At 59.8% G+C, this 52913-nt stretch carries 46 protein-coding genes, 1 tRNA gene and 1 pseudogene (1 of these 48 cut by a window edge); 19 read left to right on the top strand and 29 right to left on the bottom strand.

All coding sequences use genetic code 11. The features are described from left to right. Positions 1-161 (bottom strand): annotated as a pseudogene (locus CKW15_RS18740) (IS256 family transposase); the annotation flags it as partial. A 459-nt stretch (positions 162-620) separates the two neighbouring features. On the opposite strand from CKW15_RS18740, the gene CKW15_RS18735 reads away from it, so the two are divergent. Further along, complete coding sequence (locus CKW15_RS18735) at positions 621-971, top strand: DUF6124 family protein (protein WP_095057495.1); 351 nt, start codon at positions 621-623, stop codon at positions 969-971. Between the two features lie 127 nt (positions 972-1098). On the opposite strand, the gene CKW15_RS18730 is transcribed toward CKW15_RS18735, so the two are convergent. The 8 genes from CKW15_RS18730 to CKW15_RS18695 form a co-directional block, all read right to left on the bottom strand. Continuing rightward, complete coding sequence (locus CKW15_RS18730; RefSeq protein WP_095057496.1) at positions 1099-1728, bottom strand: glutathione S-transferase; 630 nt, start codon at positions 1726-1728, stop codon at positions 1099-1101. A gap of 56 nt (positions 1729-1784) precedes the next feature. After that, positions 1785-1964, bottom strand: coding sequence for a hypothetical protein (locus CKW15_RS18725; RefSeq protein ID WP_095057497.1), 180 nt, complete (start codon positions 1962-1964; stop codon positions 1785-1787). Further along, positions 1961-3091, bottom strand: a complete 1131-nt coding sequence (locus CKW15_RS18720; RefSeq protein WP_095057505.1) for a PepSY domain-containing protein — start codon at positions 3089-3091, stop codon at positions 1961-1963. Before CKW15_RS18720 ends, CKW15_RS18725 begins: the two co-directional genes overlap by 4 nt. A 72-nt stretch (positions 3092-3163) precedes the next feature. Continuing rightward, positions 3164-5599, bottom strand: a complete 2436-nt coding sequence (locus CKW15_RS18715) for a TonB-dependent siderophore receptor (protein ID WP_095057498.1) — start codon at positions 5597-5599, stop codon at positions 3164-3166. Positions 5600-5858: 259 nt separating this feature from the next. Further along, positions 5859-6830: a FecR domain-containing protein gene (locus tag CKW15_RS18710; RefSeq protein ID WP_095057499.1), complete on the bottom strand. Its 972-nt coding sequence runs from the start codon at positions 6828-6830 to the stop codon at positions 5859-5861. Then, complete coding sequence (locus CKW15_RS18705) at positions 6827-7345, bottom strand: RNA polymerase sigma factor (RefSeq protein WP_095057500.1); 519 nt, start codon at positions 7343-7345, stop codon at positions 6827-6829. The genes CKW15_RS18710 and CKW15_RS18705 overlap by 4 nt, the downstream gene beginning before the upstream one ends. Before the next feature lie 268 nt (positions 7346-7613). After that, positions 7614-8321: a PolC-type DNA polymerase III gene (locus tag CKW15_RS18700; RefSeq protein WP_095057501.1), complete on the bottom strand. Its 708-nt coding sequence runs from the start codon at positions 8319-8321 to the stop codon at positions 7614-7616. Beyond that, positions 8318-10258 carry a putative nucleotidyltransferase substrate binding domain-containing protein gene (locus tag CKW15_RS18695; protein ID WP_177408790.1) on the bottom strand — a complete coding sequence of 647 codons (1941 nt, stop codon included), beginning with the start codon at positions 10256-10258 and terminating at the stop codon, positions 8318-8320. The genes CKW15_RS18700 and CKW15_RS18695 overlap by 4 nt, the downstream gene beginning before the upstream one ends. Positions 10259-10512: 254 nt before the next feature. Between CKW15_RS18695 and CKW15_RS18690 the strand changes: the two genes are divergently transcribed. Next, positions 10513-10974 carry a response regulator gene (locus CKW15_RS18690; protein ID WP_095057502.1) on the top strand — a complete coding sequence of 154 codons (462 nt, stop codon included), beginning with the start codon at positions 10513-10515 and terminating at the stop codon, positions 10972-10974. Between the two features lie 227 nt (positions 10975-11201). On the opposite strand, the gene CKW15_RS18685 is transcribed toward CKW15_RS18690, so the two are convergent. Further along, positions 11202-13379, bottom strand: a complete 2178-nt coding sequence (locus tag CKW15_RS18685; protein WP_095060398.1) for a malate synthase G — start codon at positions 13377-13379, stop codon at positions 11202-11204. Between the two features lie 546 nt (positions 13380-13925). Between CKW15_RS18685 and CKW15_RS18680 the strand changes: the two genes are divergently transcribed. Next, complete coding sequence (locus CKW15_RS18680; RefSeq protein WP_095060396.1) at positions 13926-14444, top strand: glycine cleavage system protein R; 519 nt, start codon at positions 13926-13928, stop codon at positions 14442-14444. Positions 14445-14659: 215 nt separating this feature from the next. Here CKW15_RS18680 and rarD read toward each other — a convergent pair whose 3' ends face one another. The 5 genes from rarD to CKW15_RS18655 all read right to left on the bottom strand — a co-directional run bounded on the left by rarD (position 14660) and on the right by CKW15_RS18655 (position 20388). Continuing rightward, positions 14660-15547, bottom strand: coding sequence for an EamA family transporter RarD (gene rarD / locus CKW15_RS18675; protein WP_095060394.1), 888 nt, complete (start codon positions 15545-15547; stop codon positions 14660-14662). A gap of 152 nt (positions 15548-15699) precedes the next feature. Further along, positions 15700-16674, bottom strand: coding sequence for a serine/threonine protein kinase (locus tag CKW15_RS18670; RefSeq protein WP_095060392.1), 975 nt, complete (start codon positions 16672-16674; stop codon positions 15700-15702). A 178-nt stretch (positions 16675-16852) separates the two neighbouring features. Continuing rightward, a complete protein-coding gene (locus CKW15_RS18665; protein WP_095060390.1) occupies positions 16853-18754 on the bottom strand; it encodes a PhoX family phosphatase in 1902 nt (633 codons plus the stop codon). 65 nt (positions 18755-18819) lie between these two features. Beyond that, positions 18820-19584, bottom strand: coding sequence for a TOBE domain-containing protein (locus CKW15_RS18660; RefSeq protein WP_095060388.1), 765 nt, complete (start codon positions 19582-19584; stop codon positions 18820-18822). Between the two features lie 63 nt (positions 19585-19647). Further along, positions 19648-20388 (bottom strand): ComF family protein, encoded by a 741-nt coding sequence (locus CKW15_RS18655; RefSeq protein WP_095060386.1) that lies wholly within the window; start codon positions 20386-20388, stop codon positions 19648-19650. Positions 20389-20479: 91 nt separating this feature from the next. On the opposite strand from CKW15_RS18655, the gene bioB reads away from it, so the two are divergent. The 10 genes from bioB (at position 20480) to CKW15_RS18605 (ending at position 32917) form a co-directional block, all read left to right on the top strand. Next, positions 20480-21535 carry a biotin synthase BioB gene (gene bioB / locus CKW15_RS18650; RefSeq protein ID WP_095060384.1) on the top strand — a complete coding sequence of 352 codons (1056 nt, stop codon included), beginning with the start codon at positions 20480-20482 and terminating at the stop codon, positions 21533-21535. Between the two features lie 152 nt (positions 21536-21687). Beyond that, the gene (bioF, locus tag CKW15_RS18645) at positions 21688-22866 is read left to right on the top strand and encodes an 8-amino-7-oxononanoate synthase (protein WP_095060382.1); all 1179 of its coding nucleotides are present in this window, start codon (positions 21688-21690) and stop codon (positions 22864-22866) included. Continuing rightward, complete coding sequence (locus tag CKW15_RS18640; protein ID WP_095060381.1) at positions 22859-23590, top strand: alpha/beta fold hydrolase; 732 nt, start codon at positions 22859-22861, stop codon at positions 23588-23590. The genes bioF and CKW15_RS18640 overlap by 8 nt, the downstream gene beginning before the upstream one ends. Beyond that, positions 23583-24395, top strand: coding sequence for a malonyl-ACP O-methyltransferase BioC (gene bioC, locus CKW15_RS18635; RefSeq protein WP_095060380.1), 813 nt, complete (start codon positions 23583-23585; stop codon positions 24393-24395). The genes CKW15_RS18640 and bioC overlap by 8 nt, the downstream gene beginning before the upstream one ends. Then, entirely contained in the window at positions 24392-25072 is a 681-nt protein-coding gene (gene bioD / locus CKW15_RS18630) for a dethiobiotin synthase (RefSeq protein WP_095060379.1), read from the top strand. Before bioC ends, bioD begins: the two co-directional genes overlap by 4 nt. Positions 25073-25178: 106 nt before the next feature. Beyond that, entirely contained in the window at positions 25179-25475 is a 297-nt protein-coding gene (locus CKW15_RS18625) for a pyrroloquinoline quinone biosynthesis protein PqqE (protein ID WP_095152562.1), read from the top strand. Between the two features lie 276 nt (positions 25476-25751). Then, the gene (locus CKW15_RS18620; RefSeq protein ID WP_095060377.1) at positions 25752-27557 is read left to right on the top strand and encodes a phenylacyl-CoA dehydrogenase; all 1806 of its coding nucleotides are present in this window, start codon (positions 25752-25754) and stop codon (positions 27555-27557) included. 198 nt (positions 27558-27755) lie between these two features. Continuing rightward, positions 27756-29045 carry a GGDEF domain-containing protein gene (locus CKW15_RS18615; RefSeq protein ID WP_095060376.1) on the top strand — a complete coding sequence of 430 codons (1290 nt, stop codon included), beginning with the start codon at positions 27756-27758 and terminating at the stop codon, positions 29043-29045. Between the two features lie 85 nt (positions 29046-29130). Further along, positions 29131-30927: an acyl-CoA dehydrogenase C-terminal domain-containing protein gene (locus tag CKW15_RS18610; protein WP_095060375.1), complete on the top strand. Its 1797-nt coding sequence runs from the start codon at positions 29131-29133 to the stop codon at positions 30925-30927. 211 nt (positions 30928-31138) lie between these two features. Further along, entirely contained in the window at positions 31139-32917 is a 1779-nt protein-coding gene (locus CKW15_RS18605; RefSeq protein WP_095060374.1) for an acyl-CoA dehydrogenase C-terminal domain-containing protein, read from the top strand. Between the two features lie 228 nt (positions 32918-33145). On the opposite strand, the gene CKW15_RS18600 is transcribed toward CKW15_RS18605, so the two are convergent. Next, complete coding sequence (locus tag CKW15_RS18600; protein WP_095060373.1) at positions 33146-34075, bottom strand: LysR family transcriptional regulator; 930 nt, start codon at positions 34073-34075, stop codon at positions 33146-33148. 169 nt (positions 34076-34244) lie between these two features. On the opposite strand from CKW15_RS18600, the gene CKW15_RS18595 reads away from it, so the two are divergent. The 4 genes from CKW15_RS18595 to CKW15_RS18580 all read left to right on the top strand — a co-directional run bounded on the left by CKW15_RS18595 (position 34245) and on the right by CKW15_RS18580 (position 36615). Beyond that, complete coding sequence (locus CKW15_RS18595; protein WP_095060372.1) at positions 34245-35450, top strand: aspartate aminotransferase family protein; 1206 nt, start codon at positions 34245-34247, stop codon at positions 35448-35450. A gap of 252 nt (positions 35451-35702) precedes the next feature. Next, entirely contained in the window at positions 35703-36059 is a 357-nt protein-coding gene (locus CKW15_RS18590; RefSeq protein WP_095060371.1) for a type II toxin-antitoxin system RelE/ParE family toxin, read from the top strand. Further along, positions 36052-36372, top strand: coding sequence for a DNA-binding transcriptional regulator (locus CKW15_RS18585; RefSeq protein ID WP_095060370.1), 321 nt, complete (start codon positions 36052-36054; stop codon positions 36370-36372). Before CKW15_RS18590 ends, CKW15_RS18585 begins: the two co-directional genes overlap by 8 nt. Positions 36373-36456: 84 nt before the next feature. Further along, entirely contained in the window at positions 36457-36615 is a 159-nt protein-coding gene (locus tag CKW15_RS18580; protein ID WP_003228885.1) for a YqaE/Pmp3 family membrane protein, read from the top strand. Positions 36616-36771: 156 nt separating this feature from the next. Here CKW15_RS18580 and CKW15_RS18575 read toward each other — a convergent pair whose 3' ends face one another. The 10 genes from CKW15_RS18575 to CKW15_RS18530 all read right to left on the bottom strand — a co-directional run bounded on the left by CKW15_RS18575 (position 36772) and on the right by CKW15_RS18530 (position 47790). Next, entirely contained in the window at positions 36772-38598 is a 1827-nt protein-coding gene (locus CKW15_RS18575; protein ID WP_095152561.1) for a S9 family peptidase, read from the bottom strand. Continuing rightward, positions 38564-39700, bottom strand: coding sequence for a pyrroloquinoline quinone biosynthesis protein PqqE (gene pqqE / locus CKW15_RS18570; protein ID WP_371856309.1), 1137 nt, complete (start codon positions 39698-39700; stop codon positions 38564-38566). The genes CKW15_RS18575 and pqqE overlap by 35 nt, the downstream gene beginning before the upstream one ends. 7 nt (positions 39701-39707) lie before the next feature. Next, complete coding sequence (gene pqqD, locus CKW15_RS18565; RefSeq protein ID WP_095060365.1) at positions 39708-39983, bottom strand: pyrroloquinoline quinone biosynthesis peptide chaperone PqqD; 276 nt, start codon at positions 39981-39983, stop codon at positions 39708-39710. Continuing rightward, positions 39980-40732: a pyrroloquinoline-quinone synthase PqqC gene (gene pqqC, locus CKW15_RS18560; protein WP_095060363.1), complete on the bottom strand. Its 753-nt coding sequence runs from the start codon at positions 40730-40732 to the stop codon at positions 39980-39982. The genes pqqD and pqqC overlap by 4 nt, the downstream gene beginning before the upstream one ends. A gap of 116 nt (positions 40733-40848) precedes the next feature. Then, positions 40849-41760: a pyrroloquinoline quinone biosynthesis protein PqqB gene (pqqB, locus tag CKW15_RS18555; protein WP_095060362.1), complete on the bottom strand. Its 912-nt coding sequence runs from the start codon at positions 41758-41760 to the stop codon at positions 40849-40851. 81 nt (positions 41761-41841) lie between these two features. Then, a complete protein-coding gene (gene pqqA, locus CKW15_RS18550) occupies positions 41842-41916 on the bottom strand; it encodes a pyrroloquinoline quinone precursor peptide PqqA (protein ID WP_003444522.1) in 75 nt (24 codons plus the stop codon). 158 nt (positions 41917-42074) lie between these two features. Next, positions 42075-44504: a pyrroloquinoline quinone biosynthesis protein PqqF gene (gene pqqF, locus CKW15_RS18545; protein WP_095060361.1), complete on the bottom strand. Its 2430-nt coding sequence runs from the start codon at positions 44502-44504 to the stop codon at positions 42075-42077. A 48-nt stretch (positions 44505-44552) separates the two neighbouring features. Beyond that, positions 44553-45347, bottom strand: a complete 795-nt coding sequence (locus CKW15_RS18540) for a carbon-nitrogen hydrolase family protein (protein WP_095060360.1) — start codon at positions 45345-45347, stop codon at positions 44553-44555. 12 nt (positions 45348-45359) lie between these two features. Continuing rightward, positions 45360-47042: an NAD(P)/FAD-dependent oxidoreductase gene (locus tag CKW15_RS18535; RefSeq protein ID WP_095060358.1), complete on the bottom strand. Its 1683-nt coding sequence runs from the start codon at positions 47040-47042 to the stop codon at positions 45360-45362. A gap of 286 nt (positions 47043-47328) precedes the next feature. Continuing rightward, positions 47329-47790: an Lrp/AsnC family transcriptional regulator gene (locus CKW15_RS18530; RefSeq protein ID WP_046039454.1), complete on the bottom strand. Its 462-nt coding sequence runs from the start codon at positions 47788-47790 to the stop codon at positions 47329-47331. Positions 47791-47975: 185 nt separating this feature from the next. Between CKW15_RS18530 and CKW15_RS18525 the strand changes: the two genes are divergently transcribed. Continuing rightward, on the top strand, positions 47976-50327 hold the full coding sequence (locus CKW15_RS18525; RefSeq protein WP_095152560.1) for a glucose/quinate/shikimate family membrane-bound PQQ-dependent dehydrogenase: 2352 nt from the start codon (positions 47976-47978) through the stop codon (positions 50325-50327). Between the two features lie 158 nt (positions 50328-50485). Continuing rightward, positions 50486-51118, top strand: a complete 633-nt coding sequence (locus tag CKW15_RS18520; protein WP_095060404.1) for a peptidase M41 — start codon at positions 50486-50488, stop codon at positions 51116-51118. Positions 51119-51213: 95 nt separating this feature from the next. Here the strand turns inward: CKW15_RS18520 and CKW15_RS18515 are convergent, their stop codons facing one another. The 3 genes from CKW15_RS18515 to CKW15_RS18505 form a co-directional block, all read right to left on the bottom strand. Then, the gene (locus CKW15_RS18515; RefSeq protein WP_095060354.1) at positions 51214-51522 is read right to left on the bottom strand and encodes a DUF3077 domain-containing protein; all 309 of its coding nucleotides are present in this window, start codon (positions 51520-51522) and stop codon (positions 51214-51216) included. A gap of 403 nt (positions 51523-51925) precedes the next feature. After that, positions 51926-52002, bottom strand: a tRNA-Ile gene (locus CKW15_RS18510). 15 nt (positions 52003-52017) lie between these two features. Beyond that, positions 52018-52913: the 3' end of a bifunctional diguanylate cyclase/phosphodiesterase gene (locus CKW15_RS18505; protein WP_095060351.1), read on the bottom strand. The gene runs 2851 nt beyond the window's last position; 896 of the gene's 3747 nt are visible here — the last part of the coding sequence; its start codon lies off the right edge, out of view — the gene reads right to left on this strand; its stop codon occupies positions 52018-52020.

Raw genomic sequence — 52913 nt, 5'->3', positions numbered from 1 at the left:
CCAAGCTCAGCACTGAGGGCTCGCTCGATCAAAGCCTTCTTGAACGCCGCAGAGGCGTCCTCAATGGCTTCAGCGGTCATCGGTCCATCGGTGAATTGCTCGAGCAGCTCTTTCGGGATTTTCGGTAGTTCTCGCAACGCGGGTTTCTTTTTGGTTGGCATACATGCACCTCTTACTCATGTTATGCCCGAACACAAAATTTCTGACACCCCCCGGCGGCCCTCTGTTCACGGCTGAAGTGGAGGGGCCGCACAGGTAACTTCGCTCGTCGAAAGTAAGTTTTCCCACAGAAAAAACTCGCCTCCTACAGAGCCAATCCCTTCCTTTTGCAGGACGCTTCCTAGATTATTTCGCACGCTTGCGCCGACAGATTTGCGTGCCTAGTCTTCGTCCGTCACTGCTCATCAGTGATCGGGTTTAGTAGCCCGCATCAATAGGCGCAAAGCGTTTCATGCTCATGCCCGGCAACTTTGCCGGTACTGAATATGGCGGCTGTGCGTGGGGCATCTTCGGGTGCACCGGGTTTCCTATTGACCGGCCTACTAACCTGCGCACAGCTGCCACCTATCGTTTAGTAGGCGAGAAGTGTCCGCTCCTACGCAGCAATAGGAGAAACACCGATGAAACGGCCAGTCCCCGATCCACCTTCCCATTCAACCGAAAACGACGAACTGTGCAGAGACCGCTCCGCACTCTACCGGGCAATCGATTTCTACCTGACCGGCGAACAACCCTCGGCACCGGATGAACTCCGGTTCTACAACGTCAGCAATGACGTGAGCTTCGAAGACACCCAACTCTACGTCGCCGACCTCCTGCGCTGCGCCTCGGTCACGGCCTATCAGTGCGGCGACCACCTCAAAGGCGCAGACAGGGCCATGGTATTTTCTATCTGGCATTTGCTGGAAATCGCCAAGGCCATGGTTGATCGGTCGATTGATTGCTTGGGGATGAAGCAAACGCGGGACTGATTCGATGAGTTGGTTTTCTTTGATAGTGCTTGTGGATGGCTGAACTCCGTTCAAGGTCCGGATGGCAGGACCTTGAGCATCGGAGTTTTTTCAGCGCTTGCCTACTATCAGAACTGCTAGGGTCGCTTCAAACTTTCGGCATCGTCGCGATCATCGATGGCCGCTGACTGACCTCGAAATACCAGGCCGCCAGCTGCGGATTCGCCGTGCGCCAGTCCAGATCCGGATGGCGCAGGTCTACGTAACCCAGGGCACACGCCACGCTGATGGCGGCCACGTCGAAGTGGCTGGTCAGCTCGGCAATCGCGTCTTTTTCCAGCAACGCCAGGGCGCGGCGGATTTTGTCGCGCTGGCCGTCGAGGTACGCGTCCCAGTGTTTTTCCGGGGCGCGCAGGACGACTTCGTAGCGCACCAGCACGGCGGCATCCATGATCCCGTCGGCCAGGGAGGCCAGGTTAAGACGGCGCCAGCGGGCCGAACCTTCGCGGGGGATCAGCGGGTTGCCGACGTGCTGATGGTCGAGGTAATCGAGGATCACCCGGCTGTCGTGAATGATGTTGCCATCGGCCAGACGCAGCGCGGGGATTTTGCTCAGCGGGTTGTCATTGATCAGCGTCAGGTCCGGATCGACCGGCGTGAGCACGCAGTTCTGCAACGCCACGCGGTCCTGTTGACCGGTCTCGTGCAGCATCACCATGACTTTGCGGACGAAGGGGGAAAGGGGGTTGTGGTACAGGGTCATGCTCGGGGCGGACATGGCAGCGTCTCGATCGGTGGGCATTGTCGGGCAGCATAGCGCGTTCCTACAAAAAATCAGCGGCGTTGCAGGAGGCCGCGCAGGCCCAGGATGGCCGGGATGCCAAGCCCCACCCAGCTCAGCGCATCCCACACACCATCGCCCAACAATGCGGCAAACAACCCCGCCGCGCTGAACAGGGCGATGACAGTGGGGGTGGCGAAGACCTTCCAGAAATTTGACTGCCGGCGCTTCATGCCACGCTCTCCGCTTTTTCCAGCACCGGTTTCGTGGCCCTGCGGCGCACCACCCACAGGTAAACCCCGCTGCCGAGCACGATGATGGTCAGCACATCGAGGGTCGCCCAGAGTATCTGCATCGGCATGCCGCCGTAGTCACCGAAGTGCAACGGCTGCGACATGCCCATGACGTCCATGTACCACGGGCGCTCGACCACGGCGGTGACTTGCAGGGTGCTGGCATCGATCAGTACCGGCGTCAGCAGGTGCGAGGTCAGGTGCGTGCTGCCCTTCATGAACACCGCGTAATGGTGCTCGCTGGAAAAACGCGTGCCGGGGAAGGCGATGAAGTCCGGCTGCATACCCGGCGCGACTTCCCTGGCGATGTCGAGCAAACGGGTGGCGGGCGCCAGTTCTGTGAGCGGCGGTGCATCGCGATAGGGCGCGATCATCGCGGTCAGTGTGTCGTTGCGCCATGCGGCAATCAGCAAGTCCGCGCAGGCACTGACGACACCGGTCACGCCGACCACCAGCGCCCACGTCAGCGTCACGACACCGATCAGGTTGTGCAGATCGAGCCAGCGCAGGCGGGTGGATTTGTCCTGCCGCACGGTGGCGAATTTCAAGCGGCGCATGAACGGCAGGTACAGCACGGTGCCGGAGACAATCGCGACGACGAACAGAATCCCCATGAACGCCAGCAGCAACTTGCCCGGCAATCCGGCGAACATGTCCACGTGCAGACGCAGCATCACCATCATGAAGCCGCCGTTGGCCGAGGGCATCTCCAGCGCTTCGCCGGTACGGGCGTCGAGCATGAAGGTGTGGGACGAATTCGGTTCGGTACCCGCGGTGGGTGCCATGATTGCGATGGCGGCGTTGGGTTCGTCCTTTTCATAACCGAAGTACTGCACGACTTCGCCAGGACGATGTTTTTCCGCAGCCTGCACCAATTGCTGCAGGTTCAACTGCGGGGTGTCTGCCGGCATGACTTTCAACTCGGCGGCATCGCCCAGCAAATGGTCGATCTCGTGGTGGAAGATCAACGGCAGGCCGGTCAATGCCAGCATCAGCAGAAACACGGTACAGATCAGGCTGGTCCAGGTGTGGACAGCGGACCAGCGGCGAATTGTTTTACTTTTCATTTCATAGCCTTCAGAAAAACCAAAGCCGTCCACGAAGGACGGCCTGGTCATTGGGTGCGTCAGGTCAAGCGGTTACCACTTGTAGCCGATGCTGGCCATGACGTTGCGACGGTCGCCGTAATAGCAGTAGAAGCCGTCACAGGTCGAAATGTATTCCTTGTCGAATACGTTGTTGGCATTGACGCTGACACTGACGCCCTTGAGCACATTGTCCAGGCGACCGAGGTCGTAATGGACGGCCGCATCATAGACGGTATAGGAATCGCTATGGCCATCTGATGGATCGCGCACGTAGGCCATGCTGCCGATCGCGATGTTGTCGGTTTCGCCGACATATCGCACACCAAAGCCGATACCGAAGCCATCCAGAACACCTGTGTGCCAGGTGTAGTCAGCCCAGGCAGCGGCCTGGTTTTCCGGGGTCAGTGGCAGCGGACGGTTTTTGTCCAGCGGATCGGTGACTTTGGTCATCTTGCTGTTGGCGTAGGTGTACGAAGCGGTCAGCTTCAGGTTCTCGTTGACGTTACCGGTCGCTTCCAGCTCGAAGCCACGCACCTTGGCCTCACCCAATGGACGAGACACGCCCAGGGTGTCACTGAGTACGATGTCCTTGCGGGTCAGGTCATAGGCCGCTGCCGTGAACAGCATGTCGGTGCCTGGCGGCTGGTACTTGATACCCACTTCGTATTGCTTGCCGGTTCCAGGGCTGAACGCCTCGCCATTAGCGCCACCGGCTTCCGCCTGGAAGGATTCGGCGTACGAGATGTAAGGGGTGAAGCCAGAATCGAACACATAGCTGATGGCCGCGTTGCCGCTGAAGTTGCTGTCGTTGCGGGTGTCCTTGGCGTCGTTCATGTTGTAGAACGTCGAATCCGTATGCAGCCAGTCCTGACGACCGCCCAGGGTCAGGCGCCAGTTATCGAGGGCCATCTGGTCTTGAGCGTACAGGCCGGTGTCATGGGTCTTCTGGTTGTAATCGTTGTAAGCGGTGTATTTGACGTTGGTGAAGTCCTGACCGTAGATCGGGTGGGTGATGTTGCTGGGTGGCGCATTGCCGTACAGCCATTTGTAGTTGGTGTTGACGCGTTGGTGGTCCAGCCCCAGCAGCACGGTGTGCTTGATGACACCGGTGTCGAAATCAGCCTGGAAATTGTTATCCACCGCGAATTGGCTGAGGTCTTCGTCGACGACGTTGGCACCACGGGCCACGGTGCCGTCATCGCTGACCGAGCCGTAGTAGCCGCCCGAGGTGATGCTCTGGAAGGACAGATCGCTCTTGGTGTAGCGCAGGTTCTGACGGAACTGCCAGACGTCGTTCATCCGATGCTCAAAGGCATAGCCCAACGCGTAATAGGTCTTGTCGTAGAACTCCCATTCCGGATCGCCGAGGTTCTTGTGGTACTTCACTTCACCGGCAGGCGAGGACAGTTTGGTGCCTTGCAACGGAAGGAACTGGCTGGTGGAGCCCGTATCGTCACGGTTGTACTGGCTGAGGAATGTCAGCGTGGTATCGGGATCGATGTTCCAGGTCAGGCTGGGCGCGATGTTGTAGCGCTTGTCGTCGATGTGTTCGATGGAGGTGTTGCTATCGCGAACCACACCGCTGACACGGTACAAAAAACGCCCTTCGTCATCGACCGGGCCGGTGCTGTCAAAGCTGACCTGCTTGCGTTCGTAGCTGCCGACCTGCAATTGCACTTCATTGCTGGCCAAGGCATCAGGGCGACGGCTGACCATGTCGATCAAGCCACCAGGCGGCGTCTGGCCGTACAGCGAGGACGCAGGGCCACGCAGCAGGGCGACGCGCTCAAGGTCCCAGGTTTCCATTTTCGGCATGGTGTAGGTGCCCTTTGGCAGCGGCAAACCATCGAGGAACTGGGTAGGCTCAAAGCCACGCACCTTCAGCCATTCGGCGCGGCTATCGCTGCCGTAGCTGCTGGCAATGACGCCGGGCATGTAACGCACGGCGTCATCCAGATTCTGTACGGCACGGTCTTGCATCTGTTCGCGGGTGGCGACCGAGATTGAACGCGGCGCTTCGGCCAGTGCGGTATCGGTCTTGGTCCCGGCAGCGGTGCGCTTGGCCAGATAGCCTTGCACCGGGCCCCAAGCGCTTTCAGCGTCTTCCACGCCGATCACGCTGGTCGCCGGCAGCGCCATCACGCCCTCGGGTACCGCCGCCAGGCTGTAGGTGCCGGCGCTGCTTTGTTCCAGTTGCAGACCGGTGCCACGCAGGGCTTCGCGCAGGGCGCCCGCCGCGTCGAACTGGCCGTTGACCGGGGCCGAGGTCTTGCCCGCCGCCAGCGACGGATTCAACGACAGCGCCAGACCGGCCTGGCTTGCAATCTGATTCAGGGTGCTGGCCAGTGGCGCGGCGGGCAAGTTGTAGGCACGAACGCTGGATGCCTGTTCAGCGGCGATCAGTTGGCTGCTGGCCAAAGGGGTGCAAAAGGCAATGGCAAGCGCCAGCAAACTGGGGCGCAACAAGGTGTCTAGCGAGCGGGACATACAGCGGCTCCTGAAAGGGAATACTTCTCAATTGCCTAAGTGCCGAACGAAAATCAAAAAGTGATAGGGCTGGATGAAAATAATTTAGATTCAGGAAGTGCGTTTGTATCTATCGGCCCTTTTGTGGCGAGGGAGCTTGCTCCCGCTCGACTGCGCAGCAGTCGTCACATCAGTGAGTACGGACTAACTGGAAAGTGCATGGGGGCGCTTCGCACCCCAGCGGGAGCAAGCTCCCTCGCCACGGGGTTAACGGGATGATTCAGTGTTTGGAGTCGGCCTTCACCACCGTCACCCACCATTGCGTGTGCTGTTCGATTTTCACCGGCAAGGTCGGCAGCAGCGCATTGAGCGCCAGGTCGGTATCGCGCAGCGGGAAACTGCCGGTAATCCGCAGGTCAGCGACTTCCGGTGCAACCCCCAGATACCCTCGTCGGTAGCGGCCGATTTCATGAATCAGGTCTTCCAGGCGTGCGTTGTCCACCACCAGCATGCCGCGGGTCCAGGCATCGGCACCGAGGTTGACGGCCAGGATCGGCCCCAGGCCATTGCTGCGGATCAGCACTTGCTGGCCCTCGCGCAGGATCTGTTCTTCAGGACTGGATTGCGGATGAGCCGCCACCGCCGACTGCAACACACTCAGACGCGTGCCTTCTTCCTCACGCTTGACCAGGAACCGCGTACCCAGTGCGCGCATGCTGCCTTCGCGGGTTTCGACGATGAAGGGCCGGGGGTCGCCATGACCGGTTTCGATAAGGATTTCGCCTTCCTGAAGGATGATCAGGCGCTGCTTCTCATCGAAACGTACGTCCACGGCGCTGTGGGTATTGAGGTTGATCACGGTGCCGTCGGCCAGGCGAAGGGTGCGCTGTTCGCCGGTCGCGGTGCGCTGGTCGGCCAGCCAATAATCGACCGGCAGATACCGTTCGCCAGCGAACAACGCCAGGCCGATCACTGCGACGACACTGGCCAATCCGTTACCGAGTTTGCGCACGCGCCGACGAATGCCTTCGCGCGATTGCAGCAGGGCGGTACGGGCCGGGCCGCTGGCAACGCTGAAGCGCTGGTCGAGCATGCCCAACTGGCGCCAGGCGCGGGCGTGTTCTTCGTGGGCGGCGTGCCATTGGGTGAACGCTTCGCGCTCCGCCGGGTTGCCGGAGTCCAGGGACAACTGCCAGGCAATCGCGGCGTCCAGTACCTGCGCCGACACCGGTTTGGAACTGACCGGGCTCATGTCGGCTCACCGTACAGCGCGATGTAGCACTGGCGAATGCCTTGGGCCAGGTACTGACGAACCCGCGGCACCGACACGCCCAAACGCTCGGCAATTTCCGCATGGCCCAGGCCATCGAGACGGTTGTAGAGAAACGCCGCCCGCGCCTTGCTGGAGAGCTTGCCGAGCAGGCGGTCGATGTTTTTCAGGTCTTCGAGGATCATCTGCTGTTCTTCCACCGACGGCTGTTCGGCTTCGGGGATCAGCATCAGTTCGGTGAGGTAGGCCTGTTCCAGTGCGGCGCGACGGAAGTAATCGAACAGCAAGCCCTTGGCAATCGACACCAGGAAGGCCCGCGGCTCGCGAGGCAGCTTCAACTCCTCACGACCCAACAAGCGCACGAAAGTGTCCTGGCTCAGGTCTTCGGCCCGTTGTGGGCAAGCGACGTTGCGCCGAAGCCACGCCAGTAGCCAACTGCGATGGTCGCGATACAACGCACCGACGAGCTCACTTTGAGGGCTAGGGACTGACGACACGCAGCATCACCGACTGGGAAGTGTTAACTAACGAGAATTGTTCGCGATTGTGTCAGAGGCGAGGGCGGGAAGCAATTGGCGCTGGTCGGGTGATTGGCGCGGCTTATTAGGAGTGCACCAACCTGTGGCGAGGGGGCTTGCCCCCGTTGGGTTGCGAAGCGACCCTCTCCGTTTCTCCTGCCAGTTTGCAGCTACTGGTTTGACGACTGCTTCGCAGTCGAGCGGGGGCAAGCCCCCTCGCCACAGTTAACGCTAATGCGAACTGAGTCTAAAAGGACGGCGCCTGCTGCCGCCGTTTCCATTGGCTCAAGCGCTGTTGCAGGTTTAACGGGCTATGAATCTGCTGCTGCCGCGCCCGGCTGAACAGGATCAGCGCCAGTTCCGCAGTGGCCAGCGCATCGGCACTGGCGTGGTGGCGCTCGAAAACCTCCAGCTTGAACCAGTCGATCCAGTCGTCCAGCCCGGCCTCGCGAATGTGTGCCTGAGGGCACAGCAGCGGGGCCATATCCGCCACATCCAGAAACGGGTGCTGCAACTTGTAGCCCAGATGATCTTTCAATGCGCGCCCGAGCATGTGTTGATCGAACGGCGCATGAAAGGCCAGCACCGGGCTGTCACCGATGTACTCCATCAGATCGAGCAACGCCTCGGCCGGATCGCTGCCCGCCGCAATGGCACTGGGGCCGAGACCATGGATCAGCACGCTGGGGCCGAGTTTGACTTCAGCGCATTGCAAGGTGCGCTCGAACTGCTGGCTGAAATCAATCGCGCCGTCCTCGATCACCACCGCACCGATGGACAGCACCCGATCCTTGTTCATGTTGAGCCCGGTGGTTTCCAGGTCGAGCACGACCCAGCGTTGCTCACGCAGGCTGCATTCGCCAAGGGCAGTAGCATCGGGCAAGCGATCAAGCCGTTGCTGCACCTCGGCGGGCAGGGTTGGGCTGGTTGGGCGCAGCCATGCAAACAGGCTCATAGCTGATACCGCAGGCTCAGGCTGCTTTGCAGGCGTTGGGCCTGACGCAGGGACTCACGCAGGATGCGTCGATCCAGATGATTGAGGCTGTCAGGATCGACCCGATTGGAGTAGGGAAAATTCTCCCGGGTCTGTAGTTGATGTTGCTGCATGCGCGTTTGCTGAATGAAGTGATAAGCCTCTTCGTACGCCGCGCCATCCAGTGGGTCGATCACCTCGTTGGCGATCAACTGACGAAAACGCTCCAGCGTGTTGTTCGCTTCGATGCCATGGGCGAGGGCCAGTACCCGGGCGCCGTCGACAAAAGGGGCCAGGCCCTGGGTCTTCAGGTCCAGCGTGGCTTTCTCGCCATTTTTGCGCGCCAGCACAAAATCACGGAAACGCCCTACAGGCGGGCGATTGCGCAGCGCATTCTCGGCCATCATCCGCTGGAACAAACGGTTGTCGCCGACCTGATCGAGAATGCCCCGCCGCAACTGTTCGCAACTCTGTTCGCTGCCCCAGACCACGCGCAAATCGAAATAGATGCTGGAGCCCAGCAGATTCTCCGGCGTCGCCTCGCGGATAAACGCCGAAAAGCGTCGCGCCCATTCCGCACGGGACAGGCACAGCTCGGGGTTGCCGGCCATGATGTTGCCCTTGCACAGGGTGAAACCGCACAGCGCCAGGCTCTGGTTGATCTGCTGGGCGATGGGCAGCAACTTGCCGCGAATCTCTGCCGCATGGGCCGCGTCCCGGGCTTCGAACAGAATGCCGTTGTCCTGGTCGGTGTGCAGCGTCTGTTCGCGCCGGCCTTCGCTGCCGAAACACAGCCAACTGAACGGCACGCCGGGGTCGCCTTTCTCGGCGAGGGTCAGTTCGATCACCCGGCACACGGTGTGATCGTTGAGCAGGGTGATGATGTGCGTGATCTGGGTCGAAGACGCACCGTGCGCCAGCATGCGCTCGACCAGCTGGCCGATTTCGCCACGCATCGCCACCAGGTTTTCCACCCGGGGCGCATTGCGGATGGTCCGCGCCAGGTGCACGAGATCGACCCGTTGCAGGGAAAACAGATCGCGCTCCGACACCACGCCGCACAGGCGCTGATCCTTGACCAGGCAGACGTGGGCGATGTGGCGCTCGGTCATGGCAATCGCGGCATCGAAGGCGCTGTGATCCGGCGACAGGTAAAAGGGCGCGGGGGTCATGAACCGCTCGATGGCTTCGTTGAAGTCACTGCTGCCATTGGCCACGGCCTGGCGCAGGTCGCGCAGGGTGAAAATCCCCAGGGGTGCTTTGTGTTCGTCGACGGCCACGATGCTGCCGACCTGCTGTTCATGCATCAGCGTCACGGCCTCGCGCAGCGGCGTGAGCGGGCTGCAAGTCACCGGATGACGCATGGCCAGCTCACCCAATCGGGTGTTGAGCGAATACTGGGTGCCGAGGGTTTCCACGGCTTTTTGCTGGACCTGCTGATTGACCTGGTCCAGCAAACTGCTGACGCAACGCAGGGCAAAGTTGCGAAAGGTGTCCGAGAGTGAAAACATGCGGATGAACGCGGGTTTGTTCAGTTGCAGGCAAAACGTGTCTTCGCCGGCCAGGTGCTCGGTGCGAGTCGCCCGTTCACCGAGCAACGCCGCTAGAGGGAAGCACTCGCCGGTGGTGATTTCGAACACCGTTTCAGTGCCACCCTTGGCCGTGTGCGGACGTTCGCCCACCACCCGGCCTTGCTTGACGATATAGAAGTGTTCAACCGGACCGTCGGCGGGCTTGATGATGCTCTCGCCGGGGGCATAGAAACGCAGCTGACATTGCTCCACCAGAAACGCCAGGTGAGCCTGTTCCATCTGATTGAAAGGCGGGAAGCGCTGAAGAAATTGCAACGTACCCTGGATGTTCTGCAACACCGCGGTTTTCCCTGCCTGTGTGAAGGCGTCCGCTTTACTCATAACCATTACCGCAGTCGTTGTTTGAATTGTTGTGGTCGGATGTCTCAGACATGGTCGACCCCTGCGGCCGGAGTGCCCATTGGACGTAAGTCTAGGTAGGCAATCATTGTGGTGGAATGTCGGAAGAACCTTACACAACTGTACGAAAAACCTCTCTGTCCCCCTATTGGAAAAATATCCGACGAAGCGCACATTTAAGGCCTGCTTAGCGATGTCTGACCACTGTGCTAGGGAATTGATCTGAACATGTAGAGAACGCCATGTCCGACCACGATATTTTGAGTGACGCCGAGCGGGAAGCATTGAGTGCCGTCATGCTGGAACCTGACCTGCCGCCGCAACGGGTGCTGATCGTCGATGACGATAAAGATGCCCGGGAGTTACTGTCGGAGATTCTGGCACTGGACGGTATTCGCTGTGTGACGGCGGCCAGTGGTGAGGCTGCACTCAGGATCCTGGTGGCCGAAACGGAGATCAAAAAACCCACTATTGGTTTGCTGATCACTGACCTGCGAATGGGCCACGTCGATGGACTTGACCTGATCCGCCAGGTCCGCGAGTCGGTACGGGCAGCGTTGCCGATCATCATCGTCTCGGGCGATGCCGATGTGGAGGACGCGATCGCCGCGATGCATTTGAGCGTGGTGGACTTCCTGCTCAAGCCGATTGATTCGGGCGAGTTGCTTGGGTTGGTCAAGCGTGAACTGGGGATGAAGCCTTAGCTCAAACCTGCCGGCCTCGCACATTCCCTGTAGGAGCCGGCTTGCCGGCGATGGACTCAAGTGCGCCGCGTTTATCCGGTTCAAAAACGCGTTATCGTTAACGACCATCGCTGGCAAGCCAGCTCCTACAGGTATGCGTTATCTTTCTTTCCCGGGGGCTTGCGTGAACCAAAAAAAAGCCCTGATCTTTCGATCAGGGCTTTTTCATGTCCGGCGCAATCGCTTGGTTACAAGCCGTTGGCAGCCTTGAACTCGCGACGACGACGGTGCAGGACCGGCTCGGTGTAGCCGTTCGGTTGCTTCGTGCCTTCGACCACCAGTTCGACCGCCGCCTGGAAGGCGATGTTGCTGTCGAAGTTGGGGGCCAGCGGACGGTACAGCGCATCACCGGCGTTCTGACGGTCAACCACCGGCGCCATGCGCTTGAGGCTTTCCATCACTTGCGCTTCGGTGACGATGCCGTGACGCAGCCAGTTGGCGATGTGCTGGCTGGAAATACGCAGCGTCGCACGATCTTCCATCAGGCCGACGTCGTTGATGTCCGGCACTTTCGAACAGCCGACGCCCTGGTCGATCCAGCGCACCACATAACCGAGAATGCCCTGGCTGTTGTTGTCCAGTTCGTTCTGGATCTGTTCGGCGGTCCACTGCGGGTTCACCGCCAGCGGGATGCTCAGGATGTCGTCCACCGAGGCGTGAGCACGCTTGGCCAGTTCGGCTTGACGGGCGAACACGTCAACCTTGTGGTAGTGCAGCGCGTGCAGGGCAGCGGCGGTTGGCGACGGGACCCAGGCGGTGTTGGCGCCGGCCATCGGGTGGGCGATTTTCTGTTCGAGCATCGCGGCCATCAGGTCCGGCATGGCCCACATGCCTTTACCGATTTGTGCGCGACCTTGCAGGCCGGTGCTCAAGCCGATATCGACGTTGGAGTTCTCGTAGGCGCCGATCCATTTTTCCGCCTTCATGTCCGCCTTGCGAACCATCGGGCCGGCTTCCATGGAGGTGTGGATTTCGTCGCCCGTGCGGTCGAGGAAACCGGTGTTGATGAACACCACGCGCTCGCTCGCCGCCTTGATGCAGGCCTTGAGGTTGATCGTGGTACGACGCTCCTCGTCCATGATCCCGACTTTGAGGGTGTTGCGCGGCAAGCCCAGCACGTCTTCGATGCGCCCGAACAGCTCGTTGGTGAACGCCGCTTCTTCAGGACCGTGCATCTTCGGCTTCACAATGTAGATGGAGCCGGTGCGGGTGTTTTTGCGCGAGGTGTTGCCGTTCAGGTTGTGCATCGATGCCAGGCACGTGACCAGGCCATCGAGAATACCTTCAGGCACTTCGTTGCCGTCTTTGTCGAGGATCGCGTCGATGGTCATCAGGTGACCGACGTTGCGCACGAACAACAGCGAGCGGCCATGCAGGCTCAGTTCGCTGCCATCGACGCCGGTGTAGGTGCGATCGGCGTTCATGGTGCGGGTAAAGATCTGACCGCCCTTGGCGACTTCTTCCGACAGGTCGCCCTTCATCAGGCCGAGCCAGTTGCGGTAGATCACCACTTTGTCATCGGCATCGACGGCGGCGACGGAGTCTTCGCAGTCCATGATGGTGGTCAGCGCGGCTTCCATCAGGATGTCTTTGACGCCGGCCGCGTCGGTCTGGCCGACCGGGGTGCTGGCGTCGACCTGGATTTCGAAGTGCAGGCCGTTGTTTTTCAGCAGGATCGCGGTCGGTGCCGCCGGATCGCCCTGGAAACCGATCAACTGAGCGTCGTTGCGCAGGCCGGTGTTGCTGCCACCCTTAAGGGCGACCACCAGTTTGCCGTCGATGATTTTGTAAGCGGTGGAATCGACGTGGGAACCGGCCGCCAATGGCGCCGCTTCGTCGAGGAAGGCGCGAGCGAAGGCGATGACCTTGTCGCCGCGAACCTTGTTGTAGCCTTTGCCTTTTACCGCGCCGTCAGCTTCGCTGATGGCATCGGTGCCGTAGAGCGCGTCATACAGCGAACCCCAGCGGGCGTTCGAGGCATTGAGGGCAAAACGGGCATTCATTACCGGCACCACGAGTTGCGGGCCGGCCATGCGGGCGATTTCGTCATCGACGTTTTGCGTCGTTGCCTGGAAATCGGCCGCTTCTGGCAGCAGATAACCGATGTCTTGCAGGAAGGCTTTATAGGCCACGGCGTCATGCGCCTGACCGGCACGGGATTGGTGCCAGCCATCGATACGAGCCTGGAAATCATCGCGTTTGGCGAGTAGGGCTTTGTTCTTCGGCGCCAGGTCATGAATGACCTTGTCGGCACCGGCCCAGAATTGATCGGCGGTGAGGCCGGTTCCGGGAATGGCTTCGTTGTTCACGAAGTCGAACAGGACTTTGGCGACCTGCAGGCCACCGACTTGAACGTGTTCAGTCATTGCTTGCCTCACTCTGCTCAGCTATTTCGCTTTTCAGCTCTTCAATTTAACAATGAAGCCTTGGGCCATTTAAACCACAAACCCGTCTACCAGTACATGCCATTTAGGGGCGGCTGGGTTGGGACCAATCAACGGCTTGGGGCCTTGCTGACAGGGCTTTCAGGGTCGCGAACGTGCCTGCGGCAGACATCGATCCAACGTTATGTAGTGCGCGCTGCGGCATACTACATGATGAATTGCGGTTGTGAAAATTAGACTATTTACGTCGTTCTGCGACCCCATGACGCATTGCAGTCATCGCGGGGTGCGTGATGTTCTCAAAAAACCAATGGATTGTTCCAGTTAAATATCAAAAGTTGTACACGATTTGTTTTCCGCAGCAGATCGGCGGTGGACTGGATCGCTGGCAAGCCAGCTCCTACAGGGCCTTTTGCAATCCTTGTAGGAGCTGGCTTGCCAGCGATGGCGTCAGCCCATTCAGCACAGGAACAACCCTTGCCTATACTTGGTTTTCTATAACAAAAGTCATGACCAGAGGGCTGCGCCATGGACCACCTCGTACTCACCGTAATCGCACCGGACAAGCCAGGGCAGGTCGAGCGCATTGCCCAATGCATTGCCGAGCACGGCGGCAATTGGCTGGAAAGTCGCATGTCGCGCATGGCCGGGCAGTTCGCCGGGATTCTTCGGATCGGCGTGCCGGCCGAGGCCTACGATGAATTGGTCGATGCCCTGCAAGGTTTGTCGACCTTGGGCATTCGCGTGCTGATCGCCGAAAGCGGCATCGAGCAATCGTGCACCTGGAAACCGATCGCCATGGAACTGGTGGGCAATGATCGTCCGGGAATCGTGCGCGACATCACGCGGTTGCTGAGCGAGCAGGGGGTCAACCTGGAACAGCTGACAACGGAAGTGCGTCCGGCTCCAATGAGCAGCGAGCCGCTGTTTCACGCTGAAGCGATCCTTGCCGTACCGCTGACGCTGTCGCTGGACGTGCTGCAGTCGCGCCTGGAAACCCTGGCCGACGACCTGATGGTCGAACTGGTACTGCGCAGCGAACCTTGATCAGGTTATCCAAGTTAATCGTGCACCTGCCTGTGGATAACCTGTAGAGACAGCCCGCCAGCCCACGCTGGCCGGGCTTCTTCAGGACCTGATCAAAAAACCAGCAGTTTCAGCGACTTGCGCACAATCGGCGGGGATCACGCTGTGGATAACCTTGGGAAGGATCGATGCAGGCCACGGGGGACGAGGCCTGTAGAGGTTTGTATGTTTTTTGATCAGCTGCGTCGGCGCAAACTGACCCACGCATCGATGCTGTAAACCGCCAGACCGGCCCAAATAAAGATGAACGCGACCAGCGTGCTGGACGACAGCTGTTCGCCAAACAGCAGCACCGCTTGCAGCAGTACCAACGTCGGCGCCAGGTACTGGAGAAATCCCAGTGTGGTGTAGGGCAAATGCCGGGCAGCGGCGTTGAAACAGACCAGCGGCACCAGCGTGACCGGTCCTGCGGCGACCAGCCACCAGGCTTCGGACGTGGTCCAGAATTCGGCCTGTGCGCTGCTAGCGGTTGGATTGAACAGCAACCAGGCCACGGCAATCGGTACCAGCATCCAGGTTTCCACCACCAGCCCCGGCAAGGCCTTGACCGGCGCCTGCTTGCGAATCAACCCGTAGAAACCGAAGGTCAGTGCCAGCACCAGCGACACCCAAGGCAGACTGCCGACCTGCCACACCTGTTGCGCCACGCCGACCGCCGCCAGACCCACCGCAACCCACTGCATGCGCCGCAGCCGTTCACCGAGGATCAGCATGCCGAGCAACACGTTCACCAGCGGATTGATGTAGTAGCCGAGGCTGGCTTCCAGCATGCGGCCGTTGTTCACCGACCACACGTAAGTCAGCCAGTTGGCCGCGATCAGGGTGCCGCTGAGGGCTAGGATCGCCAGCCGGCGCGGATTCTCGCGCAGTTCACGCCACCAGCCGGGATGCTTCCAGACCATCAGCAACAGGGCACCGAACAGCGCCGACCACAACACGCGGTGAATGATGATCTCCACGGCGGGCACACTGGCGATGGCTTTGAAGTAGAGCGGGAAAAGTCCCCAGATGATGTAGGCACTGAGGCCCAGAATGTACCCGCGACGCGGGTTGGCGGCTTGCATGCAGAATCCTTGCTTAGGCAGCTAACAAAGAAACCGATTGTATAGATGTGTCACGACTTTTGTAGGAGCCGGCTTGCTGGCGATTCGTACGACGCGGTGTATCAGGTAAACCGCGTCTTGGTTCATCGCCAGTAAGCCGGCTCCTACAAGGGTTAGAACAGCTTCAGTGGCTCTTCGCTGAGCGCAGCACATTGCTCGCGCAACGCCAACACCTGATCGCCCCAATACCGCTCGGTGCCGAACCACGGAAAGCTGTGCGGAAACGCCGGGTCATCCCAGCGCCGGGCGAGCCAGGCGCTGTAATGCATCAGGCGCAAGGCGCGCAATGGTTCGATCAAAGCCAGTTCACGCGGATTAAAGTCGTGGAACTCGTTATAGCCGTCCATCAACTCCGACAGCTGCCCCATGCATTCGTGGCGATCGCCGGCCAGCATCATCCAGATGTCCTGGACCGCCGGGCCCATGCGGCAGTCGTCGAGATCGACGATGTGGAACATTTCGTCGCGGCACATCATGTTGCCGGGGTGGCAGTCGCCGTGCATGCGGATGTTCTGATGCGGCGTGTTGCTGTAGGCATCTTCCACACGCTTGAGCAGATCACGGGCCACCGATTCGTAGGCCGGCAATAGGCTGCGGGGGACGAAATTACCTTCGAGCAATGTCGTGAGTGAATCGTGGCCGAAGTTTTTCACGGCCAAGGCTTCACGGTGATCGAACGGTTTGGTCGAGCCGACGGCATGCAAGCGACCGAGCAACTGGCCCAGGCGATACAGTTGATCGAGGTTGCCCGGCTCCGGCGCACGACCGCCACGACGCGGAAACAGGGTGAAACGGAAGCCGTTGTGTTCGTGCAGGGTTTCACCGTTGTGGATCATCGGCGCGACCACCGGAACATCGCACTCGGCGAGTTCGGCGGTGAACTGGTGTTCTTCCAGAATGGCTTCGTTGGTCCAGCGCTGAGGCCGGTAAAATTTGGCGATCAGCGGCTCGGCGTCTTCGATACCGACTTGATAGACGCGGTTCTCGTAGCTGTTGAGCGCCAGAATGCGCGCGTCGCTGAGGAAGCCAATGCTTTCGACGGCATCGAGCACGAGGTCTGGCGTAAGGGTTTCAAACGGGTGGGCCATGCTGACTCCTGCGCGCAGCAGGCTGCTGCGTCCGGCCAGGCATGGTAGCGCAGACGGGCGCTCTTTAGGGGCAGGGTTGCGAGATGTGTTGTTTGGGCTGACGCTATCGCGAGCAAGCTCGCTCCTACAGGTTATGCACATGCCCTGTAGGAGCTGGCTTGCCAGCGATGATGGGCTGTCAGGCGCCGACGATCCCGCCATCTTCGCGGGAAATGGCCATCACCGAAGACCGTGGCTTGCCATTGGGCTGATGCTCGGGGAAGGTCGAACCGCCGTTCTCGCCCGGATGCTGAATCCCGACAAACAGGGTTTTCTGGTCCGGCGAAAAACTGATTCCCGTCACTTCACAGCCCACCGGCCCGACCATGAAACGGCGAATCTCGCCGGTCACCGGGTCAGCACAGAGCATCTGATTATTGCCCATGCCGGCAAAGTCACCGGCGTTGCTCGAATCGCCATCGGTGAGAATCCACAAGCGTCCCGCCTTGTCGAAACCCAGACCATCCGGGCTGTTGAACATGTTCTGCGGCGTGATATTCGAAGAGCCAGCCTTCGGCGTGCCGGCGTGGATTCCCGGATTGCCTGCAACGACAAACAGATCCCAGGCAAAACTCTTCGAGCCGTGATCGTCGCGGTCGGTACGCCAGCGCAGGATCTGCCCGTAGACGTTCTTCTCGCGCGGGTTCGGCCCGCCCGCCGGCTGGCCGTCTTCGCCGCGTTTGGCGTTGTTGGTCAGCGTGCAGTAAACCTGGCCGTCGTTGGGACTGACGACGATCCACTCCGGACGGTCCATGCGCGTGGCCTTGACCACGCTGGCAGCCAGCCGCGCATGGATCAACACTTCAGCCTGATCGGCAAACCCGCTGCTGGCGTCGATGCCGTTTTTGCCGTGGGTCAGTTCGATCCATTCGCCCTGGCCCTTCGGGTGATCGGTGTTGCCGTCGCCCGCGTCGAAACGCGCGACATACAGCGTGCCGTGATCGAGCAGGTCGTGGTTGGCCTTGGGGTTCTTGTGATTGATCTTGTCGCGGCTGACGAATTTGTAGATGAACTCGCCGCGCTCATCGTCGCCCATGTACACCACGGCATGGCCCTCCGCAGTTTCGGCGAGGGCGGCATTTTCATGCTTGAAGCGGCCGAGCGCCGTGCGTTTCACCGGGGTCGACTTTGGATCGAACGGATCGATTTCCACGACCCAGCCATGGCGGTTCAATTCGTTGGGATTCTTCGCCATGTCGAAGCGCTCGTCGTGCGGGTGCCAGTTGATCTCTTTACTGGTGGCCACCACGCCGTAGCGTTTCTGCGCCGCGTCGAATTTTTGCTCGGCGTTGCTGCTGCCGAAGCAGTCGGTGAAGTTTTCTTCGCAGGTCAGATAAGTGCCCCACGGCGTCTTGCCGTTGGCGCAGTTCTGGAAGGTGCCGAGAACGTGCTTGCCCTGAGGGTCGGCGCTGGTTTTCAGCAGGGCGTGACCGGCGGCAGGACCGCTCACGGTAATAGGCGCGTTACCGTGAATGCGACGGTTGTAGTGCGAGCCCTGGACGAACTGCCACTGGCCGTTCTTGCGCTGCACTTCGATCACCGACACACCTTCGCAGGCCAGAGCCTTGCGCACGTCTTCCGCCGATTGCGGCATGCCGCCGTGGGGGTAGAGGTAGCGGTAGTTGGTGTATTCGTTGTTGATCGCCATCAGCGCCCGGTCGTTCTCACCCGGAAACTCGAACAGGCTCATGCCGTCGTTGTTGTCCCCGAACTGGAGTTCCTGCTGCTCGGCGCTGCCGTTGCCGCTCGGGTCGAACGCCGGTCCGTTTTTGTGCAGGGGTTGGCCCCAACTGATCAGCACCGAAGACTTGTAGCCTGGCGGCAGGGTAATTGCGTCGCTGGTCGCAGCGGCAATGCTGTCGAAACCCAGCAGTTGGCTGTTGCCGGCGCTGACACTGGCGGCCATCACGCTGCGGCTCAGCAGGTTGCCACCCAAAAACATGGCAGCACCACAAAGGGCGCCCGCGCTGATAAAGCCGCGACGGCTGAGGCCGACCATTTTTTCGAGGTCGGTGGATTGGTTTTCTTCTAATAGGCTCACATCAGGCTCCCTGCGGTTTTGCAGACACCTTAAAGAAGCGTGATGAAGGTTTTGTTGCAGATTGCTTAAAGCGGAGTACCCAGCAGTACATTGGACGGAGAAAACTCGATGCGCACGGATTTGCCGATTGCCAACCCCAACGTTTGTAGATGTGCGGGTTCGGCCAGGGCGCACAGCGTCAAACCGTTGGGCAGGGTGATGCGCACTTCGCTGGGGCCGTCGTCGGCGTCGAGAATCTTCTCGATGATGCCGGTCAGGCAATTGTTCCCGGGCGTTGCCTGGGAATCGACATCCAGCACGTCCAGCCAGCCAGCCTTGATCAAGGCCACGACTTCGGTGCCGATTTGCAGTTCCAGGCGTTGGGTGCTGTCGTGGGTGATTTGCGCCTCGATGATCACGTCTTTGCACACTTCGAGACGGATCAAGTCGTTGCGTCCTTGAGACCGGATCGCTGCAACCTTGCCGTGCAATTGGTTGCGAGCACTGGTTCGCAGCATCAAACGCCCGAGCAGATCAAGATCGCCTGCCTCTTCCGTGGCTTCCAGCACCTGGGCCTGCAGCGCTTGCAGCTTTTGATACAGGCGCAACACGCGCTCGCCCTCGCTGGACAGCCTGGCACCGCCACCGCCCTTGCCGCCGACAACCCGTTCTACCAGCGGTGTTTGCGCCAGGTTGTTCAGCTCATCGATGGCGTCCCAGGCGGCCTTGTAGCTGAGCCCCGCGCTTTTCGCGGCGCGGGTGATCGAGCCCTGTTCGGCGACATGCAGCAACAACGCGATGCGCTGCGGTCGGCGGACAATGTGCTGAGACAACAAGGTAGGCAGGGACATGGCAAGTCGCTTTGGGTTCTGACGATGGCCCAGACGTTGGCGGCTTGGCGTGCTGGCGTCAAGTCAGGACGTCTCGCCAGGTTTTGGCGTTCGGGCCAGGCAGTAAACGTCCACACGGGCGGCTCCGGCTTCCATCAGCAGACGGGCCAGGGCCTGGGCCGTGGCACCAGTGGTCAATACATCATCGACCAGGGCCAGATGTTGTCCTTTCACGACGGCATCGGGCGCCATCGCGAACGCATTGCGCAGGTTTTTCCGGCGCGCGTCGGCGTTCAGTGCCTGTTGCGCGTCGGTATCCTGAGTGCGCAATAACAACCGTTCGTCGACGGGAATGTCGAGGCTGGTTCCAAGCCAGCGGGCCAGCATCGCCGCCTGATTGAAGCCCCTTTTACGCAGGCGTCGGTTGGCCAAAGGAACGGGTATCAGCGCGTCGGGGCGATCCAGATCGTCGGTGAAGCGATGTTGCAGCGATTGACTGACAAGTTCGGCGAGCAGGCGTCCAAACGGCCACTTGGCGTTGTGCTTGAAGCGCGTAATCAGGCTGTCGATCGGAAAGCTGTAGGTCCACGGTGCAATGACCCGTTCAAAGGCCGGAGTCTGCTGCAGACATTGGCCGCAGGTCAGGCCCGCAGCGGGCAAAGGCAGGGCGCAGGTCAGGCAATGATCGCCGAGCCAGGGCAGTTCGGTTTCGCAGGCCATGCAGATGGGTGTGATGTCTTCGGCGGGCTCGTTGCAAAGCAAGCACCGCTGTTTGTTTTTTAACCAGATGTAAACCTGTCCTGAGTATCGTGGTTGACAGCGCATCGCTCTTCCTTAAATATGCCGAACATCCGTGTTGCGCCTGTGGGTATTCCATTCCCCAGCCGCTTGCCCAGCATAAATGAAGGAAACGCCCATGAGCGCCAGCACCACTGCAACCCTGCGTCATGACTGGTCTTTGGCCGAAGTCAAAGCACTCTTCGTACAGCCATTCAACGACCTGTTGTTCCAGGCGCAGACGGTGCACCGCGCGCATTTCGACGCCAACCGCGTCCAGGTATCGACCCTGTTGTCGATCAAAACGGGCGCCTGCCCGGAAGATTGCAAATATTGTCCGCAGTCCGGTCACTACAACACCGGCCTGGAAAAAGAAAAACTGATGGAAGTGCAGAAGGTCCTCGAAGAGGCCGCTCGCGCCAAGGCCATCGGTTCGACCCGTTTCTGCATGGGCGCGGCGTGGAAGCATCCGTCGGCCAAAGACATGCCTTACGTATTGAAGATGGTCGAAGGCGTGAAAGCACTGGGTCTGGAAACCTGCATGACCCTCGGTCGCCTGGATCAGGACCAGACCGAGGCGCTGGCCAAGGCCGGCCTCGACTACTACAACCACAACCTCGACACCTCGCCTGAGTTCTACGGCAGCATCATCACCACCCGCACCTACAGCGAGCGCCTGCAAACCCTGGCCTATGTGCGTGAGTCAGGGATGAAGATCTGTTCCGGCGGTATTCTGGGCATGGGCGAATCCCTCGACGACCGCGCCAACCTGCTGATCCAGCTGGCCAACCTGCCGGAGCATCCGGAGTCGGTGCCGATCAACATGCTGGTGAAGGTTGCCGGTACACCGTTGGAAAATGCCGACGACGTCGATCCGTTCGACTTTATCCGCATGCTCGCGGTCGCTCGCATCCTGATGCCGCAATCCCACGTGCGCCTGTCCGCCGGCCGCGAAGCCATGAACGAACAGATGCAGGCCCTGGCGTTCTTCGCCGGCGCCAACTCGATTTTCTACGGCGAGAAACTGCTGACCACCGCCAACCCGCAGGCCGACAAGGACATGCAACTGTTCTCGCGTCTGGGTATCTTGCCGGAAGCTCGCGAAGAGCACGCCGATGAAGTTCACCAGGCTGCCATCGAGCAAGCACTGGTGGAGCAGAAGAGCAGCGAGCAGTTCTATAACGCGGCGGTTTGAAGCCTTCCATCGACTCCTCTGATTGGAATGCGAAACCCTTGTAGGAGCTGGCTTGCCAGCGATAGCGGTCTGTCAGCTGATGGGTACCTCATCGCTGGCAAGCCAGCTCCTACAGGTTCGGTGTCTATCTTGATTGTTTGTCCGAGGCCTGCATGTCTTTCGATCTCGCCGCACGCCTTGCTGCCCGTCGTGCCGAAAACCTCTATCGCCAACGCCCACTGCTCGAAAGCCCCCAGGGGCCGCAAGTGGTGGTCGATGGCCAGCCGTTGCTGGCGTTCTGTAACAACGACTACCTGGGCCTGGCCAATCACCCGCAAGTGATCGAAGCCTGGCGAGAAGGCGCGTCGAAATGGGGCGTCGGTGGCGGGGCGTCGCACTTGGTCATCGGCCACAGCGGCCCGCATCACGCGTTGGAAGAAGCCCTGGCGGACCTCACCGGTCGCCCGCGGGCCTTGTTGTTCACCACCGGCTACATGGCCAACCTCGGTGCAGTCACCGCATTGGTCGGGCAGGGCGATACGGTGCTGGAAGACCGGCTCAACCATGCGTCGCTGCTCGATGCGGGCCTGTTGTCCGGGGCGCGGTTCAATCGTTACTTACACAACGACGCCGTGAGCCTGGCCAAGCGCCTCGAGAAAGCCACCGGCAATACGCTGGTGGTCACCGACGGCGTGTTCAGCATGGACGGCGACATCGCCGACTTGCCGGCGCTGGCGCGGGAAGCCAAGGCCAAAGGCGCGTGGCTGATGGTCGATGACGCCCACGGTTTCGGGCCCTTGGGTGCGAACGGCGGCGGCATCGTCGAACATTTCGGTTTGAGCCAGGAAGACGTGCCGGTACTGGTCGGCACTCTCGGTAAAGCGTTCGGCACGGCCGGGGCTTTTGTCGCCGGCAGTGAAGAATTGATCGAGAGCCTGATCCAGTTCGCCCGCCCGTACATCTACACCACCAGCCAACCGCCAGCCCTGGCCTGCGCCACGCTGAAAAGCCTGGAACTGCTGCGCAGCGAGCACTGGCGCCGCGAGCATTTGCAGACGTTGATCCGCCAGTTCCGCCACGGCGCCGAGCAAATCGGCCTGGAACTCATGGACAGTTTCACGCCCATTCAACCGATCATGATCGGTGACGCCGGGCGTGCGGTGCGTCTGTCGCAGATGTTGCGCGAGCGCGGACTGATGGTGACCGCGATCCGTCCGCCAACCGTGCCCGCCGGCAGCGCCCGACTGCGCGTGACCCTGACCGCCGCCCATACCGAGGCGCAGGTACAGCTATTGTTAGAAGGATTGGCCGATTGTTTTCAACAACTGGGACCGGAGCCGAACCATGCGTGATCGTCTGATTCTGCTGCCAGGCTGGGGTCTTGGTGTTTCGCCGCTCGAACCTTTGGCGGCGGCGTTGCAGGGGCTGGATGAACACCTGCGGGTCGAGATCGAACCGTTGCCGGAGCTGGCGTCGAGTGATCTCGAAGAATGGCTCGACGATCTCGATTCGACGCTGCCGCAGGACGCCTGGCTGGGTGGCTGGTCCTTGGGTGGCATGCTCGCTTCGGAATTGGCGGCGCGTCGCGGTGATCGTTGCTGCGGATTGCTGACGCTGGCGAGTAATCCTTCTTTTGTCGCCCATGAACAGTGGCCGAGCGCGATGCCAGGTGAAACCTTCGACGCGTTCCTGGCCGGCTGTGCTGCTGATTCACGCATGACCTTGAAACGTTTTTCGCTGCTTTGCGCCCAAGGCGCCGAAGACCCACGCGGGTTGTCGCGGTTGTTGGTCGGTGGTGCGCCGCATACGGCTGGCCCCGTGTTGATGAGCGGCCTGGAGTTGCTTGCTCAACTGGACACCCGCCAAGCCTTGCAGGCGTTCCGTGGCCCGCAACTGCACTTGTTCGCCGGCCTCGACGCACTGGTTCCGGCCGAAGCCACCGCAGAGTTGCTGGCATTGCTGCCGGATGTCGAAATCGGTCTGATTGAACAGGCCAGCCACGCGTTTCTTCTGGAAGACCCCCACGGTGTGGCGGGGGCGATCCAGGCTTTTTTGCATGAGTCCGGCGATGACTGATTTGTCTCTTCCCAACGCACCCGACGGTCTGCCTGACAAGCGCCAGGTGGCGGCTTCGTTTTCCCGTGCGGCGTCGAGCTATGACAGCGTGGCCGAACTGCAACGTGACGTGGGCAGCCAATTGCTGAGCCGCCTGCCGGCAGATTTTATGCCGCAACGCTGGCTGGACCTGGGCTGTGGCACCGGGCATTTCAGCCGTGCGCTGGGTGAACGTTTTGCCGGTACTCACGGTGTGGCGCTGGACATCGCCGAGGGCATGCTCAACCACGCCCGGCCCTTGGGTGGCGCCACGCACTTCATCGCCGGTGATGCCGAGCGCTTGCCATTGCAGGACTCGACCTGCGATCTGATCTTCTCCAGCCTGGCGGTGCAGTGGTGTGCAGACTTCGGTTCGGTACTCAGCGAAGCCCATCGGGTACTGAAACCGGGCGGAATTTTCGCGTTTGCTAGTCTATGCGTAGGGACGTTGATTGAGCTGCGTGACAGTTGGCGTGAGGTCGACGGTATGGTGCACGTCAATCGCTTCCGTGAGTTCGGTGTTTATCAACAGCTGTGTGCGGACAGCGGTTTGCAGGTGGTCAGCCTGCAAACCCGTCCACATGTGTTGCACTACCCGGATGTTCGCAGCCTGACCCATGAGCTCAAGGCCTTGGGCGCACACAACCTTAATCCCGGTCGGCCGGGCGGCTTGACTGGCCGGGCGCGGATTCTGGGTTTGATCGAGGCTTATGAGCAGTTTCGTCAGGCCGAAGGTTTGCCGGCGACTTATCAAGTGGTGTACGCCGTTCTGGAGAAACCCTTATGAGCGCAGCCTATTTCATCGCTGGCACAGACACGGATGTCGGCAAAACCACCGTCGCGGCGGGGTTGCTGCACGCTGCGCGGTCGGCGGGTTTGAGCACGGCGGCGGGCAAGCCGGTTGCCTCCGGTTGCGCCGTCACGCCCAAGGGTTTGCGCAACGCGGATGCGTTGGCGCTGTTGGCGGAATGTTCGTTGCCGTTGACGTATGCACAGGTCAATCCGGTGGCGTTCGAACCGGCGATTGCCCCGCATCTTGCGGCGCGTGAAGCAGGTGTGGCGCTGACAGTGCAGTCGTTGTTGACGCCGATGCGGCAGATCCTTGAGATGCAGGCCGACTTCACGTTGATTGAAGGTGCCGGAGGCTGGCGCGTGCCGTTGGCGGATCAGGATAATCTTTCTGATTTGGCGAAAGCCTTGGGCCTGCCGGTGATTCTGGTGGTCGGCGTGCGCTTGGGCTGCATCAGTCATGCCTTGCTGACGGCTGAGGCCATTGCTCGTGATGGTTTGCAACTGGCGGGATGGGTGGCGAATATCATTGATCCGAAAACTTCACGGCTTGAAGAAAACCTGGCGACCCTCGCCGAACGCCTGCCAGCGCCATGCCTGGGGCGGGTACCGAAACTCAAGTCAGTGACGGCGGAAGCCGTGGCAGAACATCTTCAACTGGATTTGCTCGACTAGTTTTGCCTATGGCAAGGCACTATGCCATTAGTGTTTTTGACGGGCCTTTTTTTCACAGGTCTGCTTCAATGCCCACTGTTGATCCTTTGCAAGGACGAGTTCTCCCATGGAAATCTCAGGAAACACCGCTTTTTATGCCGGTCTGAGCACTATTCAGACAGGGCTGAATCGCGTCGATCAGGCTGCCGGGCAGATCGCCAACACAACCCTTGAGCGTTCGGTCACCAGCCAGTCTTCCGAGGCGCAGGTTGATCGCCTGCGTTCGGTTGATCTCAGTCAGCAATCGGACCTCGCCAGTAATGTCGTCGAAATGTCCCAAGGAAAGTTTCAGGTCGAACTGGGCGCTAAAATCGCCAAGGCGTCCGATGAAGTGCTGGGAACGTTGATCGACACCTTTGCTTGATGCCTCTCTGAGTCCGCCCCCTCAACGCCGCGCCTGTTCGCGGCGTTTTTCTGCGTAAGTCCTTCTTCCTCAACTAATCTTTTTTAATCGACGGATCGCTTTTCAGCGCTGTCGCGTCGTTGCGTGGCTGTGTGTTTTGAGGGTCGATGACGAACGGCAAAAGATCGATGCTTGACAAGAATTCGGCGTAAACGTATGTTTCAAACAACTGTTTGATCGCTACAACAAATCAACGCGGTCGTTCATTCCCGGTTACATCAGCAGAGGTTTATCGCTATGCCTGACTACAAGGCCCCCTTGCGTGATATTCGCTTCGTTCGTGACGAGCTGCTCGGCTACGAAGCGCACTATCAGAGCCTTCCGGCGTGTGCAGACGCAACACCGGACATGGTTGACGCCATTCTCGAAGAAGGCGCCAAGTTTTGTGAGCAGGTACTGGCTCCGCTGAACCGTGTGGGCGACCTTGAAGGCTGCACCTGGAGCGAGTCCGGCGTTAAGACCCCGACTGGCTTCAAAGAAGCGTACAAGCAATTCGTAGAAGGCGGCTGGCCAAGCCTGGCTCACGATGTTGAGCACGGCGGCCAAGGCCTGCCGGAGTCCCTGGGTCTGGCGATCAGCGAAATGGTCGGCGAGTCGAACTGGTCGTGGGGCATGTACCCAGGCCTGTCGCACGGCGCGATGAACACCATCTCCGAGCACGGCACCCCTGAGCAGCAAGAGGCCTACCTGACCAAGCTGGTTTCCGGCGAGTGGACCGGCACCATGTGCCTGACCGAGCCGCACTGCGGCACCGACCTGGGCATGCTGCGCACCAAGGCTGAACCTCAGGCCGACGGTTCCTACAAAGTCTCCGGCACCAAGATCTTCATCTCGGCCGGTGAACACGACATGGCCGATAACATCGTCCACATCGTACTGGCTCGCCTGCCGGATGCACCGGCTGGCACCAAAGGCATTTCGCTGTTCATCGTGCCGAAGTTCATGCCGAACGCCGATGGTTCGGTTGGCGCACGTAACGCTGTGTCTTGCGGTTCCCTGGAACACAAGATGGGCATCCACGGCAACGCCACTTGCGTGATGAACTTTGATGGCGCGACCGGTTTCCTGATCGGTCCGGCGAACAAAGGCCTGAACTGCATGTTCACCTTCATGAACACCGCACGTCTGGGTACCGCGCTGCAAGGTCTGGCCCACGCCGAAATCGGTTTCCAGGGCGGCTTGAAGTACGCTCGCGACCGTCTGCAAATGCGTTCGCTGACTGGCCCGAAAGCGCCGGACAAAGCCGCTGACCCAATCATCGTGCACCCTGACGTACGCCGCATGCTGTTGACCATGAAGGCATTCGCCGAAGGCAACCGTGCGATGGTTTACTTCACTGCCAAGCAAGTCGACATCGTCAAGTACGGCGTGGACGAAGAAGAGAAGAAGAAAGCCGACGCGCTGCTGGCGTTCATGACGCCAATCGCCAAAGCCTTCATGACCGAAGTCGGTTTCGAGTCGGCCAACCACGGCGTGCAGATCTACGGCGGCCACGGCTTCATCGCCGAGTGGGGCATGGAGCAGAACGTTCGCGACAGCCGCATTTCGATGCTGTACGAAGGCACCACCGGTATCCAGGCACTCGACCTGCTGGGCCGTAAAGTGCTGATGACTCAAGGCGAGGCTCTGAAAAGCTTCACCAAGATCGTCCACAAGTTCTGCCAGACCAACGAAGGCAACGAAGCGGTTCAAGAGTTCGTCGCACCGCTGGCTGCACTGAACAAAGAGTGGGGCGAGCTGACCATGAAGGTCGGTATGGCTGCCATGAAAGATCGCGAAGAAGTCGGCGCGGCCTCCGTGGACTACCTGATGTACTCCGGTTACGCCTGCCTGGCCTACTTCTGGGCTGACATGGCACGCCTGGCTGCCGAGAAACTGGCTGCCGGCACCGCGGACGAAGCGTTCTACACGGCCAAGCTGCAGACCGCGCGCTTCTACTTCCAGCGCATCCTGCCGCGTACCCGTTCTCACGTTGTAACCATGCTGTCGGGCGCCAACAACCTGATGGACATGAAAGAAGAGCACTTCGACCTGGGCTACTAAGGCCTGGTGAAGCACTCCAAAAAGCCGCTGTTCCTTAGGGATCAGCGGCTTTTTTGCTTTAAAGATGGTCGGTGAAATTGAAGCGGGCGACACCCTTTTAAAAAATACCTCAGTAATTCACTCAGCAACTCGGGGTTTCTGCCGTTACAGTGGTGGGCACAATGCCATCTCCTGAATAGACGGGTCGGAGCTCTACCCTTGCTGCGTTCTTCCGCTGTACGTTTCAGTCATTTCCTACCGTCATTACTGCTTCTGTTGGCGGGGCTCGCGGCTGCATACGTTAAGGATCTCAACGTTTTCTTCACGTCGCTGTTCAACGTCCTGCCGACTCTGGTTTTACTGCTCGGCGGTGCTTATTGCGCGGTTTACCGACGCCAGCGTGAGCTGTTTCTGATGGTCACGGTGTACATCGCCTACTTCCTGCTCGACACCCAGACCGACTATTACCGCGACAACGGCAAGGTGCGCGATGACGCCGCCGTGGTCTTTCATTTGTGTTGTCTGCTGCTGCCGTTGCTGTTTGGCATTTTCGCCGCGTGGCAGGAGCGCACGCATCTGTTCCAGGACATGGTGGCGCGTTTTGCCGTGTTGCTGGCGGTGGGCAGCGTGGCGTTGGCGCTTGAGCAAAGTTATCCCCATGCGTTGCTGATCTGGCTCTCGGAGATTCGCTGGCCCGCATTGCACGGTGCCTGGATGAGCTTGATCCAGTTGTCTTATCCGGTGTTCATCGCCGCATTTTTATTGCTGGCTTATCAGTACTGGCGCAACCCACGCCCCTTGCATGCCGCGCAATTGGTGGGCCTGCTCGGGTTGTTCTGGATGCTGCCGAAAACCTTCATCCTGCCGTTCACCCTGAACATCATGTGCAGCCAGGTGATGTTGATGATCGCCGCCGCCGTCGCCCACGAAGCCTATCAAATGGCCTTCCGCGACGAGCTGACCGGGTTGCCGGGCCGTCGCGCGCTGAACGAGCGCATGCAGCGGTTGGGTCGCAACTACGTGTTGGCCATGAGCGACGTCGACCACTTCAAGAAATTCAACGACACCCACGGTCACGACGTCGGTGACCAGGTGCTGCGGTTGGTGGCCAGCAAGTTGTCGAAAATCGGCGGCGGCGGTAAGGCATATCGTTACGGCGGTGAGGAATTTGCCCTGGTGTTTGCAGGCAAGACCCTCGAAGAGTGCATGCCGCATCTTGAAGTCATCCGCGAGTCCATCGCCACTTACAACATTCAACTGCGCAATCCGGACAGGCCACAGGACGACCATCAGGGTCGGCAACGTCGTGCCGGTGCCGGCGCTTCGAGCGTGTCGGTAACGGTCAGCATCGGCGTCGCCGAACGCATCGAGCAGCGCACCCCGGAAGAAGTGCTCAAGTCCGCTGACCAGGCGCTCTACAGCGCCAAGGGTGCGGGGCGAAACTGCGTGATGGCGTTCGGTCAGAACCGCCGTGGCGCCGTGCGTATGGAAGCCGCTACGGTTGAGTGATGATGGCGCATTCAGCGTCTGGACTGTGATTGTGAGGCGGGGTCGACGGCAGTAGGTTGGAGCAATCTGCTGACGGAGAATGACCATGCCCGACTACAAAGCTCCCTTGCGCGATATGCGCTTTTTGATCGATCACGTCTTCGATTTCCACGGCAACTACGCCGCGCTGGGGGCGACCGACGCCAGTCCGGACATGGTCAATGCGATCCTCGAAGAAGGGGCGAAATTCTGCGAGAACGTCCTCTCGCCGCTCAACCGCAGTGGTGATGAAGAAGGCTGCCATTTCGACAACGGCGTGGTCACGACGCCCGCAGGGTTCAAGCAGGCTTTTGCACAATATGTTGAGGGCGGCTGGCATGGGCTGGCGGCGGATCCGGTCTACGGCGGCCAGGGTTTGCCAAGCTCGCTGGGGCTGGTCATCAGCGAAATGGTCGGTTCCAGCAACACCTCTTGGGGCATGTACCCGGGCCTGACCCACGGCGCCATGTCGGCCATTCACGCCCATGGCACCGAAGCGCAAAAAGATACTTACCTGAGCAAGCTCACCGCGGGCCAATGGACCGGCACCATGTGCCTGACCGAAGCCCATTGCGGTACCGACCTGGGCATCATCAAGACCCGCGCCGTACCTTCTGCCGATGGCAGTTATGCGATCACCGGCAGCAAGATTTTCATCTCTGCCGGCGAGCACGACATGAGCGACAACATCATTCATCTGGTGCTGGCAAAGTTGCCGGATGCGCCAGCCGGGACCAAGGGCATTTCGCTGTTTATCGTGCCCAAGTTCTTGCCCGATGCAGCGGGTGAAGCGGGCGAGCGCAATGGTGTGTCTTGCGGTTCGATCGAACACAAAATGGGCATCAAGGCCTCGGCTACCTGCGTGCTGAATTTCGACGGTGCCAAGGGCTTCCTGATCGGCGAGGCGAACAAGGGCCTGAACTGCATGTTCACCATGATGAACCACGCACGCCTGGGCACTGGCATGCAGGGGTTGTGTCTGGGCGAAGCGAGTTTCCAGGGAGCGATCAAGTACGCCAACGACCGCTTGCAGATGCGTTCGCTGACCGGCCCGAAAGCCCCGGAAAAAGTCGCTGACCCGATCATCGTGCATCCCGATGTGCGACGGATGTTGCTGACCATGAAGGCCTTCAACGAGGGCAATCGGGCGCTGACGTATTTCACTGCACAATTGCTCGACGTGGCGCACTTGAGCCCGGATGCAGCCGCGCGCCAGGACGCAGAAGACCTGTTGGCCTTCCTCACGCCGATCTGCAAAGCCTTCATGACCGACACGGGCCTGGAAGTCACCAACCACGGCATGCAGGTGTTTGGCGGCCACGGGTTCATTCGCGAATGGGGCATGGAACAGTTGGTTCGCGACTGCCGGATCGCGCCGATCTACGAAGGCACCAACGGCATTCAGGCGCTGGATCTGCTCGGTCGTAAAGTCCTTGGCAGCCAAGGCAAATTGTTGCGGGGCTTTACCAAAATCGTCCATAAATTCTGTGAGGCAAATGCCGAGCATCCGCAACTGGCCCGTTATGTGGCACAGCTCAAAGGGTTGAACCAGCAGTGGGGCGAGTTGACCGCTCAGGTCGGTATGGCCGCGATGAAAAACCCCGACGAAGTCGGTGCCGCGTCGGTGGATTACCTGATGTACAGCGGTTACATCATCCTCGGCTATCTATGGTTACGGATGGCGCTGGTCGCTCAGGCGCAGCTCGATAACGGCACAGGTGATGCCGATTTCTGCCGGGGCAAACTCGCCACCAGCGAGTTCTACTTCAAGCGCTTGTTGCCGCGAACCGCCGCTCATCGGGCAGCCATCGAGGCGGGCAGCGATTGCCTGATGCAACTGCCGGCGGAGTTGTTCGCGCTTTAATTGGTTTTCAATCCTTAGACGATCGCAGCCTTCGGCAACTCCTACCTTAATTGGCGTAGGAGCTCGGGGAGGCTGCGATCTTTTGCGTGACTAAAAATAACAAAAACGTCACAGGCTGACCCTATGTGTCGCAAAAGTTGTTGGGGTACACTCCGACCCAACGAAAATCATCTTCCTACGAATCACCTGTATAGATCTTGCGAGGTTTGCCATGGCTGACTACAAAGCGCCCCTGCGCGATATGCGCTTCGTCCTCAATGAAGTTTTCGAGGTCGCCAAACTCTGGGCCGAACTGCCTGCGCTGGCCGAGACCATCGATGCAGAAACCGTCGAGGCGATCCTGGAAGAAGCGGGCAAGGTCACCAGCAAAAGCATTGCGCCATTGAGCCGTGCGGCTGACGAAGAAGGTTGCCATTGGGCGGACGGTGCCGTCACCACGCCGGCAGGTTTCCCACAGGCTTATCAGACTTACGCTGAAGGCGGCTGGGTTGGTGTGGGGGGTGATCCGGCTTACGGCGGCATGGGCATGCCCAAAGCCGTTTCGGCCCAGGTCGAAGAAATGGTCAACTCCGCGAGCCTGTCGTTCGGTCTGTACCCGATGCTGACGGCCGGCGCTTGCCTGTCGATCAATGCTCACGCCAGCGAAGAGCTGAAGGCGGCGTACCTGCCGAACATGTACGCCGGCGTCTGGGCTGGCTCGATGTGCCTGACCGAGCCGCATGCCGGTACCGACCTGGGGATCATCCGCACCAAGGCTGAGCCTCAGGCCGACGGTTCCTACAAGGTCAGCGGCACCAAGATATTCATCACCGGTGGCGAACACGACCTGACCGAAAACATCATTCACCTAGTGCTGGCCAAACTGCCGGACGCACCGGCGGGTCCGAAAGGCATTTCGCTGTTCCTGGTGCCGAAGTTCATGGTCAATGCCGATGGCAGCCTGGGCGCACGCAACCCGGCCAACTGCGGTTCGATTGAACACAAGATGGGCATCCAGGCCTCCGCGACCTGCGTGATGAACTTCGATGAAGCCGTGGGTTACCTGGTCGGCGAGCCAAACAAAGGCCTGGCGGCGATGTTCACCATGATGAACTACGAGCGTCTGGGCGTCGGTATCCAGGGCCTTGCCACTGGCGAGCGCTCGTACCAGAACGCTGTTGAATACGCCCGTGATCGCCTGCAAAGCCGTTCGCCAACCGGCGCGCAGAACAAGGACAAAGTGGCTGACCCGATCATCGTCCACCCGGACGTGCGTCGCATGCTGCTGACCATGAAAGCCTCGAACGAAGGCGGTCGTGCGTTTTCCACTTACGTGGCCATGCAACTGGACACCGCCAAGTTCAGCGAAGACGCGACCACCCGCAAACGCGCCGAAGATCTGGTGGCTTTGCTGACCCCGGTGGCCAAAGCGTTCCTGACCGACCTCGGCCTGGAAACCACCGTGCACGGCCAACAGGTTTTCGGCGGTCATGGTTACATTCGTGAGTGGGGCCAGGAGCAACTGGTTCGTGATGTGCGCATCACCCAAATCTACGAAGGCACCAACGGTATTCAGGCGCTGGACCTGGTCGGGCGCAAAATCGTGGGTAGCGGCGGCGCGTTCTATAACCTGTTCGCTGACGAGATTCGCCATTTCACGGCCACTGCCAGCGCCGATCTGGTTGAGTTCACCAAGCCATTGAACGACGCGGTGACCACCCTCGACGAATTGACCGCCTGGTTGCTGGACCGTGCAAAAGCCAACCCGAACGAAATCGGCGCGGCGTCGGTCGAGTATCTGCAAGCGTTTGGCTACGTTGCTTACGCTTACATGTGGGCGCTGATGGCCAAAGCCGCGTTCGGCAAGGAAGCGCAGGATGATTTCTACGCAAGCAAACTGGGCACCGCGCGGTTTTACTTCGCCCGTCTGCTGCCGCGGATTCACTCGCTGAGCGCTTCGGTCAAGTCGGGGAGCGAGTCACTGTTCCTGCTGGACGCCAAACAGTTCTGACAACGCAACGCCATGTAAGCATTCGCTTACATGGCGTGCTGCTGTTCTCCCATAGAAGCAAATTGGATCCACAGCTAATCTACTTCTCATGGACGTAGCGCAGGAAGCGCAAAAGCAACAACACGGACACGTAGGATTCCGCCAGGACGGTGGAGCGAAATGGATGTCAGGGAAACAGTCTGCAAAGCCCCGCTTCGGCGGGGTTTTCTTTTGCCTGCAGAAAAGTGCTCAGTCCAATCCGTCCATGACTTGCGGGCTGTTCAAGCGCTCGTGCGGGCCGTTTATCACTTCTTCCAGCAACGTGCGCAACAAGCTCAACGAAGCCTGTTGGCGTTGCACATCCCGACACACCAATCCGACTTTCAATGGCACGCGTGGCTCGCTCAGGGGTTTCCAGAGCAGTTCTTGATTGCCATGGGTCTTTTGCGAACGTCCTGGCAGCACCGTCGCCAATCGCGTGTGCGGCAGGCTGTCGAGTATCCCGGCCATGTTGTTCAATTCGGCTTGTACCTGTGGGCGTCGTCCCAGGCTCGCCAATTGCGCCTGCCAGATCTGGCGTATCTGGAACTCTTCCCCGAGCAGCAACATGGGCAATTCGGCGGCCTGGCTCATGGAGACCTTCTTGAATTCGCGCAGCGGATGGTCGGCGGGGATGACAAGGGTCAGTTCATCTTCGTACAGCATCACGCCATGCAGGCCCGGCTGACGCGGCGGCAGGTAGCTGATGCCGATGTCCAGCGAGCCATTGAGCAGGCGGCGTTCGATCTCCAGCCCGGTCAGCTCATAGATCTGAACTACGAGGTGTGGCTGCGCCTTGCGCACTCGTTCAAGCATCTGCGGCACAAGACTGGTGTGGACCGTCTGCAATACGCCAATCGCCAAGGTGCGCAGCGCTTGTCCCTTGAAGTTACCCAGCGCTTCACGCGCCCGTTGCAGGCCATCGAGCAAAGGCTGCGCGTGGTTGTACAGCGTGTGGGCGGCGAGGGTTGGCAACAGGCGTTTGCTGCTGCGCTCGAACAGGCTCACGTCGAGGTTCTGTTCGAGGTGACGGATCTGTTGGGACAGCGCCGGTTGTGAGATTGAAAGCCGCTCGGCGGCCCGGCCCACATGACCCTCTTCGTAGACCGCGACGAAATAACGCAGTTGTTTGAAATCCATAAGTAACACTTATCAAAAATGCTCGGAAATCGAAATGGCTCAACGCCTTGTCTGAGCCTAGTCTAACCGTATTCACAGGGCTTACAGGGCCAGAAAGCGAAATGGATACGGTGTGTTTCGATGGTATTTGCATAGGTAAGGCAAAAAACCTCCAGCGAGGTTTTCTCAGATGAATCTGTTCAAACTGCGTCGGCACATCCCCAGCCTTGATGATCTGGCGATGCACGCGCCCCTGCCATCCAAACGCGAACGGCCGCCGCAGGTTTTTGTCCGGGGCCAGGGTTCATGGTTATGGGACAGCGATGACCGCGCTTACCTGGATTTTTCCCAAGGGTGCGGCGCCAACACGCTCGGACATAGCCCATCGGTACTGGTCAATGCTATCGCCGCTCAAGCGCAATCGTTGATCAATCCCGGTTTCGATCTGCATAACCGCGGCATGCGCAATCTCACCGAACGACTGTGTGTCAGCACCGGCAGTGATCACGCCTGCTTGTTCAATTCAGGCAGCGAAGCCGGCGAGGCGGCGATCGAACTGGCGCGTAAATGGGGTCAAACACATCGCGGTGGTGCTTCGAGAATTATCGTGGCCAGCAATGATTGTCGTGGATTTGGTCTGGCGACGACTGCGGCGTCGGTCAGCCATGTCCCGTTCAATGACCTTCCTGCATTGCACGCGGCGGTGGATGAGCGAACCGTGGCAATTATGCTCGAACCGGTCCAGAGCGATGCTGGCGTCATTCCCGCCGCCGCGTATTACCTCAAAGGCGTCGAGCGGCTCTGTCGAGAGCTCGGCATTCTGTTGATCCTCGACGAAGTGCAATCCGGTGTCGGTCGCTGCGGCACTTTACTTGCCGAACAGTCCTACGGCGTCAAGGCGGATATCGTCGTGCTCGGCGAAGGATTGGGCGGTGGCGTGCCATTGGCTGCGTTGCTGGCGCGGGAAAAGGTGTGCTGTTTCGAAACGGGCGAGATGACCGCCACTCATCATCATGGCAATGCATTGATGGCGTCAGTGGGCCTAACGGTGCTTGACGCCGTGCAAGACAAAGGCTTGCTCAAACACGTCGCAGAGACCGGTCAACACTTGCGCGAAGGATTAGGGCGTTTGTCCCACCGCTACGGCCATGGCGAACTGCGCGGTCAGGGGCTGCTCTGGGGGCTGACACTGTCTGACGACTCGGCTGATGCCGTAGTCAAGGCCGCACTGTATGAAGGCCTGCTACTCAATGCCCCGCAACCCGACTGCTTGCGCTTTACCCCCGCGCTGAATGTGAGCAACGCCAACATCGACGAAATGCTCCTGCGCCTGGCTCGCGCCTTCTCCCGCGTACGCACCGCGCAATTGCAGTGCCGCAAAGGGATTGCCGTCTGATCAGACCTGCCCTACACAAATTCCAGAACCGTCTCGCGGTATAACGCACGCCCCACGCCTGATTCTTTTGGCGTGGGGCGTTTTTTTGTGGCCGGGTTTTGCCAAAAGCATTTCGGCGCTTGTGCGAAGGGCAGATCACTGGTTTTTTAGAGGGAATCGGCAAGGAGTGCCGGTGCCAACGTAACTGTTTGGTTGCTGCGTTGGCTTTGATATCTATACCACTGAGTGGTATGTTTTGTGGAAGGGATGCCAATGTCACCCAGGTTGTTCAAGACAAAGCGTTTTGCAACGCAAGCCGCGAAAGCGTGGATTGGTGATGATGAGCTTCGGGAAGCGTTCACCGAAATGCTCAATGGTCAGGCTGACAATTTAGGCGGCGGAGTCTGGAAGAAGCGTTTGAATGCCAACCGCCATCGCTCGATTGTCCTGGCTAAGGGAAGTGGATACTGGATTTATCAGTTCCTGTATGCGAAGAGAGATCAGAGCAATATTAGTCAGGCCGAACTGATCGGATTTCGAAAAATGGCAAAAACCTACGAGGGTCTGACAGAAGTGCAAGTGGAGTACTTGCTCAATACCAAGGAGTTTGTGGAGATACCTAATGAGTAAGAAATTTAAGAGTGAAGTATTTGAATCAATCCACGAGTCCGCCAGTGCCTTGTACGCCATCGGCGCAATCAGCAAGGCAACCATGCGTGAGTTCGATGAGTCTTGCCTTGCAACGGTACCGGATGCGATCCCGGCGCAGGAGATCAAGGCATTGCGCGAGCGCAACAATGTCAGTCAGCCGGTGTTTGCACGCTACTTGAACACCAGCGCTTCGACCGTCAAGCAATGGGAGGCTGGGGATAAGCGCCCCAGTGGCATGGCGTTGAAGTTGCTGAGCATCGTGCAGAAACACGGTCTGGAGATACTGGCCTGAGCAATCGTGCTGAACCCTGACAAGCGGCACAGGTCGATTAGCTGTAGGGTGTGAACGAACCCACCCCCAATCAGGAGCTGCCCCATGGACTTCATTCGCATCATCATCGCCATTCTGTTACCGCCGCTGGGCGTGTTTCTGCAAGTAGGATTTGGCGGGGCGTTCTGGCTGAATATTCTGCTGACGCTGTGCGGCTACATTCCGGGGATCGTGCATGCGGTGTACATCATCGCCAAGCGTTGAGTCGAGTGTCGGCAGGTAGATTGCCTTCGCGAGCAGGTCGTATTGCCGCACCGTCACTCCCACACTCGATCGAGTTCTCCCAAAGGAACGCGATTAATTGTGGGAGCGAGCTTGCTCGCGATTGAGGCGCCACCGTGTCGGCAGTGAGCGTGGGCTTCAGCCCGCTGAGTCCATCATCCGCCGATAAAACAGCCACTCCTGTTCCAGCGCATGGGCCTGATTGCCGGCCTTGCGAAAGCCATGGCGTTCGTCGGCGTAGTAGTGCGCTTCGACCAGAACGCCGTTGTCCTGCAGGGCCTCGACCATGTCGCGGGTCTGCTGTGGCACAACCACGGCATCCAGTTCCCCTTGAAAGAAAATCACCGGTACGCGGATGTTGCCTGCGTGCAGTAACGGCGTTCGTGCGGCGTAGCGCTCGGCGTCCTGCTCTGGATCGCCGATCAGCCAATCCAGGTAGTCACCCTCGAACTTGTGGGTCGCACGGCCCAGCGCGACCGGGTCGCTGACCCCATAAAGGCTCGCCCCGGCCCGGAATACGTTGTGGAAAGCCAGAGCACACAGCGTGGTGTACCCGCCCGCGCTGCCTCCTCGAATGAACGCTTTATTGCCGTCAATCAATCCGCGTTCGGCGAGATGGCTGACCACAGCACACGCATCTTCGACATCGACCGCTCCCCAACTCAAATGCAATGCCTGGCGGTAAGCCCGGCCATAGCCGCTGCTGCCGCGATAGTTGAGGTCGGCCACGGCGAAGCCGCGTTGCGCCCAGTACTGAATGCGCGGATCGAGCATCGGGTAGCACGCCGACGTCGGGCCGCCGTGGATGAACACCACCAATGGCGGTTTCGCCTGGCCAGCCATCGCCGGATAGAAGAAACCGTGTGCCTCACCGGAACCGCTTGGATAACGCAGTGTTTGTGGCTGGCTGATCTGCTCGGCGGGCAGCGGCGCAACGCCGCCGGCCAGTACCTTTACTTGCCGGGACTGGCGATCGATTGCGATCACGGCGGTTGAACTGAGCGGCGAAGCGGCAATGCAGTAGATGAATTGTTCATCCAGCGCGAGATGGCGGAAGCGGCTGTAGTCCCCGGTGAAGTCTTCGCACGTGGCACCGCGAAGACCCAGTCGGCCGAAACCCTCTTCGGTCCAACTCGCCAGATAGTTAGCTTCGCCCAGCGGCAACCAAGTACATCCACCGAGTTGCCAAGGCGCGGGGCCATGGTCGGCGGCGGCACTTGGCAGAGGGCTCAGGCCATTTTCAGATGCCACCCACGGTTGCCAGTAACCGCCACGATCGGTCAGGCAAAACAAACGGCCGGAGTGATCAAATCTCGGTTGCTGCAGGGACTCCTGAAGGGTGTCTCCGGCCACGCATCGGGCCGGGCCAAAGCCACCGTCGTTCTGGCGTTCGGAAATCATCAAACGGGTCGCGGTCCAGGGTTGATCGGGGCGACTCCATTCGATCCAGGCCAGACGACGCGCGTCTGGACTGAGGGTCGGGGCGGCGTAGAAGTCAGCGCCTTCGGCCAACAAATGCCGCGTGCCGTCGACCAGATCAATGGCCACCAAACGGTGCTCATTACGGTTTTCCTCAACCGCCAGCACCTGGCCGTCGGCGAACTGCAGATCACCGTAGCGACATACGCCAGACGTAAGCACTTCGGGCGTTTCGCCCTGTATCGACTGACGATACAACTGCTGGTCAGCCTCGTTGACGAAAACGATCCCATCGTCCGTCAGACAAAACGCACCACCGCCATATTCGTAAACCCGGCTACGCACGCTGAACCCTGGCGGCGTCAGACATTTCGCCACGCCGTTACGCCAATGCCAGATCCGGCACGCGGCGTCTGCGGGGCGATACTCGTTCCAGAACAGGCCCTGTGGGCCGACCTGCAGTTCGGCAAAATCGATGCCGGCGGCGACAGCTTTGGCAGCGCTGATAGGCTCAGCTTTTGGCGATGAGGCGTGAGTTTCGTTCATTGCGAAAGGCCAGTTGTTCGATGGTCTGGGTGGCGTGCTCGGCTTCTTCGCGGGCTTTGAGGATCACGCCGTGATGTTCGGATTTGCTGCATACCGGGTCGGCGTTGCTCGCATCGCCGGTGAGCATGAAGGCCTGACAACGGCAGCCGCCGAAGTCTTTTTCTTTCTCGTCGCACGAGCGGCAAGGCTCGGGCATCCAGTCGTAACCACGGAAGCGGTTGAAGCCGAACGAGTCATACCAGATGTGCTGCATGCTGTGGTCGCGCACGTTGGGAAACTGCACCGGCATCTGTCGGGCACCGTGACAGGGCAGTGCGGTTCCGTCCGGTGTGACGGTCAGAAAAATACTGCCCCAGCCATTCATGCAGGCTTTCGGGCGTTCTTCATAGTAGTCCGGTGTAACGAAAATCAACTTGCACGGATGCCCTTCGGCTTCGAGCTTGGCGCGGTACTCGTTGGTGATGCGCTCGGCCCGCACCAGTTGTTCTTTGGTCGGCAATAGCCCGACGCGATTGAGCTGCGCCCAACCGTAAAACTGGCAAGTGGCGAGTTCGACGAAGTCCGCTTCAAGGGCGATGCACAGCTCGATGATGCGGTCGATCTTGTCGATGTTGTGCCGATGGGTGACGAAGTTCAGCACCATCGGGTAGCCGTGGGCTTTTACCGCCCGGGCCATTTCCAGTTTCTGCGCGAAGGCTTTTTTTGAGCCGGCCAGCAGGTTGTTCACCTGCTCGTCGCTGGCCTGGAAACTGATCTGGATGTGATCAAGCCCGGCTTTTTTGAAGTCGCTGATTTTCTGTTCGGTCAGGCCGATGCCGGAGGTGATCAGGTTGGTGTAGAAACCCAGCTTTCGGGCTTCAGCGATCAGCTCGGCGAGGTCTTGGCGCACCAGCGGCTCGCCACCGGAAAAACCCAGTTGCGCCGCGCCCATCTCCCGCGCTTCGCGGAATACCTTGATCCACTGTTCGGTGCTGAGCTCCTTGCCTTGCTCGGCGAAATCCAGCGGATTGGAGCAGTACGGGCATTGCAGCGGGCAGCGATAGGTCAGCTCGGCGAGCAACCAAAGCGGCAGGCCGATTTCCGGTTTGGGCGGTACTTGCACCGATGAATCAGGCAAGTTCGATCCAGTGCTGCGCACGGGCAACCTCCATGAACTGCTCGATGTCCTCACCGAGTTCGAGCACGCCGGGGAACTGCTGGTCGAGTTCGGCGATGATCGCTGCGACGTCGCGTTCGCCATCGATCAAACCGCCAATCAATGCGGCGCTGTCATTGAGTTTAATCATGCCTTCCGGGTACAGCAGCACATGGCCTTTTTGCGCCGGTTCGTACTGGAAGCGGTAGCCGGGACGCCAGGTCGGGGTCTTGCTGCGATCGAAACTCATAAGGTGATTCCTTTGTGCCAGACCCGTTCCCCGGTCACGCTGTGATACGGCGGGCGTTTCAGTTCGTAGGCCATGCTCATGGCGTCGAGCATGCTCCAAAGAATGTCCAGTTTGAACTGGAGAATTTCCAGCATGCGCTCCTGGCCTTCGCGGGTTTTGTAGTGCTCAAGCGTGATCGCCAGACCGTGCTCGACATCGCGCCGCGCCTGGCCCAGGCGGGTGCGGAAATACTCGTAGCCGGCCGGGTCGATCCACGGGTAATGCTGCGGCCAGCTGTCCAGGCGCGACTGATGAATTTGCGGGGCGAACAGTTCCGTCAGCGAGCTGCTGGCGGCTTCCTGCCAACGGGCCCGACGGGCGAAATTGACGTAAGCGTCGACGGCGAAGCGTACGCCGGGCAGTACCAGTTCCTGGGAGCGCAATTGGTCCGGGTCGAGACCAACGGCTTGACCCAATCGCAACCACGCTTCGATGCCGCCGTCTTCACCGGGGGCTCCGTCATGGTCGAGCAGGCGCTGAATCCACTCGCGCCGGATCTCGCGGTCCGGACAGTTGGCGAGGATCGCCGCGTCCTTCAGGGGGATGTTCACCTGATAGTAAAAGCGGTTGGCGACCCAGCCCTGGATCTGCTCACGGCTCGCCCGGCCTTCGTACATCGCCACGTGATACGGGTGATGGATGTGGTAGTAGGCGCCCTTGGCGCGCAGGGCCGCTTCGAATTCGGCGGGGGACATTGGGGTGTCAGTCATTGCGGTTCTCCGGGTAGGACCGGTGGATTCTTCATCGTCTGAGCTGGCCTCATCGCCGGCAAGCCAGCTCCTACATTCCCCTGTAGGAGCTGGCTTGCCAGCGATGGGACCATTCGCTACAGCACAATACTCATGCCGTCATAAGCCACTTCAACATTGCGCCGATCCAGCTCCGCACGCTCCGGTGAATCCTCATCAAGAATGGGGTTGGTGTTGTTGATGTGGATAAGCACCTTGCGCGACTCGGGCAGTTGCTCAAAGACTTCGAGCATACCGCCGGGGCCGTTCTGCGCCAGGTGGCCCATCTCGCGACCGGTGCGGGTACCGACGCCGCGACGCTGCATTTCATCGTCGTCCCACAACGTTCCATCCACCAGCAGGCAATCGCTGTCGGCCATGATGTCCAGCAGCGCCGCATCCACCTTGCCCAGTCCCGGCGCATAGAACAGTTTGCCTCCGGTGCCGAGGTCTTCGACGATCAGGCCGATGTTGTCGCCAGGATGCGGGTCGAAGCGATGGGGCGAGTAGGGCGGTGCGGCGCTACGCAGAGGCAATGGGGTGAAACGCAGGTTCGGGCAGGCCGGCACGCTGAAGCTCTGGTCGAGCTCAATGCGGTTCCAGTTCAACCCGCCATTCCAGTGAGTCAGCATGGTGAACAGCGGGAAACCGGTGCTCAAGTCTTCGTGGACCATGTCGGTGCACCACACTTGGTGCGGGCAACCCTCGCGCAGCATGAGCAGGCCGGTGGTGTGATCGATTTGGCTGTCCATCAGGATGATTGCGCTGATCCCGGTATCACGCAGGGCGCGGCCCGGTTGCATCGGGGCGAAGTCCTGGAGTTGTGCGCGGATGTCCGGGGACGTGTTGCACAGCACCCAGTTCACGCCGTCATCGGAGATCGCGATGGACGATTGCGTCCGCGCCTTGGCCCGCAGGCTGCCGTCGCGAAAACCTGCGCAGTTCACGCAGTTGCAGTTCCACTGTGGAAAACCGCCGCCGGCAGCGGAACCTAGAATCTGGACAAACATGGGCGCTCCATCATTTCAACGCTGAAAATAAAACGCCTCGGATAACCGAGGCGTTGTGCTGCTCATCTGCCAAGGCAGAGATTAGCGGCTTGCGAAGTACATGGTGACTTCAAAGCCGATACGCAGATCGGTGTAAGCCGGTTTGGTCCAGGCCATAAATCGAGCTCCTTCAAGTAGGGTGGGACAGCGCTATCTATAGGTATAGTCCACCTCAAGTGAGAGATGTTCCAAATAGTTAGGCTGCTATGTTACTCAAAATTTCAAAGGGATTGCCCGTGAATCTTTGAGAAAGCTCCTTACCGCCCCGGTAATGATCATTTTGTCGCTTGCCAAGGAGCGCCTGGTTTCGCGCAGTTGGCAAGGCACAGCCAGCCGCCTTCGGCCTGATTCAATCGCTGTGCTGCTGCGAGCAATTCAGCGCGGTCGATCTGCAGGATTGCTTCGGGCAGTTGTGTCAGGTAATCCGACGAGCGGCCGGCCAGTTTGCCCTGCCAGAGTAGGTCGGCGGCCTGGGCGGTGGGCAACACGGTGCTCGAAAACTGTTCGGCGAGCACCTGGCGCTGAGCGATCAAAACAGGGTCGTCGATGGCAGTGATCCGTTCCGGTAACCCGCCCAGAAAATGCTCGATGTGTTGCAGCAGCTCCGTTGGCGCAACGCTTGGCGATTGCACGCCGAACAGCAGCCCGGTTTGCCCATGAATCTGGCGCAGGGCGCTGAACACCGCATAACCCAGTTGCAACTCCACCCGCAGCCGTTGGTAAAACGGTGTCTGGCAGAGGTGAGCGAGTAAACGCCAGGCAGCTTCGTCGGACATTTCGTCAGTCGCTGTCGGGCAGAACAGCAGCAGTGCGTGTTCGCTGGAGCCGGTGTCGACCGTGCTCCACACCCGCCGCGAACGGATCGAAGTCGGCAACGCCGGTTGATGATCAGACGTGCCGGGTACTCGACTCAAAGCCAGCCCCATGCCCGCTTGAGTCTGAGCGGATAACCCCACGGCCAGACCATCCCAGCGAGCACTCGACCAGAGCTGCTGGACGTCATCCGAGTGCGCAGTGGGTTCTAGACAGTGGTCGGGCAACGCCTTGAGCAGTTGTCGAATCGGCATCTGTGCGGCGCTCGCCGGTTCTTCCTGTGAGAACCCCGCAACAGGCGTTGTCAGCTCTTTCAGCGCATGCTCCAGGACGATGGGCATCGGCTCCTGTAGCCCGGTCATTTTCAGCAGCCATTCATTTCCCGAAGCGCTGAAGGAAAAATCCACACCGGCCTGACGTGCGTCTTCGCGCAACGGTTGCAGGTCATTTTCCAATCGTGATTGAAGGGTGCTGCCGGGTGTCGAGTCCAGACGCCAGCGCAGATAAATCGCACCTTCCGCACCGTTGTCCGGTAGTGCCTGACTGAACTGCATCGGTGAGCGTTCGCGACGACTGCGCGAGCGATCCTGGGCAAAGGTGCGCAGGCCACGGTGGGCACTGGTCTGGCCGCGAATCAGTCCGGCGTTCGATGCCGGTGCTTCGGCGCGCAAAAAAGGATTGGGTGCCGGCAATTGCCAAGGGCCGCTGAAGTTATCCACAGCGCCAATTTGTTCAAGGATTGATTTGAGGGCTGTAACGCCGTGCTCGGTTAACCCGAATTCGCGTTGTTCGCTGTCCAGACGGGCCAATTGCAGCGCACTGCTGACCTGTTGCTGACGCTCAAGCAACGCCGCGTATTCTTCGCGTACCCCGCTCCAGTTTTGCCCGGCGAAGAAGCTCAGCCAATCCATGAGTCGTTCAGGAATTCCGGTTACCGGCGCATTGGCGGGCAAGGTGAATTCGATGTGCAGCACGGCTTGCCCGGCGAACTGGTACAGCGGGGTGGCCTTGAGTTTTAGAGCTAGCCCGCGTTCGTGTAAATCCGCCAGCAAACTGCCCGGTTTCTCGGTGTTGAGCCAATGGCACAGAAACGCCAGCGCTTCGGCAGACGACTCGGGTAGCGCTTCGAGCGTGAACAGTAAATCCAATCGCCGCTCGCCGGCCTGTTGATAACTTCTATCCGACGTTTCCATCAGGGGAGTTGGGGCTTGTTGTGCTACAACTTCGCCCTTGGCAATGACTCTGCCAAACGCGTTGGCCATCTCCCTCAATTCATCGAGACTCTGCGGTCCCGCCAGGCTCAAGGTCATCTGCCCGGTCTGATAGTAGCGCTGGTAAAAATCCTGCAAGGCTTGCTGAAACTCGGGTTGCGCAACAGGCAGGCTGTCGCGATTGCCAGCGTGAAAGCCTCGCAGTGGATGAGCCTGTGAAAGTCCGTTGAAGAGAGCAAACTGCTGCTGAGCTGTCGGATCTTGCGACCACGCGACATATTCCGCGTGCAGCACTTCCCGCTCCCGCATTTGATCGTCCGGATTCATACGCGGATGGGCGAGCATGTCTGACAGACGCTCCAGCCCATCAACGAATGCTTGAGGTGGCAATTCGAAAAAGTAGTCGGTGGTGCGTTCGCTGGTCCGCGCATTCACTTGTCCACCATGACTCTGGACGTAAGCCATCAGCCCTTGTCCCGCAGGAAAACGCTCAGTCCCCAAAAACAGCAGATGCTCGAGAAAGTGCGCCAGACCGGGCCAGGCCAGTGGCACGTCATGGCTGCCCGCAGCAACGCGCAACGCTGCCGCGCAGCGCTTCAAGTTCGGTGCATGACGCAGCGTCACCCGCAAGCCATTGGCCAGGGTTTCAGTGTGGGGGCGAGGGGGATTCAGCGCGGGCATGGGCACTTCCAGAACAGTGAAGTGCCAATGCTAGCGGATTACGGTGGGCTAGCGCTTGTTCAGGTCGCCGTAAAGCTCGGGACGACGATCAATCAGGTAGCGATTGGCGGCACGGGAATCGATCATCAGCTGTCGATTCAGCTCTGCGACGATCAGTGCCTCATCCAATCCGGCCTGGGCAATGCGGCTGCCATCCGGCGCAGCGATGCTGCTCTGGCCGCAGTAGTGGATGTCGCCTTCTGTACCGCAGTAGTTGGCGTAGGCCACATAGCATTGGTTTTCGAAGGCGCGGGCGCGCACGGTGACATCGGCGACGAAATCGAACGGAATCATGTTCGCGGTCGGCACCAGAATCAGCTCTGCACCGGCCAGGGCCAGACGTCGGGCGTTCTCCGGAAATTCCAGGTCGTAGCAGATCAGGAAGCCGAGCTTCCAGCCATTGAGTTCAACGATGGGAAAATCGTCGGAACCGGCGCTGAACATCGAGTGATCCAGATCGCCGAACAGATGGGTCTTGCGGTAGTTGCAGACGCGCTCGCCATTAGCGTCTATCAGCTGCACGGCGTTGTAGATCTGCCCGTCCTCGGTGCGCTCGGGGTAGCCATACAAAATGGCGATCCCGGCAGCCTTTGCAATACGCGCAATCTGCTGCGCCGATTCACCGTTGTGCACCTGCGCCAGCACGCTGACGGCATCGACGCCGATGTTGTAGCCGGTCAGGAACATTTCCGGCAGCACCAACAGATCGGCGCCTTTTGCCTCCAGCACAAGCTGCTGCAAGCGGTGCAGGTTGCCGGCGACATCCAGCGGCAGCGGTGGACATTGGTAAAGGGCTACGCGCATTTCGGATTCCTCTTACTCGGGCAGGGCGATCGGTCCGATCTCGTTGAACACATCTCCTGGACCCGGATTCTCGGCGTGAGTTGCACCGCCGAAATGTTTCATGATGCCCCACACCGCGTTGAGCGACGTCTGTACCGCGCCCTCAACCCAGGCCGGTGTCCACGAAACGTCGTCACCGGCGATGAAGATCCCGCGCTGCTCGGCTGGCATGTCGTCCTGCATGAAGTGCGCGTACATGCGCTGGTTGTAGCGGTAGTGGCCGGGCAGGGCGCCTTTGAACGCGCCGAGGAAATGCGGGTCGGCTTCCCACGAAACGGTGATCGGGTCGCCGATGATGCGCGCGGCGATGTCGACTTTCGGGTAGATCTTCTTCAACGCATCCAGCGCCAGCTTCACGCGTTTTTCCACCGGCTGCGGCAGCATTTTCAGCGCGTCGCTCATCCACGAGTACGACAGGCAAATCACGCCGGGTTTGTCGTCGCCGTTGTCGAACAGATAGGTGCCACGGGTCAGGCGATCGGTGAGGGTCATGCTCATCAGGTCGCGGCCGGTTTCTGGATCTTTATCCTTCCAGAACGGGCGGTCGACCATCACGAAAGTCTTCGACGACTGCATGTAGCGAGTGCGGTCCAAAGCCATCCACATCTTTTGCGAAAACAGGGTTTCGTCGCATTCGATCTGGGTGGTCAGCAACCAGCTCTGGCAGGTGGTCAGCACGGCGGCGTATTCGCGGGTGTCGCCCCAGTTGTCGGTGACGGCGAAACGGCCACCCGGCGCGTGGGAAATCTTCTTCACGCCAGTGCGTGGTGCGCCGTTGTGCAACGAGCTGAGGCTGGTGCCCGCTGGCCAATGCGCGCAACGTTCCGGCACATGACGCCAGATGCCCTGCGGAACCTGTTCCACGCCACCGACCACCAGGTGCTGGTGATCGTCGCAGTTGGTCATCACCACGCGGAAAATTTCCAGCATCGAGTTCGGGAAGTCCGAGTCCCAGCCGCCGGTACCGAAACCGACCTGGCCGAACACTTCGCGGTGATGGAACGAGAGCTTGGCGAACGCTTTGGAGGTGGCGACGAAATCGTAGAAGGTGCGGTCGTCCCACAGCGGCACCAGGGTGTTCCACAGCTCTTTCAGGCGTGGCACATCGCGGTCGCGAATGGCTTGCTGGATATCGGCAAACTGCGAACCGGCTTCTAGCGCATCAGCCCAGGCGTCAGCCACTTCCTGGAACAGCGCAGGAAGATCCGACAGCTTCTGTGCGTAATGGGTCTGGCCTTCGAGGTCGATCACCGTGCTGCCCGACGCGGGCGTCAGCGGGTTAGGGAAAGGCTTGGTTTCCAGACCCAGTTTGTCGACGTAGTGATAGAACGCGGTGGACGATACCGGGAAACGCATCCCGCCCAGTTCGGCAACAATGCCTTCGGCGCCATTGAACGCCTGAGAGCGAAGACGGCCGCCCATTTTCGAGGCTTCGTAGACGACCGGTTTCAGGCCCAGTTTCATCAGCTCATACGCCGCCACCAGACCGGCGATCCCGCCACCGACAATCGCCACTTCGGCACCGTGATTGTGCTCGGGAATGCTGCCCAAACCGGCCGGGTGTTCGATCCAGTCGTCGAAGGCGAAAGGAAAGTCGGGGCCGAAAATGGTGATTGGTTTCTTACCGTCTGCAGGATGGCGATTGTTCTTGTTCATGGCTGACCTTGCTGGCGACCCGACGCGGAATGCGCATCTGAGTATAGGAAAAGATGCCAGCCATTCTAGAGAGCACAGAACACGTTAATAAGACGCAAAGTGTCGTCGTTTTGCCATTTATCAGGTCATTCTGACAATGTTACTGCGCACACTGACCACTGTAGGAGCTGGCTTGCCAGCGAAGAGGCCGTGGAATTTTGTATTGAAGATCCGGACGCCTTCGCCGGCAAGCCAGCTCCTACAGGTCTTTGCTAGCCTGTCAGGCACCTAAAACCACCGGAAAAACTTAAACCGGCTGCCCCCGATCAATCTTGCTACTCAAGATGATCGACGTCGTGGTCTTCTCCACCCCATCCACGCTGCCAATCTGATCCAGCAACTGATCCAGCTGCTCCGGCGAATCGGTGCGCAACCACGCCACATAATCAAATTCGCCACTCACAGCACACAACTGCTGCACCTGCGCCATAGCACTCAACCGCCGCAACACCTCCTTGCCCGAACGCGGTTGCACTGTAATCCCCACATATGCCTGCAACCCGCCATCCACCACCCTCTGTCCAAGACGCACACCATAACCAGTGATTACCTTGGCCTTTTCCAAGCGCGCCAGGCGTGAAGTCACCGTGGTGCGGGCAATGCCCAATTGCCGGGCGAGCATGGCCACGCTCTCGCGGGCGTTGATCTGCAGGGCGGCAATCAACTGGCGGTCGATTTCATCGAGAACGGGTGTGCGAGTGTCAGGCAAAGGGTTATCTCCAGCGGCATGGATCAGTGCGCAAGCATGTTACAGGCAGTTTCTGTACGACGCTCGCGACGGATCCTTGATCTGGCCTCAGTACCGTTCATGACATTTCCAGCTGCGACAAATTGCCATAAGTAACTAGCTAGTACATTATTCCGCCCTTGTCACAAATGGGGAAAATGTCCGACATGAAAAATTCTGGGGCTGCCGCCGGCAGCAAATGGGTGCTGGCGGGGCTGGGTGTGTTGATTGCACTGATCGGGCTCGGTCTGGTCGGTGGCGGTGGTTACCTGATCGCGCTGGGTGGTAGCTGGTATTTCCTGCTGATGGGCCTGGCGATGCTGGCGTCCGGGCTGATGATTGCCCGGCGTAGGCAGCTCGGTGCCTGGCTGTACGGTGTCGCGTTGATTCTCACGGCGATCTGGGCTGTTTGGGACACCGGTTTTGAATACTGGCCGCTGGTCTCGCGGGTGCTGACGTTTGCCGTCATCGGTCTGGTGGTGGCGTTGATCTATCCGACCCTGGTCCGCGCTTCGGGCGCGAGCGGCGGGCGTGGCGCTTACGGCTTGGCGGGCATTCTGGGTGTTGGCGTCGTTGCGACCTTGGCCTACATGTTCGTGCCGACCCACGTGGTTAAAAACGCCACTGTGCCTGCGGTAACGCCGGTTGCTCCGGGCACCGAACAGAAAGACTGGGCCCATTGGGGCAACACCACCGCTGGCAACCGCTTCGCCGCGCTGGACCAGATCAACAAGGGCAACATCGACAAGTTGCAGGTCGCGTGGACCTTCCGCACCGGCGACATTCCGCAGAGCACCGGCGCTGGCGCCGAAGACCAGAACACCCCGCTGCAAATCGGTGACACGGTCTACACCTGCACCGCCTACGGCAAAGTCTTCGCCCTCGATGCCGACACCGGCACCCAACGCTGGAAGTTCGACCCGCAAGGCACCGCGCCCAACTGGCAGCGCTGCCGTGGCCTGGGCTATTCCGAAACCCCGGCGTCTTCAGACAATCAGCCTACAGCCTGTACGAAACGTCTGTTTCTGCCGACCGGCGATGCGCGCCTGATCGCCATCAACGCTGAAACCGGCAAGCCCTGCGAAGAGTTCGGCAATAAAGGCACCGTCGATCTGACTACTGACATGGGCGAAGTGAAGCCCGGTTACTACCAGCAAACCTCGACCCCATTGGTTGCGGGTGACGTAGTGATCGTCGGTGGCCGCGTGGCCGATAACTATTCCACTGGCGAGCCGCCGGGCGTGGTGCGTGCCTACGACGTGCGCACTGGTGAACTGGTCTGGGCGTGGGATCCGGGTAACCCGAACACCACCAAACGCCCTCCGGCCGGTGAGACGTATACCCGTGGTACGCCGAACGTGTGGTCGGCCACGTCCTACGACGCCAATCTCGGTCTGGTGTACCTGCCAACCGGTAACGCCACACCGGATTTCTTCGGCGGTCAGCGCACCGAAATGGACAACAAGTGGAACTCCTCCGTCGTTGCCATCGACGTGAAAACCGGCCAAGTGCGCTGGCATTTCCAGACCACCCACAACGATCTGTGGGATTTCGACCTGCCTGCCCAACCGCTGCTGTACGACGTGCCCGACGACAAGGGCGGCACCCAGCCTGCGCTGGCGCAAGTCACCAAGCAAGGCGAGATCTTCCTGCTCAACCGTGAGACCGGCGTGCCGATCGCTCGGGTTGAAGAGCGTCCGGTGCCGCAGGGCCATGTGCCCGGCGAACACTACTCGCCGACCCAGCCGTTCTCTGTCGACATGCCGTCCATCGGCAACAAAACCCTGACCGAGTCCGACATGTGGGGCGCCACACCGTTCGACCAATTGATGTGCCGCATCCAGTTCAAAGGCATGCGCCACGAAGGCGTCTACACCCCGCCAGGCATGGACCGCGCCCTGCAATTCCCGGGCTCGCTGGGCGGCATGAACTGGGGCAGCGTCTCGGTTGATCCGAACACTAACTACATGTTCGTCAACGACATGCGCCTGGGCCTGGCCAACTACATGATCCCGCGTGACAAGATCGGCGCCGGGGCCAGCGGTATCGAAATGGGCGTGGTCCCGCAGGAAGGCACGCCGTTCGGCGCCATGCGCGAACGCTTCCTCTCGGCAGTTGGCATTCCGTGCCAGAAACCACCGTTCGGCACCATGTCGGCCATCGACCTCAAGACCCACAAACTGATGTGGCAAGTCCCGGTCGGCACCGTGCAAGACACCGGCCCGATGGGCATCCGCATGCACCTGCCAATTCCGATCGGCATGCCGACCCTCGGCGCATCGCTCGCCACCCAGTCGGGCCTGCTGTTCTTCGCCGGCACCCAGGACTTCTACCTGCGCGCCTTCGACACCGGCAACGGCAACGAAATCTGGAAATCGCGCCTGCCAGTGGGCAGCCAGTCCGGGCCGATGACCTACGTTTCACCGAAAACCGGCAAGCAGTACATCCTGCTGACGGTGGGCGGCGCGCGTCAGTCGACGGATCGTGGGGATTATGTGATTGCTTACGCTTTACCGTAGGAGCGAGCCTGCTCGCGATGGACGTTAACGATAACGCGTACTTGCAGAATAAACGCGTCGTTCTTGAGTTCATCGCGAGCAAGCTCGCTCCTACAGTGCGCGGGGCGCTAGAGTTACTCGTAGTCGAATGCTGGAACGAAGGTTCAGATGCGATGGACATGACGAGGAAGCTGCCTCCCGCAGTACGCGAGCGTGCATTGCAAATCGCCCATCACGAAATGGGCCACTACGTCGTGGCCCGCGCCCTGGGCTTTGCCACGGGGGGTGTGACCTTGACGGTGACCAAGGATCTGCGCCACTACGGAGGGGCGACCATTACCCTGGTGCGCCCCATTTCGTCGATGGAAGCCATGAAGGAACATCTGGAAGCCCGAATGATGGTGCTCCTGGCTGGCGCTATGGCGCAAACCCTGCCCTCAAAACCCTCAGCCGCCAAACGCGTCGACAAGCGCAAAGCCACCGCCATCCTCAAAGGCGAGCAGGGCGCGGAGCAGGATTACGCAAAGGTCAGGGAGCTTCAGCATCTGCTGCGAAATATCGTCTACCCGGACACTGATCCTGCGTCGGTTGAGCGGATCGCGGCGGAGCTTAAAGAGATGACAGATCGGCTGTGGCTTCGGACTCAAAAAATCATAGAAGATCAGGCCGAGACGATTGCCGAATTGGCGGCGACATTGGTCGACGGCATGACGCTCGTTGAGCAGTGGGGACGGCCGGCGGATACGTATCAGGGCATGCTGACGGGGCCAATGCTGGAACGGCGGTTGGCCGTGCAGGCCATGCCTTCATGATGTGATTGAACTGAAGAACCGAAGCATCTGGCGCTAATCAGTCCCAAAAAGGGAACGCTCGGTCCCTGTTTGGGAATTTTCAGGCTCTGTTTGTTTTACTGATCTGCCTGCGCTCTCGTTTGCGCCGGTTTGCGCGTCAGCACCTTCACCACATCATCAATCACCGCTTTGCTCATCGTCGTCAGGTAATGCGCGGCCCAGGCATGACGGTCGGAGTTTTGAGCGTAGGCGGCGTCCACGGTGAGGGACTTGGCGAGGAACAGCAGGTCGGAGGCTTGGGCCAGAGCGTCGGCGATGGGGACGTCGCGGCAGACGTGGAATAGTGGTTGGTCCGAGAGATACAGAAAGGGGGTGAAGCCGACGGTTTTGAGTTCTGAAGGATCGGACGAGATGGGTTTGCTCATTATGTAACTCCTTAATCCAAGGAGCCGCCACGTTCGTTTCCAAGCGAATGGGTGGCAGCTGTACGCGGGTTGGAAAACCGGGGATCAAGGAAACCGGCACGCCCGAAAGCGTCCCACGCACAGCTGCCATAACACAGCCTCGCAGTCGTAAAAAACGACTGGAGTAGTGGTAGATACTGCTGCGCTTTTGATCCGACGGGTTTCCAAGCCCGATCGCTGAATGGCCAGCGACGTCCGCAGACTATCCCGTCAAAGAAAAGCGCAACAAGGCGGCAAAGTGCCCAAACAGCAGATTCGGAGTTTGCCTACAAGGTCCTAAGGCGTCATCCGATAAAGCGAAACCTTAAGTAAACAAATCTAAACGGCAGACACGAAAAAGCCGCGCATTGCGCGGCTTTGAGTGTGGTGGGCCCACACGGACTTGAACCGTGGACCAAAGGATTATGAGTCCTCTGCTCTAACCAACTGAGCTATAGGCCCTCAGTAGGTCGCGGATTATAGCGACGGTTTCACGGCTGTGCCATCCGAAAAAGCCTTTACGTTTGTACGAAGAAACGTCGCAGCAAATTCCTCGGGGGGCAGGGGCAGGCTGACGATGTAGCCCTGGATCTGTTCGCAGCCTTCGGCGGCGAGGAATTGTTGCTGTGCCTGGGTCTCGACTCCTTCGGCGATGACGGTGAATTGCATGCTTCGTCCGAGGGCGATTATGGCTCGCACAATGGCCGCGTCGTGTGGGTCGTCGGGCAGGCCGCGGACGAAAGACTGGTCGATCTTGAGAATGTCCAACGGCAGGCGCTTGAGGTAGCTCAGGGAGGAATAGCCTGTTCCGAAGTCGTCGATGGCCAGTTGGACGCCCAATTGTTTGAGTTGATGCAGCACGGCCAAGGCCTCTTCGGCCTGGCTCATGATGAAGTTTTCGGTAATTTCCAGTTGCAGAATACCGGGGTTGAGGCCGTTGTCCTTGAGCAGTTGTTCGATTCGGCCCAGCAGGTTCGGCTGACGCAGTTGAGCCCCGGCGAGGTTGACCGAGAGCGGACCGAGGCCTTCGTACAGCTGGTGCCACTCGCGTATCTGGCGGCAGGCGGTTTCGAGGACCCAGTCGCCGATTTGCAGGATCATGCCGTTTTCTTCGGCCAACGGAATGAAGTGCTCTCGCGGCACGTCACCAAAGGTCGGGTGGTGCCAGCGGATCAAGGCTTCGGCACCGACCAGGCGGTAGTCATCGAGGCTGATTTTTGGTTGGTAGTACAGGTGCAGTTCGTTGCGTTCGATGGCGCGGCGAAGTTCGTGTTCCAGGGCCACACGCTCGCTGGCCTGGGCCGTGAGGTCGCGGGTATAGCTTTCTACGCGGTTGCGGCCCTTGGCCTTGGAGCGATACATCGCCGCGTCCG

The organism is Pseudomonas sp. Irchel s3b5, from assembly GCF_900187435.1.
Taxonomy (GTDB): domain Bacteria; phylum Pseudomonadota; class Gammaproteobacteria; order Pseudomonadales; family Pseudomonadaceae; genus Aquipseudomonas.
The sequence above is the reverse complement of the archived record's forward strand: the minus strand, read 5'-3'. Positions and strand labels throughout refer to the sequence as shown.

Bases quoted from the DNA above. Each gene is read 5' to 3' on its own strand.
- CKW15_RS18735 (WP_095057495.1), top strand. From the start codon at position 621: ATGAAACGGCCAGTCCCCGATCCACCTTCCCATTCAACCGAAAACGAC.
- CKW15_RS18730 (WP_095057496.1), bottom strand. From the start codon at position 1,728: ATGTCCGCCCCGAGCATGACCCTGTACCACAACCCCCTTTCCCCCTTC.
- CKW15_RS18725 (WP_095057497.1), bottom strand. From the start codon at position 1,964: ATGAAGCGCCGGCAGTCAAATTTCTGGAAGGTCTTCGCCACCCCCACT.
- CKW15_RS18720 (WP_095057505.1), bottom strand. From the start codon at position 3,091: ATGAAAAGTAAAACAATTCGCCGCTGGTCCGCTGTCCACACCTGGACC.
- CKW15_RS18715 (WP_095057498.1), bottom strand. From the start codon at position 5,599: ATGTCCCGCTCGCTAGACACCTTGTTGCGCCCCAGTTTGCTGGCGCTT.
- CKW15_RS18710 (WP_095057499.1), bottom strand. From the start codon at position 6,830: ATGAGCCCGGTCAGTTCCAAACCGGTGTCGGCGCAGGTACTGGACGCC.
- CKW15_RS18700 (WP_095057501.1), bottom strand. From the start codon at position 8,321: ATGAGCCTGTTTGCATGGCTGCGCCCAACCAGCCCAACCCTGCCCGCC.
- CKW15_RS18695 (WP_177408790.1), bottom strand. From the start codon at position 10,258: ATGGTTATGAGTAAAGCGGACGCCTTCACACAGGCAGGGAAAACCGCG.
- CKW15_RS18690 (WP_095057502.1), top strand. From the start codon at position 10,513: ATGTCCGACCACGATATTTTGAGTGACGCCGAGCGGGAAGCATTGAGT.
- CKW15_RS18685 (WP_095060398.1), bottom strand. From the start codon at position 13,379: ATGACTGAACACGTTCAAGTCGGTGGCCTGCAGGTCGCCAAAGTCCTG.
- CKW15_RS18680 (WP_095060396.1), top strand. From the start codon at position 13,926: ATGGACCACCTCGTACTCACCGTAATCGCACCGGACAAGCCAGGGCAG.
- rarD (WP_095060394.1), bottom strand. From the start codon at position 15,547: ATGCAAGCCGCCAACCCGCGTCGCGGGTACATTCTGGGCCTCAGTGCC.
- CKW15_RS18670 (WP_095060392.1), bottom strand. From the start codon at position 16,674: ATGGCCCACCCGTTTGAAACCCTTACGCCAGACCTCGTGCTCGATGCC.
- CKW15_RS18660 (WP_095060388.1), bottom strand. From the start codon at position 19,584: ATGTCCCTGCCTACCTTGTTGTCTCAGCACATTGTCCGCCGACCGCAG.
- CKW15_RS18655 (WP_095060386.1), bottom strand. From the start codon at position 20,388: ATGCGCTGTCAACCACGATACTCAGGACAGGTTTACATCTGGTTAAAA.
- bioB (WP_095060384.1), top strand. From the start codon at position 20,480: ATGAGCGCCAGCACCACTGCAACCCTGCGTCATGACTGGTCTTTGGCC.
- bioF (WP_095060382.1), top strand. From the start codon at position 21,688: ATGTCTTTCGATCTCGCCGCACGCCTTGCTGCCCGTCGTGCCGAAAAC.
- CKW15_RS18640 (WP_095060381.1), top strand. From the start codon at position 22,859: ATGCGTGATCGTCTGATTCTGCTGCCAGGCTGGGGTCTTGGTGTTTCG.
- bioC (WP_095060380.1), top strand. From the start codon at position 23,583: ATGACTGATTTGTCTCTTCCCAACGCACCCGACGGTCTGCCTGACAAG.
- bioD (WP_095060379.1), top strand. From the start codon at position 24,392: ATGAGCGCAGCCTATTTCATCGCTGGCACAGACACGGATGTCGGCAAA.
- CKW15_RS18625 (WP_095152562.1), top strand. From the start codon at position 25,179: ATGGAAATCTCAGGAAACACCGCTTTTTATGCCGGTCTGAGCACTATT.
- CKW15_RS18620 (WP_095060377.1), top strand. From the start codon at position 25,752: ATGCCTGACTACAAGGCCCCCTTGCGTGATATTCGCTTCGTTCGTGAC.
- CKW15_RS18610 (WP_095060375.1), top strand. From the start codon at position 29,131: ATGCCCGACTACAAAGCTCCCTTGCGCGATATGCGCTTTTTGATCGAT.
- CKW15_RS18605 (WP_095060374.1), top strand. From the start codon at position 31,139: ATGGCTGACTACAAAGCGCCCCTGCGCGATATGCGCTTCGTCCTCAAT.
- CKW15_RS18600 (WP_095060373.1), bottom strand. From the start codon at position 34,075: ATGGATTTCAAACAACTGCGTTATTTCGTCGCGGTCTACGAAGAGGGT.
- CKW15_RS18595 (WP_095060372.1), top strand. From the start codon at position 34,245: ATGAATCTGTTCAAACTGCGTCGGCACATCCCCAGCCTTGATGATCTG.
- CKW15_RS18590 (WP_095060371.1), top strand. From the start codon at position 35,703: ATGTCACCCAGGTTGTTCAAGACAAAGCGTTTTGCAACGCAAGCCGCG.
- CKW15_RS18585 (WP_095060370.1), top strand. From the start codon at position 36,052: ATGAGTAAGAAATTTAAGAGTGAAGTATTTGAATCAATCCACGAGTCC.
- CKW15_RS18580 (WP_003228885.1), top strand. From the start codon at position 36,457: ATGGACTTCATTCGCATCATCATCGCCATTCTGTTACCGCCGCTGGGC.
- CKW15_RS18575 (WP_095152561.1), bottom strand. From the start codon at position 38,598: ATGAACGAAACTCACGCCTCATCGCCAAAAGCTGAGCCTATCAGCGCT.
- pqqD (WP_095060365.1), bottom strand. From the start codon at position 39,983: ATGAGTTTCGATCGCAGCAAGACCCCGACCTGGCGTCCCGGCTACCGC.
- pqqC (WP_095060363.1), bottom strand. From the start codon at position 40,732: ATGACTGACACCCCAATGTCCCCCGCCGAATTCGAAGCGGCCCTGCGC.
- pqqB (WP_095060362.1), bottom strand. From the start codon at position 41,760: ATGTTTGTCCAGATTCTAGGTTCCGCTGCCGGCGGCGGTTTTCCACAG.
- pqqF (WP_095060361.1), bottom strand. From the start codon at position 44,504: ATGCCCGCGCTGAATCCCCCTCGCCCCCACACTGAAACCCTGGCCAAT.
- CKW15_RS18540 (WP_095060360.1), bottom strand. From the start codon at position 45,347: ATGCGCGTAGCCCTTTACCAATGTCCACCGCTGCCGCTGGATGTCGCC.
- CKW15_RS18535 (WP_095060358.1), bottom strand. From the start codon at position 47,042: ATGAACAAGAACAATCGCCATCCTGCAGACGGTAAGAAACCAATCACC.
- CKW15_RS18525 (WP_095152560.1), top strand. From the start codon at position 47,976: ATGAAAAATTCTGGGGCTGCCGCCGGCAGCAAATGGGTGCTGGCGGGG.
- CKW15_RS18520 (WP_095060404.1), top strand. From the start codon at position 50,486: ATGACGAGGAAGCTGCCTCCCGCAGTACGCGAGCGTGCATTGCAAATC.
- CKW15_RS18515 (WP_095060354.1), bottom strand. From the start codon at position 51,522: ATGAGCAAACCCATCTCGTCCGATCCTTCAGAACTCAAAACCGTCGGC.